Origin of the sequence: Rhizobium sp. M1 (genome assembly GCF_002531805.1) — a bacterium.
Lineage (GTDB): Bacteria > Pseudomonadota > Alphaproteobacteria > Rhizobiales > Rhizobiaceae > Rhizobium > Rhizobium etli_C.
Genome location: NZ_NWSW01000019.1, coordinates 110,964 through 167,407, shown reverse-complemented (window position 1 = coordinate 167,407; position 56,444 = coordinate 110,964). Strand labels below are relative to the sequence as shown.

Below are 56,444 nucleotides of genomic sequence, written 5' to 3'. Positions count from 1 at the left end.
AAAATCGGCTTTCCCCCGATGCGCCATGCAACGGTGGTTGTGATGCCGTTGCGCGGGGCAATGAATTGCGGCAGCGTCGTCATGACCGAAGAGCCGGTTCCGAAGGTCACCTTGCCGTCGCCCGGCTTGAATGCGCCGTGACCGAACAGGGCAGCGTGGCTGTCTCCGATCGCGGCCATGATGGGAGTGCCATCCGGCACCCCTGGCAATCCTTGCGTTCTGCCGAAATCGGCAGAGCTGTCGAGCACCTCGGGCAGGAGCGCGATATCGACGCCGAAGATCTCGCCAAGCTCCTCGCTCCATCTCTGTTCCCGGAGATCGAACAGCTGGCTCCTGGCGGCATTCGAAGCGTCGCAGACATGCCGGCGCCCGCCCGTCAGGCAGTGGACGAGCCAGCTGTCGATCGTTCCCAGCCGCACCGGCCGCCCGGCCGGAATACGGTCGAGCAGCCATCGGAATTTCGAACCCGGGAACATCGGATCCAATGGCAGGCCGGTCAGCGCCTGCACACGGTCGAGGCGGCCTTCGGCGATCAGACGTTCGCAATCCTGCGCCGTTCGACGGCACTGCCAGCTGACCACCGGTCCGAGCGCCTCTCCGGTTTCCGCGTCCCAGGCGGTAACGGACTCGCGCTGGTTGGAAATGGCGACCGCCTCGATGCTCACAGCCGGGCCGGCCTTCAGGCAGGCGTCGATCGCTTCGCAGACCGAGGCGTAGAGCCGACGTGGGTCTTGCTCGACCCAGCCCGGCTTCGGATAGGAGATGCCGACAGGAGCCGAACCCCTTCCGATGATGTCTCCCTTTTCGGAAACGAGAACTGCCTTTGAATTGGTCGTGCCCTGGTCGATTGCCAGAATTGCCCGCATTCTATCCTCCACTGATCAGGCGGCGGCCGCGGCGCCAAAATGCGCCCCGGCCGCTTCACGCGATCCCCAGTTACTTGCGCTTGATCAGCGCCTGTGCAGCGTCGGCGATTGCCGACGGCGCCATTCCGTATTCGTCGAGCAGAAACTCTGCCGAACCGGTCGGGGCGTAGACGCCGGGAACGCCGAGACGCTTCATCGGGACTGGGGCATAGTCGACCACCACTTCGGCGACCGCGGAGCCGAGCCCGCCGAAGATCGAATGCTCTTCGGCCGTGACGATCGCCCCGGTTTCCCTAGCCGCGGCGATGATGGCCTCCTCGTCGATCGGACGAACCGTTGCGAGGTTGAGCACCCTGGCATCGATGCCGCGTTCTGCGAGAATCTCGGCAGCCTTCACAATGCGATGGGTCAAGGTGCCGTTGGCGATCAGGGTGACGTCGGAACCCTGGCGAAGGAGATTTGCCTTGCCGAGTTCGAACCTGTGGCCTTCCGGAAGGAGATCGGGCACGCCGACGCGTGACAGACGCAGGAAACAGGGGCCGTTGTAGGTCGCCGCCCACGCAACGGCAGCAGCGGTTTCGATGCGGTCACAAGGTGCAATGACCGGAAGGTTGGGCAGAACCCGCGTCCAGGCGAAGTCTTCGATCGAGTGATGCGTCGGACCGAGTTCGCCATATGCCATTCCGGACGAGATCCCCACCAGCTTGACGTTGGCGTTCGAGTAGGAAATGTCGGCCTTGATCTGCTCCAGCGACCGCCCCGTGAGAAACGGAGCAGCGCCGCACACGAAGGGCAGCCGCCCGCCATTGGCGAGCCCTGCTCCGACGCCGACCATGTTCTGCTCCGCGATGCCGACATTGACGAGGCGTTCCGGAAACCTCGACTTGAAGCCGCCGAGCTTGGAGGAACCGACAGAGTCGTTGCAGACGGCAACGATCGTTTCGTTTTCAGCTGCCAGCCGCTCGAGCGTAGAGGCGAATGCATCGCGGCAATCGTGGAGCTTGGGTGGGTTTACTGGCGCGTTCATTACAGTGCCTCCGACAATTCTGCCAATGCGATTTGGTATTGTTCCTTGCTCGGCACCTTATGATGCCATTCGACCCGGTCCTGCATGAAGGAGATTCCGTGGCCCTTATTGGTATGGGCGACGATGCAATGCGGTCTTGACCCCTGGTGTTCGAGAGCCGGAACGATCTCGCGCATATTGTTGCCGTCGATCTCGGTAACTTCCCAGCCGAAGGCTTCGAGCTTCGGCCGAAGTGGAGCGAGATCATTGGTTTCAGCAAGCGCCGCACCCTGCTGGAACCTGTTGTGATCGATGACCAAGGTCAAGTTGTCGAGCTTGAACTGGGCTGCCGCCATGATCGCTTCCCAGTTCGACCCTTCCTGCATCTCGCCGTCGCCGGTGACGACATAGGTGTGATATCCAGCGCCCGAGAGTTTAGCGGCTTTCGCCATTCCGACTGCAACCGGAAGACCGTGGCCGAGCGGCCCGGTATTCGTTTCGACGCCGGGAACCTTGTTGCAGTTCGGATGCCCGTTCAGCCTCGAATGCGGCTGCAGGAAGGTGGAAATCTCCTCCTCCGGGATGAAGCCGCGTTTTGCGAGCGTCACATACAGAGCGCATGCCGTATGTCCCTTTGAAAGAACGAACCTGTCGCGGTCGGGATGCCTCGGCTGATCCGGCCAGACATTCAGCACACGAAAATAGAGCGCCGTCAAAATGTCGATGACCGACATCTCCCCGCCGATGTGGCCGGCGCCCGCTTCAAAGACCGCCTGGAGATCGCGCAATCGGATCTCGCGGGCGATGCGCTCAAGTTCTGTCGTATCCATGGGTTCCTCTTTAATGCATAAATATTCACTATTCAATATTTTTGCACAACATACCAATTAGTCAAGCCTCTAAACGAACAGCTGGCAGCACCATGCCGGAACAAATCCTGTTGACAGTCGAAAAGCAAGTTGTTAATGAATTTTCCAGCACTGGTGAATAATTATTCTAGCTTGCACAAATATCGGATACAAGCCTAGGCATAGGGAGGAGCAATGGTGGCGCTCGATATCAATGAACAAAGGCTTTCGTCCGGCGCTTGGCTCGGTAAGCTCAAGGGAGCCACCGGACCGCTCGTGGGATTGCTCGCGCTGTGCATCTTTCTGAGCTTCAGCACCGACACGTTTCTTTCGGTTCGAAACGGCCTCAATATCCTCGACCAGATCACCGTCCTCGGCATCATGGCGGTTGGAATGACCTTCGTCATCCTGATCGGCGGCATCGATCTGTCCGTCGGCTCCGCACTCGCCCTAGCGATGATGGTCATGGGCTGGACCGCCAACGTCGCCGGTCTGCCGCTGCCGGTCGGTATCGCCTTTGCGCTGATCGCATCGGCGGCATCAGGCCTGATCGTCGGACTTCTGGTGACGCAGTTCAGGGTTCCAGCCTTCATCGCCACGCTTGCGATGATGTCGGCGGCGCGCGGCGTTGCGAACATGATCACCGACGGCCAGCAGATCGTCGGCTTCCCCGACTGGTTCATGATGCTGGCGATCGATCGCCATTTCGGCGTCATGACTGCCACGGTCTTCCTCATGCTCGCGGTTGTTCTTGCGGCCTGGCTCTTCCTGCACTTCCGCTCCGAAGGCCGCATGCTCTATGCGGTGGGCGGCAATCCCGAAGTCGCGCGGCTCGCCGGCATCAACGTCCCGCTGGTGACGATATCAGTCTATGTCGTGAGCGCCGTCCTTGCGGGGCTTGCAGGCATCGTGCTCGCCGCCCGCCTGGATTCCGTCCAGCCGTCCAGCGGCCTGGGCTATGAACTGGACACCATCGCCGCCGTCGTCATCGGCGGGACATCGCTCTCCGGCGGCGCGGGCGGCATCGGGGGAACGCTGATCGGCGTCCTGATCATCGGTGTGCTTCGCAACGGTCTCAATCTTCTCAACGTCTCGCCCTTCCTTCAGCAGGTGATCATCGGGATCGTCATCGTGCTCGCGGTCGGCGCAGAGACCATTCGTCGGCGTCGCGCCTGACGCGCATGGGCCGCCGCGTTGGCGGACACGGAATTCCGTCCCGGAAATTCGGGGCGGATCAATAACCCAAGGGGGAGGACATACCCTAGGGTCCATCAAACAACGGAGGAACTACAATGAAAATTGCGCGCACCATGCTCGCGTCCGCTGCACTGCTCGGCCTCACGCTCGGTCCCGTTCACGCGGCGGAACTGAAGAAGCTTGGCCTGGCTGTTGCCAACCTTCAGGCAAACTTCTTCAACCAGATCAAGCAATCGGTCGAGGCCGAAGCCAAGAAGCGCGGCATCGAGGTCATCACCGTCGACGCAAAGGGTGACGGGCCGACGCAGGTCAATCAGATCCAGGATCTTCTGACCCAGAAAATCGACGCGCTGATCTACATTCCGGCAGGTGCGGCAGCGGCGACCGTTCCCGTCAAGCTCGCGAAGAACGCCGGCATCCCTGTTGTCAACGTCGACCGCAACGCCGACGGCGCGCCGGGCGATACATTCCTCGCAACCGATTCCGTCGCGTCTGCCAAGGCGGTGTGCGACTACATCCTGAAGGAAGCCGGCGGCAAGGGGAAGATGGTCATCATCCACGGCCAGAAGGGCACGACGCCGGAAGTCGATCGCTCCAAGGGCTGCGGTGAGTCGCTCAAGGCCTATCCTGATGTGAAGGTTGTCGCCGAGCAATATTCGAACATCTGGAGCCAGGACGAAGGCTTCCAGATCATGCAGAATATGCTGCAGGCAAATCCTGATGTCTCGATCGTCTTCGCACAGGCCGATGGTCTCGCGCTTGGCGCCGCTCAGGCAATCAAGGTCGCAAATCCCTCGCAGAAGATCGTGGTCGGCGGCTTCGATGGAGACACCGCGGCTCTCGAAGCCCTCAGCAAGGGCGTCTTCAACGTGACGGCGACGCAGCAGACGCAGAAAATGGGCCGCGATGCAGTCGAAAACGCCGCCAAGCTTGTCGCCGGTGAAAAAGTGCCGCCGGTACAGCTCTTGGATGCCACGCTGACAACCAAGGAAAACGTCGCAGGCTTCATCGCCAACCATCCCTAACGCATCGACCCGAAAATCGGGAACGATTTTCGGAAAGCACGATGCGAGGATTGAAAGTGTTAGAGCGTCCTTTGTACGTCCGAAAGGACGCACGGCGCTCTAATGAAGTCGAGGTCTTGAGGAGGTGTGCCGTGACTGATCCGGTTCTTTCCCTGAGGGGCATATCCAAGTGGTATGGTCCGCTCCAGGTTCTGAAGAATGTCAGCCTGGACGTCTATCCCGGTGAAGTGGTTGCACTTCTCGGTGAAAACGGAGCGGGCAAGTCGACGCTGTCAGGCATCATCGCCGGCTCACGCACACCCTCCGAGGGATCGATGACATGGCTGGGGCAGCCTTATGCCCCGGCCACCCCACGCGAAGCGATCGACAAGGGCGTTGTCCTGATCCATCAGGAACTGCAGCTTCTGCCGCAGCTGTCGATTGCGGAAAACGTCTTCATCGGACGCTGGCCGATGAAGAACGGCGTCGTTGATCGTGCCCAGATGGTTCGCCGGGCCCAGGACCAGCTCGCGCGTTTGAACCTCCATATACCGGCAACACGAATGGTCGCCGGTCTTTCCACGGCAAATCAACAGCTCATCGAGATCGCCAAGGCGCTGGCTCTCAACGCCAAGCTCCTGATCCTCGATGAACCGACAGCCGCCCTTGGCGGCGCGGAGACGGAAGCTCTGTTCGAACAGGTTCGCAAGCTTCGCTCGGAAGGTGTCGGCATCGTCTACATTTCCCACCGCATGGAAGAGATCAAGCAGATCACCGACCGGATCGTCGTTCTTCGCGACGGGGAGCGGGTGCAAGAATTCTCAGACAGCGCCACCCCGGTGCGAACGATCGTCGAGAGCATGGTCGGACGCCCGCTTGATCGCCTGTTCCCTACCCTGCCCATTCCGACGGACCGCCCGGTCCTTGAGGTATCCGGGCTCAGCTCGCCGGATGACTCTTTCCGCGACGTGACCTTCGAGGTGCGGGCCGGCGAAATTCTCGGCATCGCCGGACTGGTCGGCGCCGGTCGCACCGAGCTGGTGCGTGCGATTTCGGGAGCAGATCCAATCAGTGCAGGCTCGATCAAGCTCGAAGGCGAGGAGCTCAGGCTGCGCGACCCGGCCGACGCGATCGCCAAGGGCGTCGTGATGGTTCCGGAAGACCGCAAGGCGCAGGGTCTGATTGTCGGGCACCGGATCAGCGAGAACATTATCTACGCCAATCTCGATAAACTCGGCGGTGGCTGGATTACGCCGCGCATCAAGCGCTCCTTCGCGGAAAAGGCGGTTGCCAAGTTCGGCGTCAAGGGCCGCGCCGAGCAATACGCCTCCGACCTTTCCGGCGGCAACCAGCAGAAGGTCGTGATCGCGAAGTGGCTCTTGCGCGAGCCCAAGGTCGTGGTCCTCGACGAACCGACGCGAGGCATCGACGTCGGCGCCCGCGCGGGCATCTACGACATCATCGTCAACCTTGCCAAACAGGGTGTGGCGGTCATCGTCGTCAGCTCCGACCTCGAGGAAGTCCTCGGCGTTTCCAATCGCATTCTCGTGCTTGCCCAGGGCAAGCAGGCAGGCATCCTCGATCGTGACCAGGCCAATGACGTCTCGGTCATGGAGTTAGCGACCATTTAACAGACAGAGAAAGGAAGAGCGGTGTCTGACATCACTCTGAACGCCCCGAAGCTTTTCGACCTCAGCGGCGGGGTTGCCATCGTAACCGGTGCCGGGAGCGGCATCGGGCAGCGCATTGCCATCGGCCTTGCGCAATGCGGCGCTGATGTGGCGCTGCTCGACCGTCGAACCGACAACGGACTGGCCAGGACGGCTGAGCATATTCGCGCCGCCGGCCGCCGCTCGATCGAGATCGCGGCTGACGTTACGAGCAAATCTTCCCTCGCAGAGGCAGTCGCACGCACCGAAGCGGACCTCGGCGCCTTGACGTTGGCCGTCAACGCTGCAGGCATCGCCAATGCGAACCCGGCGGAGGATATGGAAGAGGATCAGTACCAGACGTTGATGGATATCAACCTGAAAGGCATATTCCTGTCCTGCCAGGCCGAGGCCCGCGCCATGCTGAAGAATGGAGGCGGCTCCATCGTCAACATCGCCTCCATGTCGGGCGTCATCGTCAACAGGGGCCTCAGCCAAGCGCATTACAATGCCTCCAAGGCGGGCGTCATCCATATGTCGAAATCCATGGCGATGGAATGGGTCGGCCGCGGCATTCGCGTCAACACCATCTCCCCCGGCTATACGGCAACGCCGATGAACACCCGTCCGGAGATGGTTCACCAGACCAAGCTCTTCGAAGAGCAGACACCGATGCAGCGCATGGCAACGGTCGACGAAATGGTAGGGCCGGCGGTCTTCCTGCTGTCGAATGCGGCAAGTTTCGTGACCGGCGTCGATCTTCTCGTCGACGGCGGTTTCTGCTGCTGGTGATGCGAACAATAAAGCTCGTTGCCGGCAACTGGAACATGAACCGATCTCGCTTCCTCCCTGGCTGAGATCGAGGCGCTGAAGGGACCAACGGGCAAGACGGCGCGCGATATCGTCGTCCGCCCGCCCTTCCCGCCGATGGAACAAGCTGAGGCCACGGCGCCGTCATGGGCGCTCAAGACTGCGCGAACTCGTTCAGCGGATTTGCCGTCTCCCGAGGGATATCTGAAAGGAAAGAGGATGAAACGCTTCGAAAACAAGACTGTCGTTATCACCGGCGCCAGCCGCGGCATCGGCGCCGCCATCGCCAGGCGCTTTGCGCGCGAAGGCGCCAATCTCGTGGTCTCGGCCAATGAGGATCTGGTCCACGGCGTTGCCGAAGCGATCAGGGCCGACGGCGGCAAGGCGATCTCCTTCATCGGCGACGTCACCGACAAGGCGAGCGTCAAGGCGCTCTACGACGCCGCCGAAAATGAATTCGGCGCGGTCGACGTCTCGATCCAGAATGCCGGCGTCATCACCATCGCCCGCATCGAGGACCTGACCGAAAACGAGTGGGACAAGGTCATGGCCGTCAACACCAAGGGCGTCTTCCTCTGCGCTCAGGAGGCGATAGCGCGCATGCGCAAGCACAAACGCGGCGGCCGCATCATCAACACCGCCTCCGGCCAGGCCCGCGACGGCTTCATCTACACCCCGCACTATGCCGCCTCAAAAATGGGCGTCGTCGGCATCACCCAGAGCCTCGCCAAGGAAGTCGCGACCGAAAACATCACCGTCAACGCCTTCTGCCCCGGCATCATCGAAACCGACATGTGGGCCTATAACGACCAGGCCTGGGGCAAGCTGCTCGGCAATTACGGCCCCGGCGAACTGATGAAGGAATGGGTTGAAGGCATCCCGATGAAGCGCGCCGGCTCCGGCGAGGACGTCGCCGGCCTGGTAGCCTTCCTCGCCAGCAACGACGCCGCTTACATCACCGGCCAGACGATCAATGTCGACGGCGGGTTGATCATGTCGTAGGTGGAGCAGAGGACACCGGCTCCTCGAAGCGGGCGATTTCCGCTCCCGCCTGAAGATATCCGCCAACCTCTGCCTTGATCCGAATCTTGCCTGCCCTCGATGCCGTGACCTGGGTTTCCATCTTCATCGCCTCCATGACGGCGATGAGATCACCGACAGCAACCTCCGCGCCATCTTCGACCTTGAACGCCTGCAGCGTGCCGGAAATCGGTGCGGTTATGGTCGCTGCGTCGTCGGTCTTTGCCCCTGTCGGACCTCCGCTACCCGCGCCTGCAAGTCCGCCGAGACCGGCAAGGAGCGCCGCGGGAATGCCGAGTTCATGTCGCTTGCCATCGATCTCGACGTGGGTGCGGATCAGGTGGCCATCGGCAACCGGCTCGGGTCGGGCGACGGCCGAAAGCCGATCGGCGAAGCCGGTCTCGATCCAGCGCGTGTGCACCTTGAATCCTGTCTCGCCGATAAATTCTTCTGTCTCGATCGCGGCGCGGTGGAAGGGAAGGACCGTTGCGACGCCCTCGATCCTGAACTCCTTCAGAGCACGGCGGGCGCGGCTCAACGCCTCCTCACGGGTACTACCCGTGACGATCAGCTTCGCCATCAGCGAATCGAAGGTGCCGGGAACGGTCGAGCCCACGCCGACGCCGGTGTCGAGACGGATGCCGGGACCGGAAGGCGCGTCGAAAGCCGTGATCGCACCGGGTGTCGGCAAGAAGCCACGGCCGGGATCTTCGGCGTTGATACGGAACTCGATCGAGTGGCCACGCGGGGCAGGCGTTTCGGTGACGCGCAGCGGCAGGCCATCGGCGATGCGGAACTGCTCGATCACGAGATCTATGCCGGTCGTCTCTTCGGTTACCGGATGCTCGACTTGAAGGCGCGTGTTCACTTCGAGGAAGGAGATCGTACCGTCGACACCGAGCAGGAACTCGACCGTTCCCGCCCCCGAGTAGCCGGCCGCCGCACAGATCTTCTTCGCGGCGTCGTGGATCGACTGGCGCTGAGCGTCGGAAACAAACGGTGCCGGCGCCTCCTCGACGAGCTTCTGGTTGCGCCGCTGTAGCGAGCAGTCACGGGTGCCGAGAACCAGCACATTGCCATGTTTGTCAGCCAGCACCTGCGCCTCGATGTGGCGCGGACGATCGAGGAAACGTTCGAGGAAACACTCGCCGCGGCCGAAGGCGGCCTTGGCCTCACGCACGGCGGATTCGTAGAGTTCCGCCACCTCCTCCATCTTCCAGGCGACCTTCAGGCCGCGTCCGCCGCCGCCATGCGCCGCCTTGATGGCAACGGGCAGACCGTGTTTCTCAGCAAAGGCGGTGACTTCCGCAGCGGTCTCGACCGGACCGTCACTGCCAGCGACGAGGGGCGCCCCGACACTCAGCGCAATGCGCCGGGCCTCGACCTTGTCGCCAAGCGCTTCGATGACATGCGGATCCGGTCCGATCCAGATGAGGCCTGCATCGATGACGGCTCGGGCGAACTCCGCACGCTCGGACAGGAACCCGTAGCCGGGATGAACGGCGTCGGCGCCCGAACGTTTGGCAATGTCGATCAGCTTGTCGATATCGAGATAAGTTTCCGCCGGACGGCTGCCGGAGAGCCCGTAGGCTTCGTCCGCCAGCTTGACGAAGAGCGCATCCATGTCCGGATCGGCATAGACGGCGACCGATTGCAGGCCGTGGTCGCGACAGGCCCGGATGATGCGCACCGCAATCTCGCCTCGGTTGGCGATCAAGACTTTCTGCATGGATGTCTCCTCATTTATTTCTCGGCGGCCGGGCTTTGGTGTCGGGCACGTGCGGCCGAACATCGGCAAACCTCGTCACGGGCCGGAAGCGTATCTGGGCATTGACCGGGATCTGCCCGGCGAGATCGAGATGATATTCGGCGACCGTGCCGATGACCGGGTAACCGCCGGTCAACGGATGGTCCGCAAGGAAAAGCACCGGCTGGCCGCTATGCGGCACCTGGATCGCGCCGGTCGCGGTTCCCTCGCTCGGCAGTTCCGTCTTGTCCTTCCGCTCGAGCGCGATGTCGCCGGAAAGACGGATACCGACACGATTGGACTGTGGGGTCACCTGCCAGAGTTGACCCGAGAAACTGGTGATGCCGGCCTCGGTGAACCAGTCGCTGCGTGGTCCCATGATCACGTCGAGCGTCACGATCTCGCCGGAAGCCGGAAAGGCGAAGGCCGGCGCTTCGGAAAGCGATACGCTGCCGAGAAACTGCGTCGCCGTTTGCAGTGTCAAGATCGTCCCTGCCGTGACCGGGTCCGGGCCGATGAAGGCAAGCGTATCGGTCGAGGCGCTGCCGAGCACCGGCTCGACAGTGAGACCGCCGCGGATCGAAAGATAGCTTCGCATGCCGCGCGGCGCATGGCCGAGCGTCACCACATCGCCGGGCTCCAGCGAGATGGGCTGATAGGTTTCGGCGGCAATGGTGCGCCCTAAGGCATCGCGGATCGATATCGGACAGGGCGCGCCGGTCAGTGCCATCACCGCCCGGCCCGACGCCTCGAAAGAAAATCCGCCGAGGATGATTTCGAGGCACGGGGTGCCCGCAGCATTGCCGACGACGCGGTTGGCAGCCTTGAGTGCCCCTCGATCGAGCGCGCCTGAGGAGGACACGCCCTGGCCGGTCTTGCCGAAGCGGCCGAGGTCCTGAAACAGTGCCGGCATGGGTGCGGCCAGGACCTTTAGTGTCACAGCCTCTCCGGTGAACTCGGCCGGGCCTGGATCTACGACCTTCGTCGCCGGAGTGGAAATCGCAACCGCCCGCTTTTCGAGATCGAAGAAGCGCACGCGGTAGCCGGGTTGGAACAAGGCCGGCGGATCGCGCGACAGGTCCCACATTTTTTCCAGCGTCGTGCCGATGATCTGCCAGCCGCCGGGACTTGCCTGCGGATAGACGCCGGAAAAGGCGCCAGCAAGGGCAACCGAACCTGCCGGAATCCGAGTCCGCGGGCTTTTGCGCCGCGGCACCTGCAGCGCGGGATCACCACCGACAAGATAACCGAAACCGGGGGCAAAGCCGCAGAAGGCGACGGTGAAGGTGCTCTCGGTGTGACGACGGATGACCTCTTCGACTGACAGACCGGTCAGTTGCGCCACATCGGCAAGGTCTTCGCCGTCATACTGAACCGGGATTTCGACGAGCTGGTCGGACGGCGCGATGCGGGCCGAAAGGTCGCGGGTGGCGATCTCGCCGGCAAGCCGTTCCGCGGTGAGCCTTTCTGCGCGAAAGCCGATCATCAGCGTGCGTGCGCCCGGCACTATGTCTTCGATGCCCTCCACCGGATCGGTTTCGAGCGAAGCAAACAGCGCCAGCGTCTGGTCGAGATCGTCGAGTTCGACCAAAAGGGTCGTCAGGTTGACGGGCAGGAAGCGCATCGGATCCTCAGGCGTGATAGGCGGTGTCGGGAATGTCGGTGATGAACATATGCCCTGGCGCGTGGGTGATGGCAAAGGGCACGCCGGATGCCATCACGGCGGCCTGCGGAGTCACACCGCAGGCCCAGAACACCGGGATTTCACCCGGCTCGACACGCACCGGATCGCCGAATTCCGGCTTCGACAGGTCTCGGATGCCGATTTCTTCCGGCGCGCCGATATGGATGGGCGCGCCATGCACCGCCGGGAACCGGCCGGAGATTGTCGCAGCATCGGCAACGCGGCTCGCCTTGATCGGCCGCATCGACACGACCAGGTTGCCGCGCAGCCGGCCTGCCGGGCGGCAGGCGCGGTTGGTCAGATACATCGGAACGTTCGACTTGTCGGTAATATGCCGGATCTCGATGCCCGCCTCGGCCATCGACGTTTCGAAGGTGAAGCTGCAACCGATGAGGAAGCTGACGAGGTCGGCGCGTTCCGCCCAGGCCTTCGTCGCGTCCGCGATTTCCTCGGCGAGCTTGCCGTCGCGCCAGATGCGATAGAGCGGCAGATCCGTGCGAAGGTCGGCCCCCGGAGCCAGAAGCGTCATGTGCGAGCCGGGATCGGAAACGTCAAGCAATGGGCAGGCCTTCGGATTGCGCTGCGCAAAGAGCAGGAAATCGAAGGCCCAGTCGCGCGGCAGGACGAGCATGTTTGCCTGGGTAAATCCCGGCGCCACACCCGACGTCGGCTCGGCACTACCGGCCCGATAGCGCCGGCGCGCGAGGCGCGCCGCTTCGGCATCGATGTGGCCAAGGTTCTCAATCGCAATCATGGTTTCCTCCAAATATATGCTCACGCCGCCAGAAACGAGCGAACGGTGATCCCGTCGGTCTCAAAGGCCTGACGAATCGCCTGGGCGATCGCTACAGCACCGGGGCTGTCGCCATGGACGCAGATCGACTGAGCATCGACCTTGATGGTCGAGCCGTCGATCGCTTCGATCGTACCCTCGTGAGCAAGTTGCAGCATGCGACGGGCGATCACGGTTGTGTCGTGCACAATTGCGCCCGGTTCACGACGCGAAACGAGTTCCCCGCCGGGCGTATAGGCGCGGTCGGCGAAAGCCTCGGCCACGGTCTTGAGGCCGGATTTGTGCGCGAGTTTGAGGATGGGTGCTCCGGCCAGGCCCATTAGAACCAGATCCGGATCGATCGCCTTGATGCCGTCGATCACCGCCTGGCCCTGTATTGGGTCGTGGGCAATGCGGTTGTATAGCGCGCCGTGCGGCTTAACGTAGCCGACTACGACGCCGGCAGCAGTGGCGACGCCTTTCAGCGCGCCTATCTGATAAATGACGTCGGCGGTCAGTTCCGCGCTGGTGACGCCCATGTCGCGCCGTCCGAAGCCGACGCGGTCGGGATAGGAAACATGGGCTCCGACCGAAACGCCCCTTTCAGCGGCGGCTTTGACAGTCTTCAGAATGCCGAGCGGATCGCCGGCATGGAAGCCGCAGGCGATATTGGCGCTGGAGACGATGGCCAGCATAGCCGCGTCGTCGCCCATGCGCCAGGCGCCGTAGCTTTCGCCGAGATCGCTGTTCAGATCGATGGCAGTCATGTCAAATCTCCCCTGTGAATCACGAACGATGTCGGCCGGGCTGCCCGAACCGAAAGCGTGATTAATTCAAAAAGTCAGAGCGGGGCCCGGGCTTAAAGGCGCGCCCGCGCCCTCCTCGTCCCGCGTTACGCGGCAAGCAGCGCGAAGATCGGGCCGATCGACTTGTAGCCCATGTACCAGGTCAGTGCGCCGACCAGTACGCCGAGCACCAGCAGCCAACGCGGATAGCGATAGCCTCCCATCAGGTCGGACCGGGCCCAGGCCGCATAGATGAAGATCGACAGGCCGATCGGCAGAATCAGTCCGTTCAGCCCCCCGACGAAGATCAGCATCTGCGCCGGCGGCGTGGTGATGATCACGTAGAAGAACAGCGACACGGCAATGAAGATGACAGTCGCGATGTTGCGCGCCCGTTCGGTGATGTCTCTCTTGAAAATCGTGACGAACGAGACCGAGGTGTAAGCGGCGCCGATGACCGAGGTGATCGCAGCAGCCCAGAGGATGACGCCGAAGATGCGCAGACCAATGTTGCCAGCGGCGGCCTGGAAAGCCTGGGCAGCCGGATTGGCACCTGCGCCGGAAACATCGATGACGGCTCCGCCCGCAACCACGCCGAGGACGGCCAGGAAAAGCACGTAGCGCATGAGGCCGGTGACAGCGATGCCCGTCAGTGCTGCACGGTTGACCGCACCGAGATTCTCGATGCCGACCGTGCCCTTGTCGAGCAGTCGGTGGGCGCCGGAATAGGTGATATAGCCCCCGACCGTGCCGCCGACGATGGTGGTGATAGTGGCGAAATCGATGGTGGACGGCAGAAAGGTCTGGAACAGCGCGTCGCCGACTGGCGGAGCCGATGCGAATGCAACATAGACGGTCAAGGCGATCATCAGGATGCCGGCCAGGACAATGAAGCGATCGACCGCCATGCCGGCACGCTTCGACAGGAAGATGCCGATCGAAAGCAGCGCGCTGATCGCCCCGCCAAGCTTCGGATCAAGGCCGATCATCGCATTGATGCCGAGGCCTGTGCCGCCGATGTTGCCGATGTTGAAGAATAATCCGCCGACGATGACGAGAATTGCGAGCAGATAGCCGGAGCCCGGGAGGGCCGCGTTGGCGAGATCGGAAGCCCGCATCTTCGTCAGGGTCACGATCCGCCAGATGTTCAGCTGAACGACGAAATCGATCAGGATAGAGGCAAGGATCGCGAAGGCGAAGGCCGCACCGAGTTTTGTTGTGAACGTCGCCGTCTGGGTGATGAAGCCCGGACCGATGGCAGACGTGGCCATCAGGAAGATGGCCGCCATTAGCGCAGCGCGGCGCGACTTGGCCGACATCCGCGCCGGCGCAACGGTTGTCATCGAAATTGCTGACTGTTCCATGAACCCCTCCTTATGTGCAGACCGACGCCGAGATCTCGGCGGGCTGCCTAGGTTTGTTGACAGGCATCACGGTGACACGTTTTACAATTCTGTCAAGATTGTTCAACGATTCTGCTGTATCGTTCTACCAAATAACCCCCTTCGACCGCAACAAACTCACTTGGGCGAGATGTCATTGATTGTTGCAAGTTCCGGCCACATCCGAAGTGGATCTTGCCTCCTTCCGTGCATCAACGATAAGTAAGCGGTTGCGGGGCCTTTCATTTTCTGTCTGCCCGATGGGCCATGTACGGCGTCTGGCGTTGCCCCGGTCCGCGTGGTCAAGCCACTCCTCTTATGGCTCCCGGAGATGCAAACCGCTATACCGGTGCGCAAGGGCGCGGAGGTTTCATTCGTGTCTGCGTATTAGAGGATTTGATGGTCGAACAAAATATCACATCGGCGCTTGCGCCGCGCCTGGCGGAGGAAATCCGCGACAAACTGATTGCTGGCGAATTGAAGCCGGGCCAGCGCCTTTCCGAGGCAGCGCTAAGTGCCGGTCTGGATGTGTCGCGCAACTCTTTGCGTGAGGCATTCCGGCTCCTGACAAAAGAAGGGCTCTTGCGGCACGAGCCCAATCGCGGCGTTTTTGTCGCCACACCCAGTATGGCCTCGATCATCGACATCTATCGCGTGCGCCGTGTGATCGAATGCCAGGCGCTCGCCAAGGCGTATCCTAACCATCCGGCGGTGGCACGAATGCGCGCGGCAGTCACGCGTGCCAAGCTCGCGCGCGAGGCCAAGGATTGGGGTATGGTCGGCAGTGAGAACATGGTCTTTCACGCGGCGATCGTAGATCTCGCCGACAGTCACCGTCTGAACACTTTCTATGCGCAGATCGCCGCAGAGCTGCGTCTCAGCTTCGGCCTGCTCTCCGATCCCGAGCTGTTGCACGCTCCTTACGTCGACCTTAATGCGGCAATCCTTGAAAAGCTTGAGGCAGGGAGGACGGCCGAAGCCTCAGCGGCACTTGAGGCGTATCTGATGCAGTCCGAGCGCACTGTTCTGGCCGCTTTCTCGCGAATTGGTGGCGCCAAATGAATTGCACGCTCGGCCGCGCCTTTCGATGCCGCTTAGAGGATTCGTCTCTGGTCGCGAAAATAGCCCCGCGGCGCATGGCCATCGGTGGCGGATGGACAGGTCCGCGGCCATCGGGTGCCGATCCTGCCCTCGCCCACCCTACGTCCGGCTGATCGAAACCCCACCATCGGCGAGCATCGCCGTCCCCGTCACGAAGCTCGACAGATCAGACGCAAGGAAGAGCGCCGCATTGGCGATCTCTTCCGGCTGCGCCATGCGCTTCAGCGCATGCAACCCCTCCACAAAAGCCAAGACTTCCGGCGTAGCATCCGGCGCATTGGTGATGCTGGCAGGCGTGTCGGTGCCGCCGGGAAGCAGGGCGTTGGCGCGGATGTTCTGCCGCCCGAGTTCGGCGGCTAGCACCTGCACGAAGCCGATCAGCCCCGCCTTGCTCGCCGCATAGGCGGCCATGCCGGGCATGCCGGCGGTGTAACCGACGAAGGTGGAGGTGAAGATCAGCGATCCGCCGCCTTGTCCCATCGCAGCCGATTGATGTTTGGCGCCGAGGAAGGCGGCGGTGAGATTGGTCTCGAGCGTCTCGCGCCAGCCGTCCAGCGACAGCCCGGCGACCGGCCCCATCTCGCCGAGGATGCCAGCATTGTTGAAGCCGATATCGAGCCGGCCGAAGCGCGAGACTGCCGTATCGGCAAGCCTTGCCTGCAGCGCCTCGTCCCTGACGTCGCCCGATATCGCGACTGCCTGCCCACCCTCCGCCTCGATTTCGCCGACGACGGCATCGAGCGCCGTCTGTCGCCTTCCGGTGACCACGAGCTTCGCACCTTCCCGCGCAAAGAGTTTCGCCGCCGCGCGGCCGATGCCGGAGCTTGCGCCGGTGATGATTGCGACCTTGTCGTTCAGAAGTGTCATGTCCGTTTCTCCTCAGTTGTCGAGGCATCCCAAATCTCAAACATCAGGCGACGCAGCCACCCGTTTCCCGCGCGGGCAAACGAAAACCGCCGGCAATCGATGCTATCGGCCGGCGATCAACTGAATTGCCGAGCAGGACGGGAGCTTCCATCGACGCATTGGAAATATCGGAATTCGCATTGTAAAACGTTCACTTGCCGCGGTTTCCAAACATGCACTTGCCGCGACGTCAGCACCATTGTGCGCCGCATCATCGATTTATCCCGGGTGTGACATTCATCCGATTCCCTTCATGGTTCTTCCCGACTAAGAAGGGGCGCACAGGTAAAGGGAATCTCTTCATGTCGCGGTCACGCAATACTGAGGGCGCCATCTATATGAGCATGGCGATGGCTGGCTTTTCCGCGAGCGATGCTCTCTCCAAATCGGTGATCGCCCATATGAACGCAGGCGAGATCATGTTCCTGCGCGGCCTCTTCACCAGCCTGCTCGTCTATCTGATCGCCAGGAAAATGGGCGCCCTGCGCTCCTGGCGCATCGTGCTCAAGCCGGTCATCATCCTCCGCATCATCTGCGAAATGTTTTCCGCCGTCACCTATATCACCGCGCTCGGCATGATGCCGATCGCCAACGCCTCGGCGATCCTGCAATCGCTGCCGCTGGTGGTCACCTTCGGTGCCGCGCTGTTCTTCCGCGAGCCGGTCGGCTGGCGGCGCTGGTCGGCGATCCTCGTCGGCCTCGTCGGCGTGATGATCATTATCCGTCCCGGCCCGGAAGGTTTTACCGCCGCCGCCCTGCTCTGCGTCGGCGCGGTGCTGACGACGGCCGGCCGCGATCTCGCCACCCGCTCGATCGATCCGGAGATTCCCTCGCTGATGATCACCGTCATCACCGCCATCTCCATCTCCTTCTTCGGTGCTTTGCTCATCCCGGTGCTCGGCGGCTGGCAGCCGGTCAGCGCCACGTCGCTCGGGCATCTGCTGCTCGCCTCGGTGCTGGTGCTCGTCGGCTACCAGTCGGTCATTCTCGCCATGCGCACCGGCGAAATCTCCTTCGTCGCGCCGTTCCGCTATACCAGCCTGATCTTTTCCTCGCTGCTCGGCTTTTTCTTCTTTGCCGAAGTGCCGGACAGCCTGACGCTGCTCGGCGCCGCGATCGTCATCGCTTCCGGCCTCTATACGTTCTATCGTGAAGCCAAGCGCCGGGTGCCGCCGATCGCGCAGGAATCCGCGCCGCGCTCACCGGTTTGAGGCAGGATGATGACGGAGTTCTCGCTCGACAGATCCGATATAGCAGGCATCGTGCTGGCCGGCGGCCGCTCACAGCGCATGGGCCGCGACAAGGCGAGCGTGATGCTCGGAACCGAAAGCCTGTTGCACCATGTCCTGAGCCGCCTCGCGCAGCAGGTCGCCGCCGTCGCCGTCAACGCCGATCTCGCCACGGAAGATGTGCCTGTCGTCCCCGACCGTTTTCCCGGCAAGGCCGGGCCATTGGCCGGCATCCATGCGGCCATGCTCTATGCCGCCGGCCTTCCCGGGATCACCCATGTCGTCACCGTCTCGGTGGATTGCCCGTTCTTCCCGGCCGATCTCGTCGCCCGGCTGGCGGCAGCGATCGAACGCCCGTCGCAGATCGCCATCGCTGCTTCCGAAGGCCGCAGCCATCCCGTCTTCGGGCTCTGGCCGGTGACGCTTGCCGCCGATCTCGAAGCCTGGATCGCCACCGACGAGAAACGCCGCGTGCGCGACTTCCTGTTACGGCATGACGTTACGGAAGTGGCGTTTCCGCTGCATCCGACCCGCGCCAGCCTGCTCGATCCCTTCTTCAACATCAATACGCCGGACGATCTTGTCGAGGCGCAACGCTGGCTGGAGGCCCTTCGCGTATGACCGCACCCAAAATCTTCGGCATCGCCGGCTGGAAGAACTCGGGCAAGACGGGGCTCGCCGTCCGGCTGGTGACGGAGTTTACGCGCCGCGGCTACAGGATCTCGACGATCAAGCATGCCCATCATGATTTCGACATCGACAAGGTCGGCGCCGACAGCTACCGCCACCGCGAGGCCGGCGCCCACGAGGTCACCATCGTCTCCGGCACCCGCTACGCCATCATGCACGAGCTGCGCGGCGCGCCCGAACCCGAGTTCGAGGAAATCCTCGCCCGTCTCGCCCCCTGCGATCTCGTTCTGATCGAAGGCTACAAGCGCGAGCCCATCCCGAAAATCGAGGCCCGCCGCCTGGAGGCTGCCAACCGCCAACCGCTGGCGCCGAGCGATCCCCATATCTGCGCCATCGCCGCAGATCATGCTGTCGCCGATACGTCCCTGCCCGTCTTCGATCTGGACGACACAGGCGCCATTGCCGATTTCATCGCCGGCGTCGTCGGGCTCGAAGAGGCCCGATCGTAAGTCCCGGGTCCGGGTGCCCGGAGCGAGCGGGATCTACCCTCGATAACGAAGCGTATCGACGACGAGGGCGAAGGCCGCCGAGGCGTGCCGGCGGCTCGGATAATAGAGGTGGTAGCGGGGAAACGGCGGACACCAATCCTCCAGCACACGCAGCAGCCGCCCGTCGGCAAGATGCGCCTGCACGGCATCCTCCGGTAGATATGCCAGCCCCGCGCCGGCGAGCGCCGCATTCAGCCGAAGAGTGTTGAATGTCAGCTGCCCCTCGACGCGAACCTTCAACTCGTGCCCGTCGCGCTCGAACTCCCAGGCATAGACGCTGCCAAAGGTCGGCAGACCGCATGTCGGACCGATGCGCACCGCGATCATGTCTTTCAAGATCGATGGCGACCGTTACTCTCCGCAGCTGCAGGCAAGGGTCAACCGCTAAGCAAAGTCCTTCCGTCACGCTCGGGCTTGTCCCTGGGCTGTGTCCCGAGCATCTGCTTCCACTCGATAGGACAGCAGATCCTCGGCACAAGGCGCACAAGGCCGACGAGGACGTCGTGTGGAGAACGAAATCCTTTTTGGCTGCGTCTTCATCAATCGGATCATTTTCTCGGCGCCGGCGCATTCTCATGAAAAGCCGGTATCGTCTCCAGCTTGGTGACGATCTCCGCGATATCAGGCCACCGGGCAAGGTCGAAGCCCATGCGTCGGGCGCTGATCGCCTGTGGAAAGAGGAAGATGTCGGCTATGCCAGGCCTGTCTCCGACGGCGAAAGCGCCATTCCTGCGGCCGGCAATCATCGTCTCGACCGCGGCCATTCCCTCGCCGACCCAATGACGGCTCCAGGCGGCAACGGTGTCGGCATCGGCTTGAAAGGCAGCCTTCAGATGCAGGCCGATCCGCGGCGGCAGCAGCGCGTGGATCTCGGCTGCGATCGCAAGCGCGATCGAACGGGCCTGCGCCCTGCCTTCAGCCGTATCGGGCAGCAGCGGCGGCTCTGGCTGAACCTCATCTAGATATTCGACGATCGCCAGCGATTGGGTGATGAGCACGCCGCCATCCGTCAGCAAGGCCGGCACCAGCCCCTGCGGGTTGACGTTGCGATAGCCGGCCTGCCGGCTCTCGGCATCTTCTCCGAGAATGCTCACCGGCAGTGCCTCTGCCGTCAGCCCCTTGAGCGCCAGCGCGATCCGGACCCTTGAGGTCGCAGAAGAAATTTCGTTCTGGTAGAGTTTCACTGTCATTCTCCCTGTTGAATTCAGAAAAGCGGTTGCTCAACCGCGAAAGCCGCCGTTACAAGGCCCGCAAGCGGCGATGGCTCGTGCGAGCTGATGTCGTAGATACAGGGGGCGGCGAAGACCGCAGCTGCCAGAACGCAGATAATCATCAATCTCATTGGACCCTCCATCGGCGAAGCCCGGCTGGGCCTCGCCCTGTTTCCTTTCCGCTGCCGCCTTCAGGCAATGCTCAGCTCGACATGGATATTTCCGCGTGTCGCCTTCGAATACGGGCAGGTCCGGTGCGCCTCGTCGACAAGCGCCTTGGCGACATCCGGCTCGATGCCGGGCAGGCTGACCTTGAGACGGGCCTGCAGAAAATAATCGCCGTCCGTCGTTCCGAGATCGACTTCGGCATTCACCGCAGTCTCCGCGGGAAGCCTGAACTTCAGCTTGCCGGCGGCAATGCCCATCGCGCCGATGAAGCAGGCGGACCAGCCGGCGGCGAAAAGCTGCTCGGGATTGGTGCCGGGCCGCGCGCTGCCGGGAGGCGAGAGCTTGATGTCGAGCTGGCTGTCGTCGCTTTGCGAAGCGCCGTCGCGCCCGCCGGTGGTGCGGGTCTTGCCGGTATAGAGAACCTTTTCGATATTTGTCATGGGAACACTCCGTAGATTGGCCGCTGAACAGGAGGAGATCGCTGCTGCGGCCGGGTTGACGAAGTGAGTTTTGACCGGCCGATATATCCTGCATGTTTCCGAAATCGGTCGAAATGTCACAAAACGTAGCATCCGGTGTCAGGGACATTCTTGCATACAAAACCGCCGAAAAAACCTCCGGCAACCTGCGGTCACCGCAGGGTGACTTCCGCCGCAAGCCCGCCACCGGCGCGATTGTATAGCCGCAGCGAACCACCGATCTTTGCCGTCAGCTGCTGGGCGATCGCAAGGCCAAGGCCCGTACCGCCGGTCTCGCGGTTGCGGGATTGCTCCAGTCGAAAGAACGGCTGCATGGCTGCTTCCAGCATATCGTCCGGTATTCCGGGCCCGCGGTCCATGACCGATATGACCACATGCTGTTCCGCGTCATGCCCGACGCTGATCTCGGCTGAGCCTGCAAATTTCAGGGCATTGTCGATGAAGTTCGACAGGATGCGGCGAAGGGCATGCGGCTTGGTGAAGGCGGCGCCCTCAACCAGCCCGACGACCGTGACGGCTTTCCCGGTGTCCTGATAGTCGTAAGCTATGCTGTCGATGAACGAGGAGAGATCGATCCGGGCGTTCTTCTCCCCGCTGCCATGGGCGCTGCGCGCATAGGCTATGCCGTCCTGCACGAGGCGCTGGATCTCGGCGAGATCATTCACCAGCTTGTCCCTTTCGGGCGAATCCTCCGCCATATCGGCGCGCAGCCGCATGCGGGTGATCGGCGTTTGCAGGTCGTGGGAAATCGCCGCGAGTATCTGGACGCGCTCTTCGAGATAATGGGCGATCCTCTCCCGCATAGCATTGAACGCCCTCGCCGCATGCGCGACTTCGCTCGGCCCCGTCTCGCTCAAAGCGGGACCGTCCTTGTCAGGATCGAGCGCATCTGCGGCAGCGGCCAGCCTTCCGAGCGGCCGGATCGCCAGGCGCACCGCAAACCAGGTACACAGGATGAGCAGCGCCATCTGGACGGCAAAGACATACGGCAGCCATTCCGCGATCGGCATGACGCCCCTCGGCGTCACATCGATGGTGAGCGGGCTGCCGTCGCTCAGCGTCAGATGCGCCTGCAGCCGGTTCACCTCGCCCGGTATCCGTTCGATACGGATCGGGAAGCGGTGCCCAACGGCCGCCTCTATCTTTCCAGCGATCTCCCTGCCCTTGCTGGAGGCGTCGGGCACACCCGCCAAGCCAGGCCCGAGTTCGAATCGGTAGTTGCCGCGGCTCAGCCAGTCCACAAGGTCGCCGCGCTCGGCCGCCGGGAGCCGGTCGAGAACGGCAATCGATGTTGCAACGTCGTTCTCGAGCGTGCCGAGCATCACCGCCTTGGCCGACATGTAGCGCTCCATGTAGAGAACGCTGAAGGAAAGCCCGTAGGCGAAGGCCAGGCCGACCAGCAGGATGAGAAAGATCCTCGATCGCAGCGTTCTCGGCCACATCAGGCCAGGCAGCATGGCGACCGCACTCCTCATTGCCGCGGCTCCGAAATTTCGACCGGAACCGAGAAGACATAGCCTTCGCTGCGCACCGTCTTGATGTAGGTGGGTTCGCGCGCATCGTCTCCCAGCCGCTGCCGCAGGCGGCTGACCAATAGATCGATCGAGCGATCGAAGAGCTCGGCGTCGCGCCCCTGCGTCAGGCTCAGAAGCTGATCGCGATTGAGGACCCGCTGCGGATGGTCGATGAAGACACGCAGCAGGCGGTATTCGGCGCCGCTCAGTGCAATCGCCGTCCCTTCCTTGTCCAGGAGGTGGCGAGCAACCGTGTCGAGCCGCCAATCGCCGAAGGTCAGCAATTGTCCCGCCTCGCTGATCTGCAGGTTGGGCGGCAGCATGCGCGTGCGCCGCAGCACCGCCTTGATGCGGGCGAGAAGCTCGCGCGCTGCGAACGGCTTGGCGAGATAGTCGTCGGCGCCCATCTCCAGCCCGAGGATCCTGTCCATCTCGTCGGTGCGGGCCGTCAGCATCAGGACCGGGATTGCCTTGTGCCGGCCGGCGCGCAGTTCGCGGCACAGCACCAACCCGTCGTCGCCGGGCATCATCACGTCGAGCACGATCAGGTCGACGGCATTGGCGTCCAGAAAACTGCGCATCTGGCGCCCGTCCGCGGCAACGCTGGTCCTGAGGCCATTCTTCTGCAGATAGCCCGAAACCAGCTCGCGGATTTCACGATCGTCGTCGACGATCAGGATATGATCGACATGATCCATATTTGCCTATTCCTCAACGCTGTGGCCGCGCCCAGCGCCTCGGTCATGATGCCGAAGCGTCAGACGCGACCTACGCATATTCCACCGGTCGGAGCAACGAGGCTCCGCGGCTTGATGCCGCCTCTAAAGCATGTCGTGCAAAAGTGTGCAGCGGTTTTGCGATAACGACATGCGAGAAAATAAAGACCTAAAGCGCGGGAAGCGAATCTGAAAGATCGCGAAGTGCTTCAGAAGCGATCGACGTCGATCACGGCTTGCGCAAAGGCCTGTGGCGCTTCCTGCGGCAGGTTGTGGCCGATGCCGCCGCCGATCGTGCGGTGCTCGTATCTGCCGGAGAACTTGGCGGCATAGGCGGAGGGCTCGGGATGCGGCGCTCCGTTCGCGTCACCCTCCATGGTGATCGTCGGCACCGAAATCATCGGCAAGGCGGCAAGCTTGTTCTCATAAGCGTCGTATTTCGCCTCGCCTTCGACGAGCCCCAGACGCCAGCGATAATTGTGAATGACGATGTCGACATGGTCGGGATTGTCGAAGGCGGCAGCGGATCTGTCGAAGGTCGCATCGTCGAAATTCCACTTCGGCGAGGCCGTCTGCCAGATGAGCTTTGCGAAATCATGGGTGTTGCTGGCATAGCCCAGACGGCCGCGTTCGGTGGCGAAGTAGAACTGGTACCACCAGGCAAGCTCGGCCTTGGGCGGAAGCGGCTTCTCGTTGGCTGCCTGGCTGCCGATCAGGTAGCCGCTGACCGATACCATCGCCTTGCAGCGCTCCGGCCAGAGTGCGGCCATGATGTTGGCGGTCCGCCCACCCCAGTCGTAGCCGGCGATCACCGCCTTCTCGATCTTGAGCGCATCGAGCAGGGCGATCATATCGGCGGCGAGCGCCGAAGGCTGGCCGTTGCGCGGCGTCTTGTCATCGAGGAAACGCGTCGTGCCGTAGCCGCGCAGGTAAGGAATGATCACCCGGTAGCCGGCCGACGCAAGCAGCGGCGCGACGTCGACGAAACTATAGATGTCATAAGGCCAGCCGTGCAGCAGCAGGACGACAGGACCATCCGCCTTGCCGGCCTCTGCATAGCCGATCTCCAGCACGTCGGTCCTGATCTGCTTCAGCGCTTCGAAGGACGTATGGGTTCCGGCGTTCACATCGGGCAAGGACGCGGGCGAAGCCGGCGCCGGCTGGGCAGATGCCGCGCCGGCTACGCCGAATTCGACTGCCGCAAGGGCGATGGCTGTCATGCCGAAGAAGCGGCGGCGGTGGTGGTTGATTTGCTCGGACATCGGTCTCTCCTCTCGAATGGATCACGGTGCTCAAAAGACGTTCGGCTTGTATCGCCCGTATGTCGCAAGCCGCGGTTTTTGAATACGAATGTAGACTCCGCCCCGCCAGATACACTCTGATACAATTGCGTTGCCTCCGCAGAGCATTGCAGGTCCGCCTCGACTATTTTGCCGCCGCCTCTGCGGATGAGGCAGTTTGTATTCTTTTGTATCGCTTCCGCCCCAGCGCAATAGTTCGGTACATTTTCCCGCCAAACCAGACACACCGGAGATACCTCCGCGCGGCTACATCGCGCCGTTGCTGGTTCAGGCCCATCGCCGTCCAGAGCCCGACCAATCGGTTTCAAAGGAAACGATGATGACACTTCTGATCATTGCCTATCTCGGAGGCGTGCTGACCATTCTCAGCCCCTGCATCCTCCCCATCCTCCCCTTCGTTTTCGCCCGCGCCGGCCAGCCCTTCGTCAAAAGCACGCTGCCGATGCTGGCGGGCATGGCCGCCACTTTCGCACTCGTCGCTACCCTTGCCGCAGTCGGCGGCAGCTGGGCCATCCGCGCCAATGAATATGGCCGCCTTGCCGCGATCGTTCTGCTCGCCCTCTTCGGCGTGAGCCTGCTTTCGCCGCGCTTTGCCAGCACCCTTGCCCGTCCGATCGTCGATCTGGGAAATAACCTCGTGAACGCCAGCGGCAGCGGACGCACGGCGCCGACGGTCCGGAGCGCCCTCATTCTCGGGGTTGCCACCGGCCTGCTCTGGGCGCCTTGTGCCGGGCCGATCCTCGGCCTCGTGCTGACGGGTGCTGCCTTGCAGGGCGCCAACCTTGAGACCAGCTTCCTGCTCGCTGCCTATGCAGCCGGCGCGGCGACCTCCCTTGCCGTCGCCTTGTCGGTCGGCGGAAAGATCTTTGCCGCCATGAAGCGCTCGCTCGGTCTCGGTGATCGCATTCGCCAGGTGCTCGGCGCTGCCGTGCTCGCAGGTGTCGCCATCATCGCCCTCGGCCTCGACACCAGCCTGCTGTCCCGCCTCTCCTATGCCAGCACCGCGTCTCTGGAACAGGCCGTGCTCGACCGGCTGCATGCAAAGGAGCTCGCCGCTGCACCCTCCGAGGTCGCGAGCAACGACGCGACGATCGTCGCGGCCGATGCGAAGAAGCCTTTCCGCAGCGATCTCCCCGTCGAGGGTTATGCGCCCTCGCTCGACGGCGCAGTCGAATGGCTGAACTCCAAGCCCCTGACCACCGAAGAGCTGCGCGGCAAGGTCGTCCTCGTCGACTTCTGGACCTATTCCTGCATCAACTGCATTCGCACGATCCCCTACACCAAGGCCTGGGCGGAAAAATATGCCGATCAAGGTCTCGTGGTGATCGGCGTCCACGCCCCGGAATTCGCCTTCGAAAAGAAGATCGACAACGTCAAAAGCGCGATCGGCGACTTCAAGATCGGCTATCCCGTTGCCGTCGACAATGACTACAAGATCTGGCGCGCCTTCGAGAACAGCTACTGGCCAGCCGCCTACCTGATCGATGCCAAGGGCCAGATCCGCTACCACCACTTCGGCGAAGGCAATTACGGCACCACCGAGAAGGCCATTCAGGACCTGCTGCGCGAGGCTGGAAGTGAGATGACCGCCAGCGCGCCGGTGGCCCCCGATGCCAAAGGCGTAGAAGCCGGTCCCGATCTCGGCAACGTCCGCTCCGGCGAGACTTACCTCGGCTACGAGCAGGCGACGAACTTCAGCTCACCCGAGGGGCTGCAGGCAGATGCTCCGCAGAACTACTCGATCAGCAAGCCGGGCCTCAATGGCTGGGGCCTGTCGGGAACCTGGACCGTTGGTAAGGATCAGGCAACGCTCGATCAGGCAGGCGGCGGCATCACCTATCGCTTCAGCGCCCGTGACCTGCATCTGGTTCTCGGACCCGGCGATGACGCTAAACCGGTCCGCTTCCAGGTGAAGATCGACGGCAAGGCTCCGGGTGCAGACCACGGCTCCGACATCGATGCCGACGGCAACGGCGCGGTCACCGCCACGCGTCTTTACCAGCTCGTGCGGCAATCCGGCACTGTCGATGCCCGCAACTTCGAGATCCGCTTCCTCGATCCCGGCGTCCAGGCCTACGCCTTCACCTTCGGCTGACCCGACACCGTTCCATTTCAAGGCCTTCAACATCGACCACAAGGAGTAAACCCATGAACAAGCATCTGACTTTCATCGCAGCCCTGGCCTTTGCCACCGCCGGAATCGCTTTTGCTGCCGAGGCTGCCTCGGTGAAGAACATCGTGATCGTCCACGGCGCCCTCGCAGACGGCTCGGGCTGGCGCAAGGCGACCGAAATCCTCGAAAAGCGCGGCTTCAACGTCACCATAGTCCAGGAGCCCCTCACCTCGCTCGATGACGACGTGGCCGCGACGAAGCGGGTTCTCGACCTTCAGGAAGGACCGACGCTGCTCGTCGGCCACAGCTACGGCGGCATGGTGATCACCGAAGCCGGCAACGATCCCCATGTCGCGGGTCTCGTCTATGTCGCAGCCTTCCAGCCCGACAAGGGCGAAAGCCTGCTCAGCCTCGCCAGCTCGAAGCCGGCCGGCAGCATGGACATCAAGGAAACCAAGGACGGCAAATATCTCTATCTCGACCCCGGCGCCTTCGCGGCAGATTTTGCCGCCGACCTTCCGAAAGCCGAGACCGATTTCCTGGCAAAGTCGCAGGTCTTCGCCTCAAAGCAGGCCTTCGCAGCCAAGATCGCAGAGCCGGCATGGCGCACGAAGCCCAGCTGGTCGATCGTCGCAACCGAGGATCGTGCCATCAACCCCGAACTGGAGCGCGATATGGCCAAACGCGCCGGCAGCGAAGTGACGGAGATCAAGTCCAGCCACGCCGTCTTCGCATCCCAACCGGAAAAAGTTGCCGACGTCATCGAAAGGGCGGCCAGAAAAGCCGGCGAGTAGAACCGGCAGGATGGGGGCGGCAGATGCTCGAAGCCCGCATGCCGTCCCTATCCAACTTTTGTCCCCATGGAGTGTGGGACAGCCAGTCCAGTTGCCCCTCTCCATGAATGGAGAGGGGCAACATCGTTTACTGCTTGGCGGCGACCGGACGAACCAGCGGCGTGACGCGGCGGATGGTGACGCGGCGGTTTTCCTGTTCCGGGTCTGATGTATTGACCTTCAAGTAGCGCTCGCCATAGCCCTGCGTCGCCAGGTTTTCCGGCGCTATGCCGTAGACGTCAGTGAGCACGTTGGCGACCGATTCCGCCCGCTGGTCGGAAAGGATCAAGTTGCTCTGGTCGGAGCCGACCGCATCCGTATGGCCTTCAATCAGGAAGGTCTCGCTCGGATCCTTTTCGAGCACCTGGTTGATTGCGTCGGCGACCTTGCGCAGCGTGCGTGCCTGGGTCATCGGGATCTCGGCGCTGCCGGTCGCGAAGGTGATCGTATCGAGATCGATGCGGCGCACCTTGTCGCGAATACGAGCGGAGTACTTCACCTCGTCAAGCGAATAGACCCGCTCCACCTGCTCGACCGGCGGCTCGCTGAGGAATTCGTAATAGTCCCGGTCAGGATCGCTGCTGGTGTCGATGATATAGTCGTTGAGCGGGACACGCAGCCGCATTGGCGGCAGATCAGCGCCCGGGTCGTCGAAATAGCCGCGATCAGGATCCTCGTAGAGATCAGGTGAGTAGTAGAGCACGTATTCGCGCCCGCGGGCATCGACGCGCGACCGCTGGATGATGTCGCCGTAGCGGTTGCGAATGGTGACGATACGATAGCCTTCCGGGCGCGTGATGGTCTCGCGATAGCGATTGTCCGGGAGCTCTTCATAGATCGGTCGTTCACCGTCGCGCAGGAACCGTCTGTCGTCGTCGCTGCGCACGATGATCTGATTATTGTACTGGATAATCACCCGATTATCGTCGGTTTGGTCGTCGATGCGCGCTCCCTCGGGACGGGCAAATTGCGGCCGCGTGTCGAGCCTCGTGCCCTTCTCGCTGGTAACTGCCTCGAGCTTTATCGCCGGCGCAGCAGCAGCTGCAGCGGCCTGCGCATCGGCATCCGAGGTCGGCACCTTCACCTCCTGGCTCTCGGCCCGCAGCTTGTCGCGATCACGGCGGCTTTCACGGCCCTTGCTGCGGTCGGCATCCTTGTCGCTGTCGAGCACGGCGGCGCCATTCTCGACCGGCAGCACGACGGTCTCGTTGCTCTTGGCCGGATCCGCGGCAACCTTCTTGCGGCGCTCCAGTTCCTCCGGAGAAACCTTTTCCGGTGCCGGAATCGCCTGCTCGACCTGCTGACCGCCGCTGGCATCCGGCGCAGGCTGGGCAGTGTCGGTGCTGGGCGCAGCCGGCTTTTCGCCGGCAGGCTGCTCAGCGGCAGGCTGCTCGGCGGCAGGCTTTGCGGCCGTGCCGTCGGCGGGCTTTTCGGCGGGCGCAGCTTCCGGGGCTGCCGCCTTGTCTTCGGTTGCCTTCTCCGCGGGTGCGGCAGCCTCGCCCTTCTTCGGCTTCTTCGCGGCAGGCGCTTCGGCCGTGGGTTTTACCTCCGGCTTGGCTTCCGGCGTGGCCTGTTCCTCGGCGGGCGTCACCGCTTCGGGAGCGGCAGTTTCGCTCTTCGCCTTAGCCTTATCCCGGCCTTTTTCCCGCTTGCCGCCTTCGGGCTTCGCCTCGGGCTGCGCCTGTTCCGTCTCCGGCTGGGCTTCCTTGGCGGCCGGCTGCTGTTCGGGCTCCGGCTGGACCTCCGGCTCGGCCTGTTTCTTCGGCTTCCTCGGCTTCTCCTGCGTTACCGGCTGCTGCTCCTGTTGGGGCTCGGCTTCCGGCTTGGCCTCTGGCTGGGTGTCCTTCTTGGCTTTGCGCTCGGGTTTGCTTTCGGCCTGCGGTGCCGGCTCTGCCTTCGGCGCGGCTTCGGCCTTCGGCGGCTCCGGCTCTGCCTTGGGTTCCGGCGCTTCCTTGCGCTCGGCCTTCGGTTTCTCGGCGGGCGCCTCCTTCGGCTGTTCCGCGGCCGGCGCCTGCTCGGCCGGGGCTTCCTCCTTCTGTTTGCGCTTCTTCTTCAAGAGCTCTTCTTCGGAAGGCGCGTCCTGCGCCACTTCGAAACTGCCCTGTTCCGCCTGCTGCACGGTCGCGGTTGGCGTCGTGACGTCGCGGACGGCAGCCATCGTCGTGGCGGGCTGGAGAGCCAGCGATAGGGAAAGCAGCGGGAAAGCTGCACTCGCAAACAATCTAGATTTCTTGCCCATCGGGTTTCCTCGATCCTGTTTGAGCTTCCTGAAGGCCGACAGGCCTTGGTTCGCCCCTAGCTTCGCAATGAGGCGAAACGGCGAATTGGCAAAGCGCCAAGCCGCCGATTTGTTCCGGTTCTAGGAAGCGCTGGATTAACCTCCCGTGAATGTGGCAGTCTGCTTTCGTTCATCTCGCCTGTTATTTGCACCGCACAATTGCGCGGGAATTTGTGTTGCAATTCCATGAAAAAAAGTCTGATTATCGCCGCAAGGCGGTGTCGACACCGTTGAATTGCGGTCGCGAGTCCAAGAGAAAAACAGACAGCGGCCACCAACAGAGAGGATCCTCATGTTTAACTCCACCCGTATCTTCGCGGCAGCCTCGATCGCGGCAATGTCGCTCTTTGCCGGCTCGGCCATGGCCGATGGCGAAAAATACGTGATCGGCACCGATTCGACCTATCCGCCCTTCGAATTCGTCGATGCCAGCGGCACGATCCAGGGCTTCGACATCGATATCGCCAAGGCGCTCTGTGCCGAGATGAAGGCTGAATGCAGCTTCGTCAGCACCGATTGGGACGGCATCATTCCGGCGCTCAACGCCAAGAAATTCGACATGATCGTCTCTTCCATGTCGATTACGCCGGAACGCCTGAAGCTCGTCGACTTCTCCAACAAGTACTACAACACCCCGCCGGCCATCGCCGTGCCGAAGGACTCCAAGATCGCCGACGTTGCTGGGCTAAAGGGCAAGGTGATCGGCGCGCAGACCTCGACGACGCACGCCAACTACGCCGAGAAGCATCTCGCCGACACCGAGCTGAAGCTCTATCCGACCGCTGACGAATACAAGCTCGACGTTTCCAGCGGCCGTGTCGATGCCGTCATCGACGACGTCGTCGTGCTCTCCGAATGGGTCAAGTCCGACGCAGGTGCCTGCTGCAAGATCCTGACCACGCTGCCGGTCGACAAGGAAATCAACGGCGAAGGCGCCGGCATCGCCATCCGCAAGGGCGATCCGCTGAAGGAAAAGCTCAACACCGCGATCGCGGCAATTCGCGCCAGCGGCGAATACAAGAAGATCCAGGACAAGTACTTCGACTTCGACGTTTACGGCGACTGAGAAATTCGGTATCTGGCCGATAAAGCGAATGGCGGAAGGCTTGCTCTTCCGCCATTTTTGTTTGACAACGGTAGCAAGATCAAAACGGCAAAAGCCGTGAGGGGAATTCCGGCATGGGCGGATTGTTTTCCGCGCTAGGCTCCGTCTGGAGCTCACTTGTGCACATATTCGATCCGCTGTGCGGACCCGTCGGCATCTTCACCTGGTTTGGTCAGTCGACGATTCTTGCCTGCGGCGATACTGGCTGGGGCGACGAAATCGCCCTCGGCTTGCAGGTCACCGTTTCGGTGGCGATCGTCACCCTGCCGATCGGCCTCGTCATTGGTTTCCTCGTGGCGCTGGGCCAGCAGTCGGAAGAAAAGCCGCTGCGGGTGGCTGCCGGCATCTACACGACAATCTTCCGCGGCCTGCCGGAGCTTTTGACGCTCTTCATCATCTATTACGGCATGCAGATGCTGATCCAGTCCCTCCTGGAGCTTGCCGGCTATGTCGGACCGCCGATCGAGATCAACGCTTTTTTCGCCGGCGTGATCGCGCTGTCGGTCGTCTTCTCCGCCTACTGTTCGGAAGTGCTGCTCTCGGCTTTCCGCGCCATACCCAAGGGCCAGTATGAGGCGGGAGACTCGCTCGGCCTGCATCGCGGCCGCACGCTGCGGCTCATCATCCTGCCGCAGCTCGTGCGAATCGCACTCCCCGGCCTGACCAACCTCTGGATGGTGCTGCTGAAGGACACGTCCTATGTCTCGATTATCAGCCTTGCCGACATCCTGCGCCAGACGAGCGTCGCCGTGCGGGTGACCAAGGAACCCTTCTTCTTCTACGGCATCGCCTGCTGTCTCTATCTGGTGCTCGCCATCCTCTCTTCGTTCCTGCTCGTCCGCATCGACCGCTGGGCCAAACGTTCCGAGGTCCGCCGATGAGCTATGCCGAAGCCTTGATCCCGCCGCAGCCCGCCCCCCGAGAAGTGGCAAAGCCGATGACGGTGGCCCGCCTCAGCGGCTATATCCTCGTTGCCTTCTGGGCGCTGTTCGCAGCGCTGCTGATCTTTACAGTCGTCAATGGCTGGGATCCGGACAAATTCACCCGCTACGGGCCGCGTTATCTGCACGGTCTCTGGGTGACGCTCAGCCTTGTCGCCATCTCCGTCGTCTGCGGCGCCATCCTGTCGCTGCCGCTTGCCATGGCGCGGCTGTCGAAGAACCGGGCGCTGAATTGGTTTGCCTATGGCTATATTTATTTTTTCCGCGGCACGCCGCTGCTTGCCCAGCTCTTCCTGGTCTATTACGGCCTCGGCGTTTTTCGTCCGCAGCTGGAAGCCATCGGCATCTGGTGGTTCTTCCGCGAAGCCTGGTATTGTGGCCTCTTCGCCATGACCATCAATACGGCAGCCTATCAGGCGGAAATCCTGCGCGGCGCAATCGAGAGCGTGCCGCACGGCCAGCGCGAGGCGGCCGCCGCACTCGGCATTCACAAGGCCATTGCTTTCCGCAAGGTCATCCTGCCCCAGGCCTTTATCGTCGCGCTGCGTCCTTATGGCAACGAGATCATTCTTCTGATCAAGGGCTCGGCGGTCGTCGCCATCATCACCGTGCTCGATCTGATGGGCGAAACCCGCTACGCCTTCTCCCGCACCTTCGACTACCAGACCTATCTCTGGGCGGCGATCTTCTATCTCGCCATCGTCGAGGCGCTGCGCCATCTCTGGGCGTGGATCGAGCGTCGGCTGACCCGCCACCTCAAGCGTTGACGCACTGGCAGCACTCGCGGAGCCGTGCTGCCAAGCCATTGATATTAAAAATAAATTGTCCTTTCCTGAAGTATCTGTAAAATTTCCGTTAACCACTCGCATGTTTCCATATCACGTAGCGCTAATAAGCGCGCGAGTGGGAACAAGAAGAAGCGGAATAAAATGCACACGGACATGGAAAGACAATTGCAAGGTTACGGCCTGACGACTGCCCAGATCCTCTATCGCCTGCCGGACCATCCGACGATCCTGCAGACCTACGTCTGGCAGGATTACGACCTCGCCCCGGATTTTCCCGAGATGCGCGGCTTCCTGAAATTCTGGCAGGAGAAGCTCGACGGACCGTTGCATTCGGTGCGCTACGTCCACCGCAAGCTGATCTCGGCAACCGAGTGGCGGGCGCTGAAGGGTGAGTTCATCCTGCACTGATCAGACATGCGCCTCGCCATGGCCGAACTCGCCCTCGTCGCGATCTGGACGCAGCGCGAAACAGACGATGCCGGCATAGAAGGCGACGACCGTAGCAATGACCGCAAGGCCGGGCATCGGCCCGAGCACCGCATTGTCGATGACATAGGCCCATGAATGCGCCTGCAGCGCCGGCGCGCCCTCCGTCTGCAGTTTCGGCGTCGAGATCTTCAGGCACCAGGCAAGGAGCAGGATGAAGTACATCCAGCCGTAATTGCGCTTGAGACGGCGATGCATGGCCTCGCCATAACTCAGCAGGAAGCGCGGATGGCGGAGGCTGCCGGCGATCACCGCGGCCCATTCGCTGCCGCTATTGGGATCGGGCGCCAGAATCTGCGCGAAATAGAAGCGCTCGATCTGGCGGATGCGGGCGCGGTAAATGTCGAAAAAGCGGTAGCGCCGCGCCTCGATCATCAGAAGCAACGTGATCAGCATCATCCCGAACAGCAGCACGCCGTGATGCGAGGTCGGGGTCGACAGGGATACCGAGAGCAGCGCCGCCACCACGGTGATCGCCCAGTTGGAGGTCCGGTCGATGCGATCGCGCCAGCTCGTCATCCGCCCGAGCTCGCCACGGTAATAATGGATGAGCGTATTGGTGGTCTCGCCTGGTGTACCCGGCAGCAGCGACATCCGCACATCCTCTCTTTCCCTTATCGATGATATTCTGTCCTGCTCCGTCTCCATGATTTTCCTCCCTTCGTCTCCCATTCGGCTGCCTCTCACAGGGCGCCCGACCATTCTGCGCCTGCAGCCACGCCATTGCAAAACATCGAAAGCCGCCTTAGAGCCGTGCCTGAAACAGAAGGATGGTGACCGCGATGGCAAAGAAGATCGACGAAGAAGCCCTTGCCGAGGCCTATAATCGCGCACTGGCGCTGGAAAAGGCCGGTGATGTCGACGCGGCCGTGGCGGCCTATGAGGAAGTACTGGCGATCGATCCGGACGACCACGGAGGAGCCGCCGTGCGCATCGCCGCGATGGGCCGCGGTGAAACGCCGGCCAAGGCGCCCGACGCCTATATCGAGACCCTGTTCGACCAGCATGCCGAGGTCTTCGAGGACGTGCTCGTCGAGCAGCTTGGCTATCACGTGCCGATGCTGGTGCGCCAGCGCCTGCAGCAACTGAAGCTCGGACCATTCAAGCGGTTGCTCGACCTCGGCTGCGGCACGGGTCTGACCGGCGGCGCCCTGCGCGACCTCTGCGAAGATATGACCGGCATCGACATATCAGAAAAGATGGTCGAGATGGCTCATGAGAAGGATCTCTACGAGACGCTCTTCGTCGCCGAAGTCGAGGATTTCCTCGAGGACAATGACGAGGAAGCCTTCGACATCATCACCGCAACCGATGTGCTGCCCTATCTCGGGGCGCTCGAACCGTTGTTCTTCGGAGCCGCCGAGAATCTGACGGCGGGCGGCCTCTTCATCTTCTCCTCCGAAACCCTGCCCGAAGAAACTCTCGCCGGACGCGCTTACATGGTCGGCCCGCATCAGCGCTTCGCCCATGCCGACGCCTATGTGAGAGAGCGGCTGACGGCCACCGGTTTCGAGCTTGTCGAGATATCGGATATCAACGTGCGGATGGAAGATGGACAGCCGACGCCCGGCCATCTGGTGATCGCCAAGTATACCGGCTGACGGAATACTTGCATGATCGGCGAAGTATCTGTTGCGCGGTGTGCGGCAAGCTGTTACTTAGTCGATCGGTAAAGTTTTCCAAATTGGAAAGGTCGCCCCATGTCGCTTGTGCTTTATGGGCATCCGCTCGCCTCCTTCTGCCACAAAGTGTTGATTGCGCTTTACGAAAACGGCACACCCTTCGAGAACCGGATCGTCGATCTATCCGACGAGACCTCGCGTGCCGATCTCTTCCGCTTCTGGCCGATCGGCAAGATGCCGCTGCTGCGTGACGAGGCCCGCGACAGCACTATCCCCGAGACCTCGATCATCATCGAATATCTCGAGCAATATTATCCCGGCCCCGTTCGCCTGCTGCCGCTGGAGATCGACCGGGCGCTGCAGGTCCGCCTCTGGGACCGCTTCTTCGACCACTATGTCCAGGCACCGATGCAGTCGCTGGTCAGCAATCGTCGCCGACCCGAGGGCGAGGCGGATGAGATCGAGATGGCCGCCTCCCGGGCGACACTCGGCACCGCCTACGCGATGATCGAAAAACAGCTGGCCGGCAAGCAATGGATATCCGGCGACGATTTCACCATGGCCGATTGCGCCGCGGCCCCGGCCCTCTTCTACGCCGAGACGCTGATCCCGTTTTCATCGGAGCAGCCCAACCTTCGCGCCTATTACGATCGGCTGCTGGCGCGCCCATCCTTTGCAAGAACGCTGGAAGAAGCCCGGCCCTATTTCAAGTTCTACCCTTATAAAGAGAGGCTGCCCGCCCGCTTCCGGGATGCCGCGGGATGATCGACGGCCAGGCGGATCTCGACCGCATGTTCCACGCGCTTTCCGACCGCAGCCGCCGTGGCATGATCGACCGCCTCGGCCGCGGCCCGGCCTCCGTCACCGAGCTGGCGGCGCCGCTCGCCGTCGCCCTGCCGACGGTGATGAAACACCTGCAGGTGTTGGAAGACAGCGGCCTCGTATTCTCCGAAAAATCCGGCAGGGTGCGGACCTACCGCCTGCAGCAGGATGCGTTTGCCACCGTCGAGCGCTGGGTGGAACAGCGAAAGACCCGCTGGACCACCGCCTTCGACAGGCTGGACCAATTTCTCGCCGATGAGCCGGAGACCCTCCCCGAATGACGACACGATCCGCAGAACACGCCACCCTCGTCATCGAACGCCACCTGAAGGCGCCCGTCGCCCGCGTCTTCCGCGCCTGGTCGCTGCCGGAATCCAAGCGCCAGTGGTTCGCCTGCCACGGCGATTGGGTGCCGCTGGAATACGGCCTGGATTTCTGCCCCGGCGGACTGGAGAGGAATTATGTCGCCGATACCGACGGGCTCCTGCACGCCTATGACGCCCGTTACATCGACATCGTGCCCGATGCGCGGATCATCTACGCTTATGAGATGAAGCTCGGCGAAGCCCGCATCTCGGTCTCACTCGCCACCGTCGCCTTCGAAGCCGAACCCGGCGGCACAAGGATGGTCTTTACCGAACAAGCGGTGTTCCTTGACGGCTATGCCGACAACGGCGCCCGTCTTCAGGGCACCGAAATCGGCCTCGACAATCTCGAAATCTTTCTCGAGCGCGAGACAAGCCCGATCCATTAGCAAGTTTCAGATATTGCATCACTTTTTAGAACGAGAGGCCTTGGCTGACATGTTCAACGCGGCGGCGGCGCGAACGAGCGCCTTCAACGCCTCCTCGTCGATCTTGTCGCTCTCGTGGATATCGATGGCGCGCCGGGTGTTGCCTTCGAGGCTGGAGTTGAAGAGGCCCGAAGGATCCTCCAGCGCAGCACCCCTGGCAAAGGTCAGTTTCACCACGCTCTTATAGGTCTCGCCGGTGCAGATGATGCCGCCGCGCTCCCAGACCGGAACCCCTCGCCACTTCCATTCCTCGACAACGTCAGGCTCGGCCTGCCTGACGAGCGCCCGGACCCGCGCAAGCGTCTCGCCGCGCCAATCCTTGAGCTCCTCGATCCTCGCATCGATCATTTGGGAGGGCGAGGTTTCTTCAGCCCCCTGCCCGGAACCGCTCTTCTTCATGCTTGCCGTCGCTTTCTTCATGATTGTCTCTCTTCATCGGCCCAGATATCGATGACATCGCTGCGGTCACATCCGCTCTCCGGGCAATCGGCTGGCCTGCTCCACCCAGGCGGTGAGCTGGGCTTCATCGATGTCGTCATCCTCGCGGATGTCGAGGTAACGCACGTCTTTCTGCTTGGACGCGCCCGGCGGCGGAGGATCAAGCAGGGCGCCGCGGAAGAAGGCCACCTTGACGTATTTCGTGAAGCAATGGACGCCGAGGAACCAGCCCTGCCCTTCGATGCCATAGAAGGGAGAGTTCCATTTGACTGCCTTGGATACGCCAGGCACCGTGGCGGTGATTATCCCATCGAGGCGACGACCGATCTCACTTTTCCAGCCCGGCATCGCCGCGATATAGGCTTGCACGGGCGCGTCGCCATGACCTTTGGCGATCTGCGGGTTGCCACCCGACAGCAGCTTCGGCGTCGCGGCCGGTTCGGCGGCCGTCTCGGCTGTCACCTTGGCCGCCGTCTTGGATTTCTTCTCGGCCATCGCATTCACTCCCATCTCCCGCGCCACCTCGCGGCATAGGGCAGCAGGAACAGATAAAGACCGGTCAGCATCAACAGGCAGAGCGGCAACAGCGCCAAGAAGCCACCCCAGACGGTCGATTTCTCCTGCAGCACGGCGATGATATTGACGATGACAGCCGCCGTAAAGGCGACGGACAGCCAGCGATGAATTTGCCGAAACCGGTTGTTCCCGTTCAAAGGGACCTCCTATCCCGGGAAAATGAGCTTCGGCGACGGACGATCCGCCCTTCGACGATCTCACTCCGACCGCGCCAGAACCTGCTCCAGATTTGCAAAGAACTGCGTCCACCCGCTCCTGGCGCCCCCGTAAGCCTGCCGCTGATCCGGCCGGAAACCAGACTGCTCCATCCGCAAATGCGTGCCGGTGCCGGTTGGAGTGAGAGTCCAGGTGACCACGCTTTCCAGCCCATAGGCTTCCCAGCTATAGGACAGGGTCTTGTTCGGCTCGATTTCCAGGACCTTGCAGTCGACAGAGCCCCAATCCGCGCTGAAACTGAAACGATGATCGATGGCGGGCTTGAAGTCGCTCTTCATCAGCCACTCCTGGAGCAAGTGCGGCTGGGTGAGCGCCCGCCAGATCTTTTCCGAGGCATAGGGCATTTCCCGCTCGATGACGACGGAGCGCGTTTCGGTCGATGTGTCGGTCATTGATCCATCCTTTTCAGCAAATCTTCGAGAGCGTTAAAGCGGCTTTGCCAGAAGCCGGCCATCTCGCTCGTCCAGTCGACCAGCGGGGCCAGCGCGCCAAGTTGCGCACTGTAATGCGTCTGCCGTCCTTCGTGGCGGTCGCGCACCAATCCGGCCTGCTTCAGGATCCCAAGATGCTTCGAAACAACCGGCTGCGACACGCCGGCCCGCTCCGTCAGAGCCCCGACCGTCTTCTCCCCTTCCCGGCACAGCCGCTCGAACAGAGCCCGCCGCGTCGGATCGGCAAGCGTCCGGAAGAGCACGTCATGGGCGTTTGGCATTGATGATCCATATCTCAAGAGCTATGAATTGACGTATAGCTGGAGAGGCATACGTGAGTCAAGCCGCAAGCTGGGGCGAGGTTCTGACAAGGCTGCGTTCAAGGGCACCAGAGGCTCGCGACGCATAGCGATCAACGGAGAATTTACATAGCTCTACAGCTATACATAGAAGAATTTCGCATCAGTCGCGCGCCAGCGCTGCGACAGGCATCGAGCCGCTTCAAGCCGACCGTTTCGCAACCGGGATTACTGGCCGCTTCTTTCCGGCGCCTGAAGCGCCGACAGCACGGTCTGGGAATATCCACCGTCAATCATACACCATCCGTTTTTTTGGAATGCCTGCCGAATATCTGCCTTAGCCCGCCTGTCATCTCCCATCGCACGGAGTGCGATCACTCGATGAACATAAAACTCATTGCATTCCCTTGCCTCAAGCGCTCGGTCGAATTCCAGAACTGCCTTGTGATAGTCCTCCTCACGGACAAACCACTTGCCGAGAATAAAGTGAATCTCCGAGATCAGATTGTTACGGGTGAAACTATAGATGCCATCCCGCGGGATGAACTGCACGACCTCTGCCAGGATAGCCGGATCGCTGATGCCCTCCTGCGTCTTGCTGAACCGCTCCACTTCCTCTTCGAGCGCATCGAACCCGCTATCTAATTGGCCCATCCCCACGTCATTGCCGGACACCCTCCCGGTTGCGAAAGCCTGGCGGTAGCAATCCGGTTCCGCAAGCGTAAGCCGCCCCAACGTCTGCCAGAGACCCGTGCTCGTCGAAATGCCGGCACCAGAGAAATTCTCCAGCGATTGAGCGATCACCCCGCGCATACGCAGACGATCTGTATCGCTGCTCGAGGCAAGGCAAATCCGGGCGATATCGAGGAAACTCGAGCGCGCCGTCTTTGAATTGATGCGGGACAGCCCCGGCAGGCGAGCGTCGGCTCCCGTCAGGCGATCGGGATGCTCCTTGAGATACCGTGCGGCGCCAAGCTCGGCATCGTTACCGGCGACGCCCCCAGCTCCGCTTATCGAGATCAGGAAATTTGCATCGGGCGACCCGATCGGACCGATCTCGGCAAGTGCATCCGCAGGAACCGTCAGCAAGTGATGGAGTCGGCTGACGAGCTGGACGTCGTCGATGTCGGCAACCCCGATCGCACCCCCGAGAAATCTGTCGAGCAGCAGTCTGCGCATTTCCTCCGGGAAGGCATCCAGATTTGGCCCGTCGCTGCGCGGCGGAATCGCGGCCCAGACTGCAGCAATGGCTTCCGGACCTTTCGCGGCAGTGAGCGTCGGCTGCCAGCTTGCAAGCGCCCGCTGAATTTCCATGCGCCGCTCCGGCGTTGCCAAGCGATAGGCATCGGCAAGGACGCGCAGCTTGCGTTCGCGTTCGGCTCCGGCTGTCGCAAGAGTCGGTCCAACCAGCTCTCGATCGGAGCCCGAGAACCAGCTCTTTCCTCGCAATCGGTCCGCGCGGCGGTGCAACTCGGCCAGCCATTCGCGATTTTCGAGATCGCGCACCACGATAGGCGTGCTCTTGCCGCGGTCGTGGAAGTTCAGCAGTTCCGCCGAATTGACGAAGTCGATCAGGTCGAAGAGTGCGCTGTCAGGCACCCCGTCATCATCTGCGGTAGCATCGAGCGCCGAAATGACGAGCTCCGAAACGACGGCCTCGGCCGGCCTGTCCAGATCGTCCTTCAGCTGCAGGAAAGTCGAGATCACGATCGGCGCCAGAACGAGCGCCGCCAGGGAAAGGATGAGCTCGACGACAAATATGCCCCGCACATAATCGTGCCATTTGTTCCGCAAGGCCTCGTGTCTGGGCGTGCTGGACCAGAGTCCGCGACGGTCGGCGCGCATCACCCGCCGCAGTGATGCGCTGATCCCAAGGCGGTGGACGAAAAACGCCATGAAGATGCGCGCAATCAGCAGAAGCGGAATACTCACCAGGGCGATCATCTGTGCGATATCGTTCGACGTCGAAGAACCGCCCGCGGCGATCAGGCCGAGCATCGCCAGGAAAACTGCGCTCTCCCAGGTCAGGCCGGCGGCCGCCAATCGCGTCGTCGGCGCGATCAAGGTTTTCCAGTCAAAGCGGAACGGCCAGCGGCGACATTCGACAGCTTCCTTATGAAATTTAACGAGTTCGACTGTCTGCAGCGCAAAAATACGATCCTCCGGCGGAAAGATCGGCAAGCCGGTCTGCGCGTCGCTATAGGCCGCCCGCCCCGCCTCGCGCCGCTGCAGAATGCCGCGGGCGGATTGAGCATGCGCCAGCCAGGAGAAATAAACCATTGCGGCATCCTGGCCGCAGAGATGAGCGAGCGACGCCGGTCGCTCGGCAAACCGGCACTGCTGTTCGATCGTTTCAACGACGGCGGCAAAACCATGCCCCCGCGTGAATTCTTCGATCGTCTCCAGTCCCTGAAGGCCGGCACCAGGAAGGATCGGCGGGAAATTGCGGCCGATTTCCTTCAGCAACTGGTCATGACGCTGCAGACTGAGTCCCGCGGCCATATCGAAAAGTTCGGTCCACGATTGCGTCTTCTTGGCTGCCGGGCCAGCGCTCCAGGGTCGGTCCTTGTCCGGCGCCACGATCGCACGCAGACGCTCGAAAACCGAAACGTTCCGCCTGTCGCCGACATCACCAACGGCAATTTCGGCAGATCTCGCGGGCTCCTCCCCCGGATCCACCTGATCGCTAGCGACGGGGATCGTTTTCTCATCCTCGGCAGCATCAGTCCTCGTCAGCAGCGCAAGGTCGGCATTCCTCTCCGAATCCTCCCGAGCTTCGACAGTCAAAGCCGGCAACGCGGCAGGCTGCGCGCTCGCCCAGTTCAGCGCCGCATCTTTGGCGCCGACCAACCGCTGGAATCCCTCCGGATCTTCGTCGGGGCGAAAATCGCGCAGCCGCCGGGCATAGGCGCGCCGAATGTCGTTCTCATCCTCAGTCGGTGCGATCTGCAGGAGCGTCCAGCAAGTTTCAGTCATAGGATCAAAGAATTCTACGTTCGAACTGATTCAATGTTTCTGCGAATGCGCGGCGCACGCTGTCGAGGTCATGGTTCGCCTGGTCCTTCAGCGCCGTCTCAAATTGCAGCAGAAGCTGCGCGATATGCTCTCGGACCGATCCCAGCGATTCGGCGTAGAGTCTTTCCGCGCGAGCGATCAGCGAACGGTTTTCCTGCTGATCTCGCGGCGCCAGCTTGATCGACGCAAGCGCCGCGAAGCTCTTGTCGAGCTCCTGGTCATTGAGATTGGACTGGTTGCGGAAGACCTTCCGTTCGACGTGTCCCGTCGAATTGACCTTTACCTCGACCTCCAGCGCGCCGTTAATGTCGTAAGTGAAACGCACCGCCACGGACTCCCTGCCGGCAGGGCCCGGTGGGACCGATACTTCGACGGTTCCGATCCGCACATTCTGCGACGGACGCATGTGCTCGCCTTGCAGCACCTCGATGCTCACATGCGTCTGCATGTTCGATGCGGTCCAATAGATGTTTTCTCGGCTGATTGGGACCACGGCATTGCGTTCGATGATCGGCGACAGGACAACACCGTCGGGAGCTCTCGGATCGAGAACCGAGGTTCCCAGGGTAAAGGGACAAACATCGGTCATGATGATTTCGTCGAGCGCGCCACGGCGATGCTTGAGACCGGCCTGCACCGCCGCACCGATCGCAATGGCATGGTCGGGCCGCGCGTGGACCAGCGGAAAGCGGCCGAACAGCCTGGTGACGAGATTGCGCACGAGCGGCATCCTGGTCGCGCCGCCGACGAGAACGATCTGGTCGATCTTGGCAATGTTGACACGGGCATCTCGAACAGCACTTTCAATCGGGACGCGCATCCGCCTGAGAAGGGTCGCAGCCGCCTCCTCAAAGGTGGTCCGGTTCAGCTCTCCCGCGCATTGCGTCTTGCCGAGCGTGAAATCATAATCTGCCTCCACCCTGTCGGTGAGGGCAGATTTGAGCGTTTCCGCCTCACGCAGCAGCCGCGCCCGGTCACGGGGATCCAGCTTGGCCTCGTTCAGTTCATGCCGCTTGATCAGGAGTTCAACGATCACGTCGCGGAAATCGTTGCCGCCGAGCAGGGAATCGCCGGCAGAAGCCCTGATTTCCATCACGTTTTCGTATTTGTGCAGAAGCGACACGTCGAATGTTCCGCCACCGAGATCAAGAATCAGAAAACAGCCGTCCCCGGCCGCCTCCAGCCCATGCGCCAGCGCCGCGGCAGTAGGTTCGTTGACCAGCCGCTCAACCTTCAGGCCGGCCAGCCGCGCCGCGTCGAGCGTCGCCTTGCGTTGCGGATCGTTGAAGTAGGCCGGAACCGAAATGACGGCCTCGACGATTTCTTCGCCGATCCTCGCCTCGACATCGTTCTTGAGCGACTTCAGCACCAACGCCGACAATTCCTCGGCGCGCCAGGTCTTGCCGGCCAACTGCACCGTGTTGGCGCTTCCCATCCAGCGCTTGAACGAGGCGACCGAGCGTTGCGGATGTGTGATCAACCGATCGGCCGCCGCCCTGCCGACCAGCAATACGCCGTCGTCGGCAATGCTGACCGCCGATGGCGTCAGAGTCTCACCGAGCGCGTTGAGGACGAGCGTCGCACCATCTTCCGACCAGACGGCCACCAGCGAATTGGACGTGCCGAGATCGATACCGATAATTGCCATAAAAACCTCGAATGCGAATGAAACGGATGCGGCGCGGCCGCTACCTCTATGGAAATGATAGCGAAATCTTTATGGCCTCACCGCCGTCGGCATGCGCGGGCCGGCCGAAGCGCCATGGCGAGATGGCGGGTAAGACTGCGTCGTCGGGGAGCAGGCATTGGGATGGATCAGACTCGATGGATGCATGTTGATATCAGGCAAGAGTTCTTTATGCATCTCTTAGTTGATCTAAATTGAAACATGCTTCAGAAAGCTGATAAAAATCTACCGATGCCGAGACTTTCCTGCGCGCCGCCCGCCATTCTTAGTTTGGCCGACTGCTCGGTGCTGCCGCCGCGCCAGCCCGATGACCTGCCTTACGAACTCTCCGGACGCTCGGCCTCCAGCCGCTCCCGAATGAACGTGGGGCCACCAGCAAGACGCGCCGCAAGCAGGCTCGCGGGATCGACCAGACGCCAGTAGGGCGTCACCGTCGAAACCGGCTCGCCCGTCGCCAGCGCGCCGAAGGACAGTTCGGCGATAGCTCGCAAATGCCGCTGCACCGTCACCGGACAGCAGGCATCCGCCCCGTATTGGGCGGCGAGGCGGCGGCGGAGGGCGCCGAGATCGGTGTGAACACCTTGCGGTGCTGATCGGATCTGTTCCGCCACCATCTGCTGCGACGGAATGAGCATCGCTTGCATGCCACTGCGGCCCTTTCGCCGCTGCTTGATCGTCGGAATTTCGCTCATACCGTCCCCCGGAGTATTGCGCCTTCCTGCAATCTAGAGCTGGACCGAACGACGGCCAGCCTCACGTCAATCGACGGGAAGTCGCTTCTGACGGCTTTTCTGCTCCCGCCGTTTCGGTTAATCCTCGGGGCCTCTCACTCAGGAAAAGGATAAGACATATGGCTAAAGTCGCGTTCATCGGTCTCGGCGTCATGGGCTTTCCCATGGCCGGCCACCTGAAGATCAAGGGTGGCCACGATGTTACCGTCTACAATCGCACCGCCGAGAAAGCCGCCGCCTGGGCTGAGAAATTCTCCGGCAAATCCGCCCCTACCCCGGCTGCGGCCGCGGAGGGGGCCGATTTTGTCTTCGTCTGTGTCGGCAACGATGAAGATCTCCGATCGGTGACATCAGGCGAGAGCGGCGCTCTGCATGGCATGAAGCCTGGATCGGTGCTGATCGACAACACCACCGCCAGCGCCGAGGTCGCTCGCGAACTTTATGCAGCGGCAAAGCAAAAAGGTGTCGACTTTATCGACGCTCCGGTTTCCGGCGGCCAGGCCGGCGCCGAAAACGGTGTCCTGACCGTCATGTGCGGCGGCGACGAAGCCGTTTATGAGCGCGCCAGGCCCGTCATCGAAGCCTATGCCAGGATGGTCGGCCTGATGGGGCCGGCAGGCTCCGGACAGCTGACCAAGATGGTCAACCAGATCTGCATCGCCGGCCTCGTCCAGGGCCTCGCCGAAGGGCTGCATTTCGGCAAACGCGCCGGCCTCGATATCGAAAAGGTCGTCGAGGTAATCTCCAAGGGTGCTGCCGGCTCCTGGCAGATGGAAAACCGCCACAAGACCATGAACGCCGGCAAATATGATTTCGGTTTCGCAGTCGACTGGATGCGCAAGGATCTGAGCATCGTGCTCGCCGAAGCTCGCCGCAACGGCGCCAAATTGCCGGTCACGGCCATTGTCGATCAGTTCTACGGCGACGTGCAGGCGATGGGCGGCAATCGCTGGGACACCTCCTCGCTGCTCGCCCGTCTCGAGAAATGATCGGCCCCTCCTCCGATCCGGCAGAACTGATCGCGCATCTCGAAACGCTGCGCTCGGAGGAGAATGTCGCCGGGATGGCGCGATTCGGCATCGTCACCGGTCGCGCTCTCGGCATTTCCAATCCCGATATCAGGGCGGTCGCCAGATTGGCGAAGAGGGATCACATCAGGGCAATGCAGCTCTGGCAAAGCGATATCCGCGAAGCCCGCCTGCTTGCCCTGTGCACAGCTGAGCCGAAACGGTTGACCGCGGAAGAAGCCAGAAGCTGGGCCAATGATTTCAATTCCTGGGAGATCGTCGACTGCGCCGCCGATCTCTTCGTCGAGGCCCGGCTAGACGAACTCATACCGGAATTCGCCGCCGACGCGCGCGAGTTCGTTCGCCGCGCCGCCTTCGCCATGATCGCCGGCGCCGCCGTCCACCGGAAGAACGAGAGCGATATGACTATCCTTGCCTGGCTGCCGCTGATCGAGGCGCATTCCGGCGATTCCCGCAACTTCGTTCGCAAGGCTGTCAATTGGGCACTGCGCAGCATCGGCAAACGCAATCGCGGCTGCCACGGCCCGGCGCTGCGGCTGGCGAAGCGTCTGGCCGAAAGTGCGGATAAAACCGCCCGCTGGATCGGCAGGGATGCGGTCAGGGAGCTGAGCGGCGAAAAGCTTATGGAGCGGCTGAAATAGCGCGATTCCGCGTCTAACGCATGTCCCGGAAAAGCATGCAGCGGTTTTGCGGCAACCACATGCGCAAAAACAAGGCGCTAAAGCAACGAATCAACCAAGATTCAAAAATCACGCCTGGCAGCAATCAATCGGTCGACCACATGGTCGGGTATCAGGCTTGAGCCGGAGCCTAAAATGGAACCTGTCGCTGCGCGCGAGGTTGATAAGCAGGAGGATTCAGTTATGGCCAAATGCGACCAGTGCGGCAACGATTATGACAAGGCCTTCCAAGTAAATCTGGGAAATGAAACCTACACCTTCGATAGCTTCGAGTGCGCTATTCAGAAACTCGCTCCGGCCTGCCCGCATTGCGGCGTCCGGATCATCGGGCATGGCGTCGAGCAGGGCGACATCATTTATTGTTGTGCGCATTGCGCCGAGCAGGAGGGAGCCGACGCTCTTACCGATCGCGCGCCTTGAGACAGTCTTCGGTCTCTGCCTTATACCGGCGGCCTATTCGGGAAGCCCTTTGTCGTTTGGGTTCGGTGCCGGCGTCTCTCTTGTATCTCGTGGCGGATGTTGGCGATCGTCAGACTCCGCGGGGGCCGCCTGGTCGTCGGAACGGTGGACAGGCTGCTCTTTAGGGTCGATCCTTTTGGCGGGCGCAGCAATTTTTCTAGGCATAGCCAGTTCCTCTAGCTTCACTGACAAGAACCGACTGCCCCACTGAAGGTTCCGAGTCCAGAAGCGCTGCTTGGTTCGGAATCGGTGTCACCAAACTGCGTCGCGCGGGAACATGCTCAAAGAGTTCATCGAGCAGATGGCCGGTCGCAAGGCTGCGTTTAGTGCGACATTAATACCGGCATCGAAATGTTGTTCAGCAGATCACGCGTCGCACCGCCGAACATATCTTCGAAAAGCGGCGAGTGGCCATAGGCACCGCAGACGATCAGATCTGCGCTCTCTCGGTCGAGGCCGGCAAACAACGCACTGATGAAATCCGTCTCCCCCGTGTTCCGCCATCCTTCCAGGGTGACCCGAACTCCGTGCTGTTCGAGATGACGCTTTATCTCTTGAACGTCTGCGTTTGTGTCGCTGTAGTTGCTCGCGAAGACGAACAGAAAAACCTTGCGTGCTGCCTTGAGGATCGGCATTGCGTCGTGAACGGCCCTCGTTGACTCGCGGCTGAAATTCCAGGCAATGACTACCTGCTCGCCGATTGCGTCTTCTCCTGTCCAGCCCGTTGGAAGGACCAACATGGGAACCCCGGCTGTCACCAGAATTTCTTTGGGGACTGCTGAATTGGAAAGATGGCGGCGGTCTGGATGCGGCTGTGTCGTTACCAGAAGATCGGCGCAATGGGAAAAAAGCTGCTCTGCGTCATGAGCCTCCGGCCGTGCCGCGTGATATTGGAAATCGAGGCCAGCTTTCCGACCTGCGGCAGCGAATTCAGCTTCAATCGCCCGCGCAAGATCGCGGCTCTCCCCCTCCAGTGCTTCTTTCGTGCTGACGTTGACTCCGATCAATCGGGCTTGATGCTTGACAGCGACGTCAATGGCCGTGCGCACACGCGCTGCGCAATCTTCCCCGACGTCCAAATAGACAACGATATCTCTGTAGGCCATAACTTCCTCCATCCACGAACGCCCATGGCCATGTGGTTCACCTGCTCGGTTCGCTGTCGTGGGAGTCATCAGCAGAGTCGTGGTCGAAGGCGAATCTCATCAGCCTGAGCAGTTAATGTCCATTGACGCCGTCTGTTCCGGACGTGGCTGCAAAGATTTCAAACTCAACGGTTCGCGTCGGGTCGATTTCGACGACGGCACTCCGGCACGCAATCAGACGACCGGGTCGTGGCAGGAACGTTTCCCAACGGCGCGCGTTGATTCTCCTTATCCCGTGCGAGAGCGCGGGCAGCAGCAGGGAGGTTATCATGAAAGTCAGCAATTGCATGACCACAGACGTGCAGATCACCGATCCGGAGCACACATTGCGAGATGTCGCCTCAATGATGGGACGTCTCGATGCCGGCGTTCTCCCAGTGGGCGAGAATGACCGGCTGGTCGGCATGATCACCGATCGCGACATCGCCATTCGTGGCGTGGCAGAGGGCAAAGGCCCCGACGCAAAGGTCCGCGACGTAATGAGTACCGATGTCAAATACTGCTTCGATGACGAAGATATCGAAGACGTCCTTCACAACATGGGGGATCTTCAAGTGCGGCGCTTGCCGGTGCTGAACCGAAGCAAGCGGCTGGTCGGCATCATCTCGCTTGGCGATCTCGCCATGAAGGGCGAGACCATGGAAACAGGCAAAGCACTGAGCGACATTTCGCAACGCGGCGGTCCACATTCACAGACGGCCCACTGACGGTCCGCGTCGCGCCACAAAAAAGCTGTCCACGGGCCGGCGGTCATCTGCTCATTCAACTCTCGACTCTCGCTCCAATGCCTTTGGCGCGAGAGTTCTGCAATTGCGCACATCAGGACGCTTCACGTGGCTCCGTTTGTTATGGTCCGAGCGCCAGTTGTCCGACTTGAACGATGACAGGCCGCCGCTCGAGCTTTTTCCCGCCTGTTGCGAACGCTCAGTAAGCGAGCGTCACGCGAACTACTCGGTTCTACTTCAACGCCACGTGGCGATGTGGTCATTGACAAAATCAACAAAGTGACGCGGAGGATGCCCGGTAAGCTGCAAGACGTCACCGGTCACGTCGGAGAAGAAACCTTGTTTGGCGGCGCGATTCAGGCCCATCAGCCAGTCGATCACGATCGCAGGCAAGCCCATGCCGCGCATAGCGTCTTCGGCGGTGGCCTCTGGAATATCCACATAGCGTACCTCACGACCCAGAGCGCGCGAAACAATCTCAAGCTGCTGGGCATCGGTAAGGGCCTCGGGGCCGGTCAGATCGTAAGTCTTGCCTGCATGGGGTTCTGGGGCGGCCAGGATGGCGGCAGCGGCCCCCGCAATGTCACGCACGTCAATGAGACCCATGGCACCATTGCCGTGGGGCGCGTGGACTGCACCCGCGCGAATCTCGCCAGCATGAAAATTCACCAAATTCTGCATAAACATGTTTGGCCTGAGCACCGTCCACGTGATGCCGCTTTCGGACAGCAACGCGTTTGTCTGACCCTGCATACGAGCCATCGAGACATCGCTGCTTGGATCAGCACGCCAGCTAGATGAGCGCACGATGTGCCCTATCCCCGCGGCCCGCGCCGCTTCAATAGCATTGGTTGCGAAGAGCTCCTGCTGTGGAGCAACCGGCAGCAAAAGAAACAATCGATCATAGCCCTGAAAGACCTGCTTCAGCGACTCGATGTCCGCAAAATCGCCTTGGACGTAGGAGACGCCATTTGCGGATTGGACTGCCGTCGAGCTCATGACGGAAAAGTCGAGCTTAAAGTGGGTTAGGGCCTGGACGAGTTCGCGGCCAACAGTGCCGGTTCCGCCGGTGACGAGGATGCGCGGGGTGTTCATGAAAGCTCCAGAACTAATTTCGTTGGCTGCACTTTAGGCAGACGTCGAAAAGGAGTACAGGTATCGAATCTTTAAAAGCTTTCAACTGAGTATTGAAAATCATGCGGCAGATTCATGGTCTCGTGTCATTCGTTGAATCGGCTGCGAGTGGCAGCTTCACCGCTGCGGCGGCGCGTCTTGACCTCACGCCCGCGGCTGTCAGTAAGAACGTTATGCAGTTGGAGCAGCAGTTGGGCGTGCGTTTGTTCAACCGCTCGACGCGCAAGATCGTGCTGACGGCAGAGGGACGGGAGTTCGCACAGCGTGCAAGCGAGGTCCTTCGTGCACTCGACGATGCTGTGAGCGATGTCTCCCGCGCCGGCGGCGAGGCAGCCGGTCGCGTGCGCATTTCGGTGGGCGCGTCGATTGGTCGACGCTACGTGCTGCCGCTGCTCCCCTCATTGGCGGCTGCACATCCTCGGTTGGAATTGGAGGTGAGCCTAGACAATCGAGCGGTCGATCTGGTAGCCGAAGGCTTTGATATCGGCGTGCGGGGCGGTGTGATCCGTGATTCCAGCCTGATTGCACGGCGTGTGTGCCGGCTGCCAATGGTGCTGGTCGCCTCGCCGGGTTACCTGCAGAGGCATGGCATCCCCAGGACGGCGGCAGATCTGGCTGCCCACAGTTTGCTGGGCGTGCGTTTTCCATCCGGTAACGTGGGCACTTGGCGCTTTCGGCGGCCAACCGGCCGAGGTTTTGTGGAGTTTGAACCGTCGGCGCGCATCTGGGGCAGCGACCCCGATGCGATGGTTGATCTTGCGTTGGCCGACGCGGGCATTGTGCAGGCCGGCCTGCAGCGCGTCGCTCCGATGCTGCGATCCGGCCACCTCAAGCTGATACTGCACGAAGAGCATTTCAGCGAAGAGCGAGAAATCGTGCTGCACTACCCACATCGACAGTTCCTTAGCAAGCGGGTACGCGTGGTCCTGGATGCGCTGCTTGCACACCTCGCATTACAAGCCGATCTTCACCTGGATCACGCCAACTTGCCGCCCGACTGGCGTGCCTAATTCCCGTCATCGGCGTCTTGTGGACCGGCCAGAGCGACGCTCCTGCCTCCCATGATCTTCATGTGATGTGTGCTTGGTCGGCAAGCGGTTTAAAGCGGTACCAATGCGGCGCCGCCGTGCGCTCGCAACCTCCACGACACCTGCGGAATACTCCGTTGCAAATCGGAATTGCAAACCAAGTCGAATATAGCGACCATTTGCCACCAAATGCTGTGGGGATATTAGGTAGGGCCTGGTCGTCTGAGGGCGCTACCTCCATCGGCTGAAGCCCCAGGATTAAATCGACGGCCAGATCTTCGGCAAAACATCCCGGTAGGGCCGAAGCTCTCGCCTGGCCGTCAGTGATGCCTGGATTTTTCGACCAGAAAATCGATCAGCACTCTTACCGCCGGCGGCATGCCCCTGGCCGTCGTGAAGACGATATAAAACTGGCTTTCTTCCGACTGCCATTCCGGCAGCACCCGCACCAGCCTGCCAGCCTGCAGATCCGCCTCGCAGGCGCTTTCGAGCAGCAGCCCGAAGCCGAGGCCGGCGCGGGCTGCATCGAGAATGGCGGTCATGCTGCGGCAGGTCAGCCGCGGCTGATGCCGGATGACCCGTTTGTCATCATTCGGACCGATGAGCTCCCAGGTATGGAATGTCACCCACGAGGTCATCGCCAGAGTCGGCTGATCGGCGAGTTCGTCCACGCAATTCAAACCACCGCTGCGCTCCACGAGCGACGGACTGGCGACGAGGATGCGCCGCGCCCGGTCGAGCTTGCGCATCGTCAGGCTTGTCTGCGTCTCCGGCTCGTTGGTCGCCCTCACCTCGAGGTCGATCCGTTCGTTGATGAGGTCGGCGCGCCGGTCGGAACCGATGATTTGCAGCTTGATCTTTGGGTAACGTTCGAGGAATTCAGGCAGGATCCCGCCGACGGAGATGTCGACAAGACCGAGCGGGCAGGCCATCCGCACCACGCCCTGCGGGTCGGACTGGGCCTCGGTGACGATCGATTTGGCACGATCGGCCTCCTGCAGAATGGTCTGGCATCTTTCGTAAAAAGCCTGGCCGATCTCTGTCACCCGAAAGTGACGGGTCGAACGCTCTATCAGCCGTGCGCCGAGCCCGTCCTCAAGCCGGCTCACCCGCCTGCTGAGTTTCGAACGCGGTATCTTCAGATCGCGACTGGCCGACGCAAATCCACCGCTGGAGACGACGGCTGCGAAATAATAGTAGTCGTTGAGATCTTCCATAAGAACAAGCTATCCGAGAGTAGGAATGAATGCTGCCCGCTGCAAGGGTTGTATCCTCTCTCCCAAAAAGCTGTAATCACATTGTCGGCATTGGATTTTCTTTCCGCGACCCGTCGCGGCAAAGCAAACCGATGCCCATCGGTCGATTTGATTTCTCTTGTGATGAAGAGATGGGAAGCCTCAATGAAGGCTGGCAGGATGCCGACGCGCGATACGCAACATGCCGGTCGGCCTACCTGGATGGCGATCGAAAAAGACTGCCATGAAGATGGGAGCAAAAACGCTGCAAGGACGGTCCGGCAGGGAAGACCGGACCCGTCCCCGTAGCTGATCGGAGGTCACTCGGATCAGAAACTGATTGCGTGCCCCCGGTCCGAAGACCGGGAGCATCACTAGGTCGATTAGAACGAACGCTGCAGGCGGAAGTAGCCAGCCGTCGAGTCGTCGTCGTTTTCCGGATCGAGGTACTGAACCGAAGCCTTGGCGTAGAAGTTGTCGACGATCTGGTAATCAACCGTCAGACCAACCTTCCAGGCGTCACCATCGCTGAAGTCGTCGCCGGCAACGTAGTAGTCACCGTAGTACTGGACGCCAGGAGTGATCTTGAGCTTGTCGGTTGCCTTGATTGCGTATTCGGCAGCGACAGCCCATTCAGCTGCGGAGTAGTAGGAGTTCGGGCCGGAAGAGTATACGGCAGCGAGGCCGAGCGTACCGGGACCGATTTCAACCGTACCCATTGCACGGACAGCGCCGTCTTCGTTGTCGAAGTCCCAGCCGCCGGTGATCTGGTAGCTGAACGCACCAGCAGTGCCGCCAACGCCGAAGGCAACGCCAACGTTGTTCGGCTCTTCGCCCGTCTTGTAGAAGCCGTCTTCCAGTTCGTCGACGCTGATGCCGGCGTAGAAGGTGCCGCTTTCGTACTGATAACGGAGCGAGTTATGCAGGGTTACGATCGAACCGATGTCGTCGGTTTCGCCGGAGAGGCCGTCGTCCCACCAGCTGTAGAAGAGACCAGCGCGGAAGCCCGCGATGTCGATGTAAGCGGAGTCGAGGATGGCATCCTGTTCCGTGGCATTGTCAGCATTGAACTGCATGACGATGACGCCGGTCAGCGGACCATATTCGGTGTCGCTCTTGGCCGTGAACTGAACCTGGCCGCGCGTACGAGCATCCCAGTCAGAGTCGTTAGACTCGGAGAGATTGAGCGGCTGGTCACCAACGTCAACCTGGAAACGGATGTAACCCTCGATCTTGAGGCAGGTTTCGGTGCCGGGGATGTAGAAGTAGCCGGTGCCGTAAGCGTCGCAGACGCGAACATATTCAACCGGTTCCGGCTCGGCAGCAACGATAGCGTCAGCTGCAAGAACCGGCGTCGATGCAGCAAATGCTGCTGCTGATGCGAGCAAAACCATTCTGATGTTCATTTACCAATCCATTCCTTTGTCGATCGGGGCTGGCTTCCAATCGGGTAGTCGATTTGAAGCCGGCCCAGTTTGAACAGCCATCTCGGCGTGCGGATCGATCGAACCGCCAAACCGTCATCACATACCGGGCGTTATCAAGCAATTCTCGATATACACGGGAGGGGTCCGATCGAAGCACTTTCCTCGAAAGCGTGATTTTTATACAACAATTTCAGATATTTAGCCAGAAAACACGACAAGCGGCCCCGCGACGGAAATCTCCATCGCAAGCCGCAAACGCTAGCCCCATTGTCAAATTCTCCACCGTCCGATCCCCTATCGGACATGCTGGTGAAGCATAAACTCTACCGCCGGCGAATGAACATATACAAGGCAGCGGTGTAGAACATGGTGTCCTGAATTCGATACCAATGAGACAAAATGATGACACAAGCACTCACTGATGCCACACATCATAGCCGTGCAATCGTTACCAGGCTATATACTTTTATGAGATTTTGGCGAAATCGGAGCCTTTTTTCGCTGCTTTTCTGGCTTTTTTCTGCAATTGCGACCGCTTTCTCGGGAAAGCCGCATTTCGTCCGGCGCATTCCTGCATGCGGTCGAATCGCCTGAGCCGGCCCGACTCAGGCATGCAGTACACGACCGCAGCCTATCGTCCCGATACAACCTGCCAGACACATTCGGTGCGATCGCAAATCACACCCGGCGTCAATCCTCGTTGGATTTGGCGTTCTCGAGAATCATATAGTCCAGCGGCAGCTGCGTCGAATACTTGATCTGCTCCATCGCAAAGGCGGAGGAGACGTCGCGAATCTCGATCTTTGCGATCATCCGCTTATAAAAGGCATCGTAGGCGGCGATATCGGGCACGACGACTCGCAGGAGATAATCGACATCACCGCTCATCCGGTAGAATTCGACCACTTCGGGGAATTCGGCGACCACCTCGGAAAAGCGGCGCAGCCACTCGATCGAATGGGTGGCCGTGCGAATCGACACGAAAACGGTGACCTTGGTGTTGACTTTCTCGGGATCGAGGATGGCAACACGACGCTTGATGACGCCGTCCTCCTCCATTTTCTGGATACGCCGCCAGCAGGGCGTCGTCGAAAGACCCACTTTTTTAGCGAGATCGGCAACGGCAAGCGTCGAATCTTCTTGCAGCAGACGCAGAATTTTTCGGTCGAGGCGGTCCATGCGCACGTCAGTCCTTTCGAATTATTTTCTTTGTATAACTCGATTCCGCCCAACGAAAAGAATTTTGTTTCAGGAAAGCAGCATTTTCGTCCGCTCCTGCAAGACAGGCAGCAGTTCTTTCTCGAACCAGGAATTGCGTTTCAGCCAGCCGCTGTTGCGCCAGCTCGGATGCGGCAGCGGCAGCACCGCCGGCGACCGTCCGGACATGAGACTGTCGCGCCACCCCCGCACCGTCTCGGTCATACCGCCTCGCCCCCCGCCGGCCATATGCCAGGCCTGTGCATATTGGCCGATGACCAGCACCAGTTCGATCTGCGGCATCGCCGAAATGACTCTTTGCCGCCAGAACGGCGCACATTCGCGCCGCGGCGGCAGATCCGCCCCCTTGTCGTCGTAGCCTGGAAAGCAGAAGCCCATCGGCACGATGGCGAACCGGTCGCGGTCGTAGAATGTTGCCCTGTCAACGCCGAGCCACGATCGCAGCCGGTCGCCCGAGGCATCGTCGAATGGCAGGCCGCTCTCATGCACACGAAGTCCGGGCGCCTGCCCGGCGATCAGGATGCGGGCGTTCGAAGAAATCACGGCCACCGGCCGCGGCTCGTGCGGCAACCGGCGCGCGGCGCCCTTTGCCGGCGCGTCGCGACAGATGCGGCAGGCGGCGATTTCACGCCGCAAAGTTTCCAGCTCGGCCTCGTCGGTCATGGCTTTACTCCCATCCGACGATCCGCCCGATGAAGCGCAGCGCCGCGTCGAAACCGGAATTCTGGCGGGCATGGTCGCGCACATCGCGCGGCCGCTCGAAACTTCCGGCCCACATCCCCGCCTTCGCAATCCTCGCTTCGGCCTCCTCCTTGCCGTAACCGCCATAGGAGATGGCCATGCCCCGCCGCACCATGGCGGCATTGACGTCTCCGCCTGCCCCATTGCGGCAGACGACGAGCAGCCTGTCGTAGCGGTCGCGCCGGTTGCCCTGGCAAAGCGTTCCCGATGCCAGCACCATCTCCTGCAGCGCCTGGCGCGCGGCGCGCCCGCAAGCCCAGACCGCTCCCGCCCGCTCGCAGCTCTGATTAAGCTCCGGGGCGTCGATGCCTTCGAGGCGGAAGCGTTCCCGCCCCAAAGACAGACTGTCGCCATCGGCGGCATGAAAGGCGCCCTTATGCCTGATGGCTGCAGTATCGTTGACCTTGGCGGCGATCAGCGCCAGGAGCGCCAGCAGGGCAAAAGCGGTCACGCCGTCGCGAATCAGGCGCAGGCCCCGTGTCACGCTTTCGCCTCCTTAAAAAACAAATCCTTGGCAAAGATGGCAAACATCTTCTTAAGAATTGCCGGTTAAGCTCTTATCCACCCTGGGATGAAGTTTCAACGTGCACATGAGTACCGGCGTAAGCACATCGACCGACAAGATTATCGTCGACAGGTCGCGCAGCCACCGCAACAAGGCCGTTTCCAAGGCCGTGCGGCAGACGCGCGAACGTCTTCAGTCCGGCCATGCGTCCAATTCCTCCTTCGACCGTGATGTACTCAAGATGTACATCGCGTCGATGCTGCAGGGCGCGACGATCATGCCGCTCTTTGTCGTCATCATTACCGGTCTCGGCGTTTATTTCACCCAAGATACCCGATTGCTCTTCTGGGCGCTGCTAACGCTCACCTGCCACACCGGCAACATCCTGCTCGCGCGGCGCGCGCGCCGCCAGGAAATTACCGCCGAGAGCGCCCGCAAATGGCGCCGCCTGCTGCTCTCCGGCCAATTCCTGGTCGGCTGCTGCTGGGCCGTCTTCGCGCTGCAGAGCTGCGACACCTGCGAGCCGTCGAGCTTCATTCTCTATAAGGGCGCAACATTGCTGATTGCGCTCTCCGTCACGGCGATGTCGAATTTCATGCTGACGCCTGCCGTGCTGGTCGCCTTCGCACCGGCGGTCCTGGCGCTCGGCGCCAAGAGCGGCCTGTCGCGCGACCTCCTCGAAATCAGCCTGACCGGGCTGTTCACGACCACCCTGGTCTTCTTCAACTATATCAGCGACCGGCTATTCAAATCGAACCTCAGGATCCTCTCCTATCAGTCGGAGAAAGACGACCTGATCGCCGAGCTGGAAGTGGCGAAATCGATGTCTGACGAGGCGCGTCGCCGGGCCGAAGAGGCAAACCTCGCCAAGTCCCGCTTCCTTGCCTCCATGTCGCACGAACTCAGGACCCCGCTCAACGCCATTCTCGGCTTTTCCGAGGTGATGTCGGCCGAAGTCATGGGGCCGCTCGCCAATCCGACCTACAAGGAATATGCCGGCGATATTCATCGCTCCGGGCAGCATCTGCTCGATCTCATCAACGAAATCCTCGACCTGTCGCGCATCGAGGCCGGCAAATACGAACTGAGCGAAGAAGCGATCTCGCTGCTCGATATCACCGAGGATTGCATCGGCATGGTGCAGCTGCGCGCCCGCGCCAAGAACATCGCCATTTCGGATCAGTTCGAGCGGCAGTTGCCGGCCATCTGGGCCGACGAGAAGTCGATGCGGCAGGTGGTGCTCAATCTTCTCTCCAATGCCGTCAAATTCACGCCGCAGGGCGGCGAAATCCACGTCAAGGTCGGCTGGACGGCCGGCGGCGGCCAGTACATCTCGATCAAGGATAACGGCCCCGGCATTCCGGAAGAAGAG

General features: G+C 61.5%; 56 protein-coding genes and 1 pseudogene (2 of these 57 cut by a window edge). 25 read left to right on the top strand and 32 right to left on the bottom strand.

Translation table 11 applies throughout. From position 1 onward, the window contains the following. The 3 genes from CO655_RS20015 to CO655_RS20005 form a co-directional block, all read right to left on the bottom strand. Positions 1-866: the 5' portion of an FGGY-family carbohydrate kinase gene (locus CO655_RS20015; RefSeq protein ID WP_097666117.1), read on the bottom strand. The gene continues 601 nt to the left of window position 1, outside the view; 866 of the gene's 1,467 nt are visible here — the first part of the coding sequence; its start codon is at positions 864-866; its stop codon lies off the left edge, out of view. A 70-nt stretch (positions 867-936) separates the two neighbouring features. Continuing rightward, positions 937-1,893: a transketolase family protein gene (locus CO655_RS20010; protein WP_097605223.1), complete on the bottom strand. Its 957-nt coding sequence runs from the start codon at positions 1,891-1,893 to the stop codon at positions 937-939. Beyond that, on the bottom strand, positions 1,893-2,702 hold the full coding sequence (locus CO655_RS20005; RefSeq protein ID WP_097666115.1) for a transketolase: 810 nt from the start codon (positions 2,700-2,702) through the stop codon (positions 1,893-1,895). The genes CO655_RS20010 and CO655_RS20005 overlap by 1 nt, the downstream gene beginning before the upstream one ends. Positions 2,703-2,915: 213 nt before the next feature. Between CO655_RS20005 and CO655_RS20000 the strand changes: the two genes are divergently transcribed. From CO655_RS20000 to CO655_RS19980, 5 genes are all read left to right on the top strand, one after another. Then, complete coding sequence (locus CO655_RS20000; RefSeq protein ID WP_077989273.1) at positions 2,916-3,896, top strand: ABC transporter permease; 981 nt, start codon at positions 2,916-2,918, stop codon at positions 3,894-3,896. Between the two features lie 116 nt (positions 3,897-4,012). Continuing rightward, positions 4,013-4,942 (top strand): sugar ABC transporter substrate-binding protein, encoded by a 930-nt coding sequence (locus CO655_RS19995; protein ID WP_097605225.1) that lies wholly within the window; start codon positions 4,013-4,015, stop codon positions 4,940-4,942. A 131-nt stretch (positions 4,943-5,073) separates the two neighbouring features. Further along, the gene (locus tag CO655_RS19990; RefSeq protein ID WP_097666113.1) at positions 5,074-6,552 is read left to right on the top strand and encodes a sugar ABC transporter ATP-binding protein; all 1,479 of its coding nucleotides are present in this window, start codon (positions 5,074-5,076) and stop codon (positions 6,550-6,552) included. A gap of 21 nt (positions 6,553-6,573) precedes the next feature. Further along, a complete protein-coding gene (locus CO655_RS19985; RefSeq protein ID WP_097666111.1) occupies positions 6,574-7,362 on the top strand; it encodes an SDR family oxidoreductase in 789 nt (262 codons plus the stop codon). Between the two features lie 237 nt (positions 7,363-7,599). Then, positions 7,600-8,382 (top strand): glucose 1-dehydrogenase, encoded by a 783-nt coding sequence (locus CO655_RS19980; protein ID WP_097666109.1) that lies wholly within the window; start codon positions 7,600-7,602, stop codon positions 8,380-8,382. Here CO655_RS19980 and CO655_RS19975 read toward each other — a convergent pair. From CO655_RS19975 to CO655_RS19955, 5 genes are all read right to left on the bottom strand, one after another. Beyond that, positions 8,372-10,129: a biotin carboxylase N-terminal domain-containing protein gene (locus CO655_RS19975; RefSeq protein ID WP_097666107.1), complete on the bottom strand. Its 1,758-nt coding sequence runs from the start codon at positions 10,127-10,129 to the stop codon at positions 8,372-8,374. The genes CO655_RS19980 and CO655_RS19975 overlap by 11 nt on opposite strands. Before the next feature lie 10 nt (positions 10,130-10,139). Beyond that, positions 10,140-11,771 carry a 5-oxoprolinase/urea amidolyase family protein gene (locus tag CO655_RS19970; protein WP_097666105.1) on the bottom strand — a complete coding sequence of 544 codons (1,632 nt, stop codon included), beginning with the start codon at positions 11,769-11,771 and terminating at the stop codon, positions 10,140-10,142. A gap of 7 nt (positions 11,772-11,778) precedes the next feature. After that, positions 11,779-12,585, bottom strand: a complete 807-nt coding sequence (locus CO655_RS19965) for a putative hydro-lyase (protein ID WP_097605231.1) — start codon at positions 12,583-12,585, stop codon at positions 11,779-11,781. A 20-nt stretch (positions 12,586-12,605) separates the two neighbouring features. Then, the gene (locus tag CO655_RS19960) at positions 12,606-13,370 is read right to left on the bottom strand and encodes a 5-oxoprolinase subunit PxpA (RefSeq protein WP_097666103.1); all 765 of its coding nucleotides are present in this window, start codon (positions 13,368-13,370) and stop codon (positions 12,606-12,608) included. A 125-nt stretch (positions 13,371-13,495) separates the two neighbouring features. Further along, positions 13,496-14,752, bottom strand: a complete 1,257-nt coding sequence (locus tag CO655_RS19955) for an NRAMP family divalent metal transporter (protein ID WP_097605233.1) — start codon at positions 14,750-14,752, stop codon at positions 13,496-13,498. A gap of 417 nt (positions 14,753-15,169) precedes the next feature. Here CO655_RS19955 and CO655_RS19950 point away from each other — a divergent pair, with 417 nt between their 5' ends. Further along, a complete protein-coding gene (locus tag CO655_RS19950; protein ID WP_097605234.1) occupies positions 15,170-15,832 on the top strand; it encodes a GntR family transcriptional regulator in 663 nt (220 codons plus the stop codon). 138 nt (positions 15,833-15,970) lie between these two features. Here the strand turns inward: CO655_RS19950 and CO655_RS19945 are convergent, their stop codons facing one another. Further along, positions 15,971-16,738 carry an SDR family oxidoreductase gene (locus CO655_RS19945; protein ID WP_097666101.1) on the bottom strand — a complete coding sequence of 256 codons (768 nt, stop codon included), beginning with the start codon at positions 16,736-16,738 and terminating at the stop codon, positions 15,971-15,973. A gap of 341 nt (positions 16,739-17,079) precedes the next feature. Between CO655_RS19945 and CO655_RS19940 the strand changes: the two genes are divergently transcribed. Genes CO655_RS19940 through mobB form a run of 3 tightly spaced genes read left to right on the top strand, consistent with a single transcriptional unit; the run spans position 17,080 to position 19,145 of the window. After that, a complete protein-coding gene (locus CO655_RS19940) occupies positions 17,080-17,988 on the top strand; it encodes a DMT family transporter (protein ID WP_097605236.1) in 909 nt (302 codons plus the stop codon). 9 nt (positions 17,989-17,997) lie between these two features. After that, positions 17,998-18,627, top strand: coding sequence for a molybdenum cofactor guanylyltransferase MobA (mobA, locus tag CO655_RS19935; protein WP_097605435.1), 630 nt, complete (start codon positions 17,998-18,000; stop codon positions 18,625-18,627). Further along, the gene (gene mobB, locus CO655_RS19930; protein ID WP_097666099.1) at positions 18,624-19,145 is read left to right on the top strand and encodes a molybdopterin-guanine dinucleotide biosynthesis protein B; all 522 of its coding nucleotides are present in this window, start codon (positions 18,624-18,626) and stop codon (positions 19,143-19,145) included. Before mobA ends, mobB begins: the two co-directional genes overlap by 4 nt. A gap of 33 nt (positions 19,146-19,178) precedes the next feature. On the opposite strand, the pseudogene CO655_RS19925 reads toward mobB, so the two are convergent. The 6 genes and pseudogenes from CO655_RS19925 to CO655_RS19900 all read right to left on the bottom strand — a co-directional run. Further along, a pseudogene (locus tag CO655_RS19925) lies at positions 19,179-19,478 on the bottom strand (LysR substrate-binding domain-containing protein); the annotation flags it as partial. A gap of 254 nt (positions 19,479-19,732) precedes the next feature. Beyond that, positions 19,733-20,368, bottom strand: a complete 636-nt coding sequence (gene maiA, locus CO655_RS19920; RefSeq protein ID WP_097605238.1) for a maleylacetoacetate isomerase — start codon at positions 20,366-20,368, stop codon at positions 19,733-19,735. Between the two features lie 218 nt (positions 20,369-20,586). Beyond that, positions 20,587-21,003 (bottom strand): organic hydroperoxide resistance protein, encoded by a 417-nt coding sequence (locus CO655_RS19915; protein ID WP_097666097.1) that lies wholly within the window; start codon positions 21,001-21,003, stop codon positions 20,587-20,589. A gap of 191 nt (positions 21,004-21,194) precedes the next feature. Beyond that, on the bottom strand, positions 21,195-22,517 hold the full coding sequence (locus CO655_RS19910) for an ATP-binding protein (RefSeq protein ID WP_097666095.1): 1,323 nt from the start codon (positions 22,515-22,517) through the stop codon (positions 21,195-21,197). Beyond that, the gene (locus CO655_RS19905; protein WP_039620139.1) at positions 22,514-23,254 is read right to left on the bottom strand and encodes a response regulator; all 741 of its coding nucleotides are present in this window, start codon (positions 23,252-23,254) and stop codon (positions 22,514-22,516) included. The genes CO655_RS19910 and CO655_RS19905 overlap by 4 nt, the downstream gene beginning before the upstream one ends. 227 nt (positions 23,255-23,481) lie before the next feature. Further along, entirely contained in the window at positions 23,482-24,534 is a 1,053-nt protein-coding gene (locus CO655_RS19900; RefSeq protein WP_097666093.1) for an alpha/beta hydrolase, read from the bottom strand. A 358-nt stretch (positions 24,535-24,892) separates the two neighbouring features. Between CO655_RS19900 and CO655_RS19895 the strand changes: the two genes are divergently transcribed. Both CO655_RS19895 and CO655_RS19890 read left to right on the top strand, forming a co-directional pair. Beyond that, a complete protein-coding gene (locus CO655_RS19895) occupies positions 24,893-26,668 on the top strand; it encodes a cytochrome c biogenesis protein DipZ (RefSeq protein ID WP_097666091.1) in 1,776 nt (591 codons plus the stop codon). 53 nt (positions 26,669-26,721) lie between these two features. Beyond that, a complete protein-coding gene (locus tag CO655_RS19890; RefSeq protein ID WP_097605242.1) occupies positions 26,722-27,480 on the top strand; it encodes an alpha/beta hydrolase in 759 nt (252 codons plus the stop codon). A 127-nt stretch (positions 27,481-27,607) separates the two neighbouring features. On the opposite strand, the gene CO655_RS19885 is transcribed toward CO655_RS19890, so the two are convergent. Beyond that, complete coding sequence (locus CO655_RS19885; protein ID WP_097666089.1) at positions 27,608-29,758, bottom strand: OmpA family protein; 2,151 nt, start codon at positions 29,756-29,758, stop codon at positions 27,608-27,610. A gap of 331 nt (positions 29,759-30,089) precedes the next feature. Between CO655_RS19885 and CO655_RS19880 the strand changes: the two genes are divergently transcribed. The 4 genes from CO655_RS19880 (at position 30,090) to CO655_RS19865 (ending at position 33,039) form a co-directional block, all read left to right on the top strand. After that, a complete protein-coding gene (locus tag CO655_RS19880) occupies positions 30,090-30,863 on the top strand; it encodes a transporter substrate-binding domain-containing protein (protein ID WP_097605244.1) in 774 nt (257 codons plus the stop codon). A 113-nt stretch (positions 30,864-30,976) separates the two neighbouring features. Then, positions 30,977-31,783, top strand: coding sequence for an ABC transporter permease (locus tag CO655_RS19875; protein WP_097605245.1), 807 nt, complete (start codon positions 30,977-30,979; stop codon positions 31,781-31,783). Then, positions 31,780-32,610 (top strand): ABC transporter permease, encoded by an 831-nt coding sequence (locus tag CO655_RS19870; protein ID WP_010031490.1) that lies wholly within the window; start codon positions 31,780-31,782, stop codon positions 32,608-32,610. The genes CO655_RS19875 and CO655_RS19870 overlap by 4 nt, the downstream gene beginning before the upstream one ends. 162 nt (positions 32,611-32,772) lie before the next feature. Further along, positions 32,773-33,039, top strand: coding sequence for an usg protein (locus CO655_RS19865; protein ID WP_004678350.1), 267 nt, complete (start codon positions 32,773-32,775; stop codon positions 33,037-33,039). On the opposite strand, the gene CO655_RS19860 is transcribed toward CO655_RS19865, so the two are convergent. Further along, entirely contained in the window at positions 33,040-33,765 is a 726-nt protein-coding gene (locus tag CO655_RS19860) for a DUF2270 domain-containing protein (RefSeq protein WP_097666087.1), read from the bottom strand. Between the two features lie 134 nt (positions 33,766-33,899). Here CO655_RS19860 and CO655_RS19855 point away from each other — a divergent pair, with 134 nt between their 5' ends. The 4 genes from CO655_RS19855 to CO655_RS19840 all read left to right on the top strand — a co-directional run bounded on the left by CO655_RS19855 (position 33,900) and on the right by CO655_RS19840 (position 36,315). After that, positions 33,900-34,718 carry a methyltransferase domain-containing protein gene (locus CO655_RS19855; protein ID WP_097666123.1) on the top strand — a complete coding sequence of 273 codons (819 nt, stop codon included), beginning with the start codon at positions 33,900-33,902 and terminating at the stop codon, positions 34,716-34,718. A gap of 99 nt (positions 34,719-34,817) precedes the next feature. Then, positions 34,818-35,504 carry a glutathione S-transferase family protein gene (locus CO655_RS19850; RefSeq protein WP_097605247.1) on the top strand — a complete coding sequence of 229 codons (687 nt, stop codon included), beginning with the start codon at positions 34,818-34,820 and terminating at the stop codon, positions 35,502-35,504. Beyond that, the gene (locus CO655_RS19845; RefSeq protein ID WP_097605248.1) at positions 35,501-35,842 is read left to right on the top strand and encodes a metalloregulator ArsR/SmtB family transcription factor; all 342 of its coding nucleotides are present in this window, start codon (positions 35,501-35,503) and stop codon (positions 35,840-35,842) included. Before CO655_RS19850 ends, CO655_RS19845 begins: the two co-directional genes overlap by 4 nt. Next, complete coding sequence (locus CO655_RS19840; protein ID WP_097666085.1) at positions 35,839-36,315, top strand: SRPBCC family protein; 477 nt, start codon at positions 35,839-35,841, stop codon at positions 36,313-36,315. The genes CO655_RS19845 and CO655_RS19840 overlap by 4 nt, the downstream gene beginning before the upstream one ends. A gap of 18 nt (positions 36,316-36,333) precedes the next feature. Here CO655_RS19840 and CO655_RS19835 read toward each other — a convergent pair whose 3' ends face one another. The 8 genes from CO655_RS19835 to CO655_RS19800 all read right to left on the bottom strand — a co-directional run bounded on the left by CO655_RS19835 (position 36,334) and on the right by CO655_RS19800 (position 43,708). Then, positions 36,334-36,774, bottom strand: coding sequence for a DUF1801 domain-containing protein (locus CO655_RS19835; protein ID WP_097666083.1), 441 nt, complete (start codon positions 36,772-36,774; stop codon positions 36,334-36,336). Between the two features lie 45 nt (positions 36,775-36,819). Continuing rightward, positions 36,820-37,287 (bottom strand): DUF1801 domain-containing protein, encoded by a 468-nt coding sequence (locus CO655_RS19830; RefSeq protein WP_097666121.1) that lies wholly within the window; start codon positions 37,285-37,287, stop codon positions 36,820-36,822. A 5-nt stretch (positions 37,288-37,292) separates the two neighbouring features. Next, complete coding sequence (locus CO655_RS19825) at positions 37,293-37,505, bottom strand: hypothetical protein (RefSeq protein WP_097666082.1); 213 nt, start codon at positions 37,503-37,505, stop codon at positions 37,293-37,295. A 60-nt stretch (positions 37,506-37,565) separates the two neighbouring features. After that, positions 37,566-37,976, bottom strand: coding sequence for an SRPBCC domain-containing protein (locus CO655_RS19820; protein ID WP_097666080.1), 411 nt, complete (start codon positions 37,974-37,976; stop codon positions 37,566-37,568). After that, on the bottom strand, positions 37,973-38,296 hold the full coding sequence (locus CO655_RS19815; RefSeq protein WP_097605253.1) for a metalloregulator ArsR/SmtB family transcription factor: 324 nt from the start codon (positions 38,294-38,296) through the stop codon (positions 37,973-37,975). Before CO655_RS19815 ends, CO655_RS19820 begins: the two co-directional genes overlap by 4 nt. A 246-nt stretch (positions 38,297-38,542) precedes the next feature. After that, positions 38,543-40,495, bottom strand: coding sequence for a hypothetical protein (locus CO655_RS19810; RefSeq protein WP_141514337.1), 1,953 nt, complete (start codon positions 40,493-40,495; stop codon positions 38,543-38,545). Between the two features lie 799 nt (positions 40,496-41,294). Then, the gene (locus CO655_RS19805) at positions 41,295-42,977 is read right to left on the bottom strand and encodes a molecular chaperone HscC (RefSeq protein ID WP_097666076.1); all 1,683 of its coding nucleotides are present in this window, start codon (positions 42,975-42,977) and stop codon (positions 41,295-41,297) included. A 356-nt stretch (positions 42,978-43,333) separates the two neighbouring features. Further along, complete coding sequence (locus CO655_RS19800) at positions 43,334-43,708, bottom strand: hypothetical protein (RefSeq protein ID WP_097666074.1); 375 nt, start codon at positions 43,706-43,708, stop codon at positions 43,334-43,336. 158 nt (positions 43,709-43,866) lie between these two features. On the opposite strand from CO655_RS19800, the gene CO655_RS19795 reads away from it, so the two are divergent. The 3 genes from CO655_RS19795 to CO655_RS19785 all read left to right on the top strand — a co-directional run bounded on the left by CO655_RS19795 (position 43,867) and on the right by CO655_RS19785 (position 45,875). Then, positions 43,867-44,736, top strand: a complete 870-nt coding sequence (locus CO655_RS19795) for an NAD(P)-dependent oxidoreductase (RefSeq protein WP_097605257.1) — start codon at positions 43,867-43,869, stop codon at positions 44,734-44,736. After that, the gene (locus CO655_RS19790; protein WP_097666072.1) at positions 44,733-45,416 is read left to right on the top strand and encodes a DNA alkylation repair protein; all 684 of its coding nucleotides are present in this window, start codon (positions 44,733-44,735) and stop codon (positions 45,414-45,416) included. The genes CO655_RS19795 and CO655_RS19790 overlap by 4 nt, the downstream gene beginning before the upstream one ends. Positions 45,417-45,590: 174 nt before the next feature. Further along, a complete protein-coding gene (locus CO655_RS19785; protein WP_239792070.1) occupies positions 45,591-45,875 on the top strand; it encodes a hypothetical protein in 285 nt (94 codons plus the stop codon). A 362-nt stretch (positions 45,876-46,237) separates the two neighbouring features. Here the strand turns inward: CO655_RS19785 and CO655_RS19780 are convergent, their stop codons facing one another. Beyond that, positions 46,238-47,020, bottom strand: coding sequence for a universal stress protein (locus CO655_RS19780; RefSeq protein WP_097666070.1), 783 nt, complete (start codon positions 47,018-47,020; stop codon positions 46,238-46,240). Between the two features lie 308 nt (positions 47,021-47,328). On the opposite strand from CO655_RS19780, the gene CO655_RS19775 reads away from it, so the two are divergent. Then, positions 47,329-47,766 carry a CBS domain-containing protein gene (locus CO655_RS19775; RefSeq protein WP_064682371.1) on the top strand — a complete coding sequence of 146 codons (438 nt, stop codon included), beginning with the start codon at positions 47,329-47,331 and terminating at the stop codon, positions 47,764-47,766. Between the two features lie 255 nt (positions 47,767-48,021). On the opposite strand, the gene CO655_RS19770 is transcribed toward CO655_RS19775, so the two are convergent. Then, the gene (locus CO655_RS19770) at positions 48,022-48,879 is read right to left on the bottom strand and encodes an SDR family oxidoreductase (RefSeq protein ID WP_097666068.1); all 858 of its coding nucleotides are present in this window, start codon (positions 48,877-48,879) and stop codon (positions 48,022-48,024) included. 101 nt (positions 48,880-48,980) lie between these two features. On the opposite strand from CO655_RS19770, the gene CO655_RS19765 reads away from it, so the two are divergent. Next, positions 48,981-49,928, top strand: a complete 948-nt coding sequence (locus CO655_RS19765; RefSeq protein WP_097666066.1) for a LysR family transcriptional regulator — start codon at positions 48,981-48,983, stop codon at positions 49,926-49,928. Positions 49,929-50,266: 338 nt separating this feature from the next. On the opposite strand, the gene CO655_RS19760 is transcribed toward CO655_RS19765, so the two are convergent. The 5 genes from CO655_RS19760 to CO655_RS19740 form a co-directional block, all read right to left on the bottom strand. After that, entirely contained in the window at positions 50,267-51,163 is an 897-nt protein-coding gene (locus CO655_RS19760) for a LysR substrate-binding domain-containing protein (RefSeq protein ID WP_097579779.1), read from the bottom strand. A 401-nt stretch (positions 51,164-51,564) separates the two neighbouring features. Next, a complete protein-coding gene (locus CO655_RS19755; RefSeq protein WP_097666064.1) occupies positions 51,565-52,587 on the bottom strand; it encodes a porin in 1,023 nt (340 codons plus the stop codon). Positions 52,588-53,298: 711 nt separating this feature from the next. Then, on the bottom strand, positions 53,299-53,787 hold the full coding sequence (locus tag CO655_RS19750; RefSeq protein ID WP_004678404.1) for an Lrp/AsnC family transcriptional regulator: 489 nt from the start codon (positions 53,785-53,787) through the stop codon (positions 53,299-53,301). 69 nt (positions 53,788-53,856) lie between these two features. Beyond that, positions 53,857-54,489 carry a uracil-DNA glycosylase family protein gene (locus CO655_RS19745; protein ID WP_010029093.1) on the bottom strand — a complete coding sequence of 211 codons (633 nt, stop codon included), beginning with the start codon at positions 54,487-54,489 and terminating at the stop codon, positions 53,857-53,859. A 4-nt stretch (positions 54,490-54,493) separates the two neighbouring features. After that, complete coding sequence (locus CO655_RS19740; RefSeq protein WP_097666062.1) at positions 54,494-55,051, bottom strand: thermonuclease family protein; 558 nt, start codon at positions 55,049-55,051, stop codon at positions 54,494-54,496. A gap of 106 nt (positions 55,052-55,157) precedes the next feature. Between CO655_RS19740 and CO655_RS19735 the strand changes: the two genes are divergently transcribed. Further along, positions 55,158-56,444 carry the 5' portion of a HAMP domain-containing sensor histidine kinase gene (locus CO655_RS19735; RefSeq protein ID WP_097579774.1) on the top strand. 249 nt of this gene lie beyond the right edge of the window, so only the first 1,287 of its 1,536 coding nucleotides appear in the window; its start codon is at positions 55,158-55,160; its stop codon lies off the right edge, out of view.

Coding starts and splice junctions, on each gene's coding strand:
- CO655_RS19850 (WP_097605247.1), top strand. CDS start 34,818: ATGTCGCTTGTGCTTTATGGGCATCCGCTCGCCTCCTTCTGCCACAAA.
- CO655_RS19830 (WP_097666121.1), bottom strand. CDS start 37,287: ATGGCCGAGAAGAAATCCAAGACGGCGGCCAAGGTGACAGCCGAGACG.
- CO655_RS19860 (WP_097666087.1), bottom strand. CDS start 33,765: ATGGAGACGGAGCAGGACAGAATATCATCGATAAGGGAAAGAGAGGAT.
- CO655_RS19880 (WP_097605244.1), top strand. CDS start 30,090: ATGTTTAACTCCACCCGTATCTTCGCGGCAGCCTCGATCGCGGCAATG.
- CO655_RS19835 (WP_097666083.1), bottom strand. CDS start 36,774: ATGAAGAAAGCGACGGCAAGCATGAAGAAGAGCGGTTCCGGGCAGGGG.
- CO655_RS19905 (WP_039620139.1), bottom strand. CDS start 23,254: ATGGATCATGTCGATCATATCCTGATCGTCGACGACGATCGTGAAATC.
- CO655_RS19805 (WP_097666076.1), bottom strand. CDS start 42,977: ATGGCAATTATCGGTATCGATCTCGGCACGTCCAATTCGCTGGTGGCC.
- CO655_RS19980 (WP_097666109.1), top strand. CDS start 7,600: ATGAAACGCTTCGAAAACAAGACTGTCGTTATCACCGGCGCCAGCCGC.
- CO655_RS19960 (WP_097666103.1), bottom strand. CDS start 13,370: ATGACTGCCATCGATCTGAACAGCGATCTCGGCGAAAGCTACGGCGCC.
- CO655_RS19790 (WP_097666072.1), top strand. CDS start 44,733: ATGATCGGCCCCTCCTCCGATCCGGCAGAACTGATCGCGCATCTCGAA.
- CO655_RS20010 (WP_097605223.1), bottom strand. CDS start 1,893: ATGAACGCGCCAGTAAACCCACCCAAGCTCCACGATTGCCGCGATGCA.
- CO655_RS19785 (WP_239792070.1), top strand. CDS start 45,591: ATGGAACCTGTCGCTGCGCGCGAGGTTGATAAGCAGGAGGATTCAGTT.
- CO655_RS19940 (WP_097605236.1), top strand. CDS start 17,080: ATGTCGCGGTCACGCAATACTGAGGGCGCCATCTATATGAGCATGGCG.
- CO655_RS19820 (WP_097666080.1), bottom strand. CDS start 37,976: ATGACCGACACATCGACCGAAACGCGCTCCGTCGTCATCGAGCGGGAA.
- CO655_RS19855 (WP_097666123.1), top strand. CDS start 33,900: ATGGCAAAGAAGATCGACGAAGAAGCCCTTGCCGAGGCCTATAATCGC.
- CO655_RS19775 (WP_064682371.1), top strand. CDS start 47,329: ATGAAAGTCAGCAATTGCATGACCACAGACGTGCAGATCACCGATCCG.
- CO655_RS19770 (WP_097666068.1), bottom strand. CDS start 48,879: ATGAACACCCCGCGCATCCTCGTCACCGGCGGAACCGGCACTGTTGGC.
- CO655_RS19900 (WP_097666093.1), bottom strand. CDS start 24,534: ATGTCCGAGCAAATCAACCACCACCGCCGCCGCTTCTTCGGCATGACA.
- CO655_RS19815 (WP_097605253.1), bottom strand. CDS start 38,296: ATGCCAAACGCCCATGACGTGCTCTTCCGGACGCTTGCCGATCCGACG.
- CO655_RS19955 (WP_097605233.1), bottom strand. CDS start 14,752: ATGGAACAGTCAGCAATTTCGATGACAACCGTTGCGCCGGCGCGGATG.
- CO655_RS19975 (WP_097666107.1), bottom strand. CDS start 10,129: ATGCAGAAAGTCTTGATCGCCAACCGAGGCGAGATTGCGGTGCGCATC.
- CO655_RS19885 (WP_097666089.1), bottom strand. CDS start 29,758: ATGGGCAAGAAATCTAGATTGTTTGCGAGTGCAGCTTTCCCGCTGCTT.
- mobA (WP_097605435.1), top strand. CDS start 17,998: ATGACGGAGTTCTCGCTCGACAGATCCGATATAGCAGGCATCGTGCTG.
- CO655_RS20000 (WP_077989273.1), top strand. CDS start 2,916: ATGGTGGCGCTCGATATCAATGAACAAAGGCTTTCGTCCGGCGCTTGG.
- CO655_RS20005 (WP_097666115.1), bottom strand. CDS start 2,702: ATGGATACGACAGAACTTGAGCGCATCGCCCGCGAGATCCGATTGCGC.
- CO655_RS19950 (WP_097605234.1), top strand. CDS start 15,170: ATGGTCGAACAAAATATCACATCGGCGCTTGCGCCGCGCCTGGCGGAG.
- CO655_RS19745 (WP_010029093.1), bottom strand. CDS start 54,489: ATGACCGACGAGGCCGAGCTGGAAACTTTGCGGCGTGAAATCGCCGCC.
- CO655_RS19750 (WP_004678404.1), bottom strand. CDS start 53,787: ATGGACCGCCTCGACCGAAAAATTCTGCGTCTGCTGCAAGAAGATTCG.
- CO655_RS19870 (WP_010031490.1), top strand. CDS start 31,780: ATGAGCTATGCCGAAGCCTTGATCCCGCCGCAGCCCGCCCCCCGAGAA.
- mobB (WP_097666099.1), top strand. CDS start 18,624: ATGACCGCACCCAAAATCTTCGGCATCGCCGGCTGGAAGAACTCGGGC.
- CO655_RS19970 (WP_097666105.1), bottom strand. CDS start 11,771: ATGCGCTTCCTGCCCGTCAACCTGACGACCCTTTTGGTCGAACTCGAC.
- CO655_RS19910 (WP_097666095.1), bottom strand. CDS start 22,517: ATGAGGAGTGCGGTCGCCATGCTGCCTGGCCTGATGTGGCCGAGAACG.
- CO655_RS19755 (WP_097666064.1), bottom strand. CDS start 52,587: ATGAACATCAGAATGGTTTTGCTCGCATCAGCAGCAGCATTTGCTGCA.
- CO655_RS19760 (WP_097579779.1), bottom strand. CDS start 51,163: ATGGAAGATCTCAACGACTACTATTATTTCGCAGCCGTCGTCTCCAGC.
- CO655_RS19800 (WP_097666074.1), bottom strand. CDS start 43,708: ATGAGCGAAATTCCGACGATCAAGCAGCGGCGAAAGGGCCGCAGTGGC.
- CO655_RS19895 (WP_097666091.1), top strand. CDS start 24,893: ATGACACTTCTGATCATTGCCTATCTCGGAGGCGTGCTGACCATTCTC.
- CO655_RS19765 (WP_097666066.1), top strand. CDS start 48,981: ATGCGGCAGATTCATGGTCTCGTGTCATTCGTTGAATCGGCTGCGAGT.
- CO655_RS19945 (WP_097666101.1), bottom strand. CDS start 16,738: ATGACACTTCTGAACGACAAGGTCGCAATCATCACCGGCGCAAGCTCC.
- CO655_RS19840 (WP_097666085.1), top strand. CDS start 35,839: ATGACGACACGATCCGCAGAACACGCCACCCTCGTCATCGAACGCCAC.
- CO655_RS19845 (WP_097605248.1), top strand. CDS start 35,501: ATGATCGACGGCCAGGCGGATCTCGACCGCATGTTCCACGCGCTTTCC.
- CO655_RS19915 (WP_097666097.1), bottom strand. CDS start 21,003: ATGACAAATATCGAAAAGGTTCTCTATACCGGCAAGACCCGCACCACC.
- CO655_RS19875 (WP_097605245.1), top strand. CDS start 30,977: ATGGGCGGATTGTTTTCCGCGCTAGGCTCCGTCTGGAGCTCACTTGTG.
- CO655_RS19795 (WP_097605257.1), top strand. CDS start 43,867: ATGGCTAAAGTCGCGTTCATCGGTCTCGGCGTCATGGGCTTTCCCATG.
- CO655_RS19780 (WP_097666070.1), bottom strand. CDS start 47,020: ATGGCCTACAGAGATATCGTTGTCTATTTGGACGTCGGGGAAGATTGC.
- CO655_RS19995 (WP_097605225.1), top strand. CDS start 4,013: ATGAAAATTGCGCGCACCATGCTCGCGTCCGCTGCACTGCTCGGCCTC.
- CO655_RS19890 (WP_097605242.1), top strand. CDS start 26,722: ATGAACAAGCATCTGACTTTCATCGCAGCCCTGGCCTTTGCCACCGCC.
- CO655_RS19865 (WP_004678350.1), top strand. CDS start 32,773: ATGCACACGGACATGGAAAGACAATTGCAAGGTTACGGCCTGACGACT.
- CO655_RS19965 (WP_097605231.1), bottom strand. CDS start 12,585: ATGATTGCGATTGAGAACCTTGGCCACATCGATGCCGAAGCGGCGCGC.